At 53.6% G+C, this 56240-nt stretch carries 63 protein-coding genes, 1 pseudogene and 1 riboswitch; of the genes and pseudogenes, 61 read left to right on the top strand and 3 right to left on the bottom strand.

Features of this window, described 5'->3' with window-relative positions:
* The 10 genes from scpB to CCE92_RS10130 form a co-directional block, all read left to right on the top strand.
* The coding region (gene scpB, locus CCE92_RS10085) for an SMC-Scp complex subunit ScpB (protein WP_088007476.1) at positions 1 to 325 on the top strand (325 nt) is incomplete at its 5' end.
* A gap of 62 nt (positions 326 to 387) precedes the next feature.
* Positions 388 to 1119, top strand: a complete 732-nt coding sequence (locus CCE92_RS10090) for a pseudouridine synthase (RefSeq protein ID WP_088007478.1) — start codon at positions 388 to 390, stop codon at positions 1117 to 1119.
* Positions 1120 to 1212: 93 nt separating this feature from the next.
* Complete coding sequence (gene resA, locus CCE92_RS10095; protein ID WP_088007480.1) at positions 1213 to 1746, top strand: thiol-disulfide oxidoreductase ResA; 534 nt, start codon at positions 1213 to 1215, stop codon at positions 1744 to 1746.
* 13 nt (positions 1747 to 1759) lie between these two features.
* Positions 1760 to 3421 (top strand): cytochrome c biogenesis ResB family protein, encoded by a 1662-nt coding sequence (locus CCE92_RS10100; RefSeq protein ID WP_088007482.1) that lies wholly within the window; start codon positions 1760 to 1762, stop codon positions 3419 to 3421.
* A complete protein-coding gene (ccsB, locus tag CCE92_RS10105) occupies positions 3408 to 4592 on the top strand; it encodes a c-type cytochrome biogenesis protein CcsB (RefSeq protein ID WP_088007484.1) in 1185 nt (394 codons plus the stop codon). The genes CCE92_RS10100 and ccsB overlap by 14 nt, the downstream gene beginning before the upstream one ends.
* A gap of 99 nt (positions 4593 to 4691) precedes the next feature.
* Entirely contained in the window at positions 4692 to 5408 is a 717-nt protein-coding gene (locus CCE92_RS10110; RefSeq protein ID WP_088007486.1) for a response regulator transcription factor, read from the top strand.
* Positions 5401 to 7182: an ATP-binding protein gene (locus CCE92_RS10115; protein WP_088007488.1), complete on the top strand. Its 1782-nt coding sequence runs from the start codon at positions 5401 to 5403 to the stop codon at positions 7180 to 7182. The genes CCE92_RS10110 and CCE92_RS10115 overlap by 8 nt, the downstream gene beginning before the upstream one ends.
* Before the next feature lie 45 nt (positions 7183 to 7227).
* A complete protein-coding gene (locus tag CCE92_RS10120) occupies positions 7228 to 7761 on the top strand; it encodes an RNA polymerase sigma factor SigX (RefSeq protein WP_088007490.1) in 534 nt (177 codons plus the stop codon).
* Complete coding sequence (locus CCE92_RS10125) at positions 7751 to 8938, top strand: hypothetical protein (RefSeq protein WP_088007492.1); 1188 nt, start codon at positions 7751 to 7753, stop codon at positions 8936 to 8938. Before CCE92_RS10120 ends, CCE92_RS10125 begins: the two co-directional genes overlap by 11 nt.
* Before the next feature lie 128 nt (positions 8939 to 9066).
* Positions 9067 to 9199: riboswitch (FMN riboswitch) on the top strand.
* Positions 9200 to 9347: 148 nt separating this feature from the next.
* Positions 9348 to 9929, top strand: a complete 582-nt coding sequence (locus CCE92_RS10130) for an ECF transporter S component (protein WP_088007493.1) — start codon at positions 9348 to 9350, stop codon at positions 9927 to 9929.
* Positions 9930 to 10116: 187 nt separating this feature from the next.
* Here the strand turns inward: CCE92_RS10130 and CCE92_RS10135 are convergent, their stop codons facing one another.
* Positions 10117 to 10368 carry a ferredoxin gene (locus CCE92_RS10135; RefSeq protein ID WP_088007495.1) on the bottom strand — a complete coding sequence of 84 codons (252 nt, stop codon included), beginning with the start codon at positions 10366 to 10368 and terminating at the stop codon, positions 10117 to 10119.
* Positions 10369 to 10478: 110 nt separating this feature from the next.
* On the opposite strand from CCE92_RS10135, the gene CCE92_RS10140 reads away from it, so the two are divergent.
* The 6 genes from CCE92_RS10140 (at position 10479) to CCE92_RS10165 (ending at position 16118) form a co-directional block, all read left to right on the top strand.
* On the top strand, positions 10479 to 11504 hold the full coding sequence (locus CCE92_RS10140; protein WP_088007497.1) for a YpbB family protein: 1026 nt from the start codon (positions 10479 to 10481) through the stop codon (positions 11502 to 11504).
* A complete protein-coding gene (locus CCE92_RS10145) occupies positions 11501 to 12922 on the top strand; it encodes a RecQ family ATP-dependent DNA helicase (RefSeq protein WP_088007499.1) in 1422 nt (473 codons plus the stop codon). Before CCE92_RS10140 ends, CCE92_RS10145 begins: the two co-directional genes overlap by 4 nt.
* 79 nt (positions 12923 to 13001) lie before the next feature.
* Complete coding sequence (locus CCE92_RS10150; protein ID WP_088007501.1) at positions 13002 to 13634, top strand: LysM peptidoglycan-binding domain-containing protein; 633 nt, start codon at positions 13002 to 13004, stop codon at positions 13632 to 13634.
* 41 nt (positions 13635 to 13675) lie between these two features.
* A complete protein-coding gene (locus CCE92_RS10155; protein ID WP_088007503.1) occupies positions 13676 to 14308 on the top strand; it encodes a CBS domain-containing protein in 633 nt (210 codons plus the stop codon).
* A 59-nt stretch (positions 14309 to 14367) separates the two neighbouring features.
* Complete coding sequence (locus CCE92_RS10160) at positions 14368 to 15126, top strand: metallophosphoesterase (RefSeq protein ID WP_088007505.1); 759 nt, start codon at positions 14368 to 14370, stop codon at positions 15124 to 15126.
* Between the two features lie 23 nt (positions 15127 to 15149).
* The gene (locus tag CCE92_RS10165; protein ID WP_088007507.1) at positions 15150 to 16118 is read left to right on the top strand and encodes a YpdA family putative bacillithiol disulfide reductase; all 969 of its coding nucleotides are present in this window, start codon (positions 15150 to 15152) and stop codon (positions 16116 to 16118) included.
* Between the two features lie 111 nt (positions 16119 to 16229).
* Here CCE92_RS10165 and CCE92_RS10170 read toward each other — a convergent pair whose 3' ends face one another.
* Positions 16230 to 17192, bottom strand: a complete 963-nt coding sequence (locus CCE92_RS10170; protein ID WP_088007509.1) for an asparaginase — start codon at positions 17190 to 17192, stop codon at positions 16230 to 16232.
* Between the two features lie 80 nt (positions 17193 to 17272).
* On the opposite strand from CCE92_RS10170, the gene prsW reads away from it, so the two are divergent.
* From prsW to CCE92_RS10325, 32 genes and pseudogenes are all read left to right on the top strand, one after another.
* Positions 17273 to 17968 (top strand): glutamic-type intramembrane protease PrsW, encoded by a 696-nt coding sequence (gene prsW, locus CCE92_RS10175; protein ID WP_088007511.1) that lies wholly within the window; start codon positions 17273 to 17275, stop codon positions 17966 to 17968.
* Positions 17958 to 18626, top strand: coding sequence for a flagellar brake protein (locus tag CCE92_RS10180; RefSeq protein ID WP_088007513.1), 669 nt, complete (start codon positions 17958 to 17960; stop codon positions 18624 to 18626). The genes prsW and CCE92_RS10180 overlap by 11 nt, the downstream gene beginning before the upstream one ends.
* 162 nt (positions 18627 to 18788) lie before the next feature.
* The gene (gene cmk / locus CCE92_RS10185) at positions 18789 to 19460 is read left to right on the top strand and encodes a (d)CMP kinase (protein WP_088007515.1); all 672 of its coding nucleotides are present in this window, start codon (positions 18789 to 18791) and stop codon (positions 19458 to 19460) included.
* A 1-nt stretch (position 19461) separates the two neighbouring features.
* Positions 19462 to 20055: a lysophospholipid acyltransferase family protein gene (locus tag CCE92_RS10190; protein WP_088007518.1), complete on the top strand. Its 594-nt coding sequence runs from the start codon at positions 19462 to 19464 to the stop codon at positions 20053 to 20055.
* A gap of 64 nt (positions 20056 to 20119) precedes the next feature.
* Entirely contained in the window at positions 20120 to 21265 is a 1146-nt protein-coding gene (gene rpsA / locus CCE92_RS10195; RefSeq protein ID WP_088007520.1) for a 30S ribosomal protein S1, read from the top strand.
* Between the two features lie 104 nt (positions 21266 to 21369).
* Positions 21370 to 22680 carry a ribosome biogenesis GTPase Der gene (gene der / locus CCE92_RS10200; RefSeq protein ID WP_088007522.1) on the top strand — a complete coding sequence of 437 codons (1311 nt, stop codon included), beginning with the start codon at positions 21370 to 21372 and terminating at the stop codon, positions 22678 to 22680.
* Between the two features lie 15 nt (positions 22681 to 22695).
* On the top strand, positions 22696 to 23715 hold the full coding sequence (locus tag CCE92_RS10205; RefSeq protein WP_088007523.1) for an NAD(P)H-dependent glycerol-3-phosphate dehydrogenase: 1020 nt from the start codon (positions 22696 to 22698) through the stop codon (positions 23713 to 23715).
* A gap of 87 nt (positions 23716 to 23802) precedes the next feature.
* Positions 23803 to 24003: a DUF2768 domain-containing protein gene (locus tag CCE92_RS10210; protein ID WP_088007525.1), complete on the top strand. Its 201-nt coding sequence runs from the start codon at positions 23803 to 23805 to the stop codon at positions 24001 to 24003.
* A gap of 12 nt (positions 24004 to 24015) precedes the next feature.
* The gene (locus tag CCE92_RS10215; RefSeq protein WP_088007527.1) at positions 24016 to 24726 is read left to right on the top strand and encodes a YphF family lipoprotein; all 711 of its coding nucleotides are present in this window, start codon (positions 24016 to 24018) and stop codon (positions 24724 to 24726) included.
* A 169-nt stretch (positions 24727 to 24895) separates the two neighbouring features.
* A complete protein-coding gene (gene hbs / locus CCE92_RS10220) occupies positions 24896 to 25168 on the top strand; it encodes a non-specific DNA-binding protein Hbs (RefSeq protein WP_088007529.1) in 273 nt (90 codons plus the stop codon).
* Positions 25169 to 25424: 256 nt separating this feature from the next.
* Positions 25425 to 25994 carry a GTP cyclohydrolase I FolE gene (gene folE, locus CCE92_RS10225; RefSeq protein ID WP_088007617.1) on the top strand — a complete coding sequence of 190 codons (570 nt, stop codon included), beginning with the start codon at positions 25425 to 25427 and terminating at the stop codon, positions 25992 to 25994.
* A 17-nt stretch (positions 25995 to 26011) separates the two neighbouring features.
* Positions 26012 to 26233, top strand: coding sequence for a trp RNA-binding attenuation protein MtrB (mtrB, locus tag CCE92_RS10230; protein WP_088007532.1), 222 nt, complete (start codon positions 26012 to 26014; stop codon positions 26231 to 26233).
* A gap of 77 nt (positions 26234 to 26310) precedes the next feature.
* The gene (locus CCE92_RS10235) at positions 26311 to 27084 is read left to right on the top strand and encodes a heptaprenyl diphosphate synthase component 1 (RefSeq protein ID WP_162287861.1); all 774 of its coding nucleotides are present in this window, start codon (positions 26311 to 26313) and stop codon (positions 27082 to 27084) included.
* A 4-nt stretch (positions 27085 to 27088) separates the two neighbouring features.
* Positions 27089 to 27790 carry a demethylmenaquinone methyltransferase gene (locus CCE92_RS10240; protein ID WP_088007536.1) on the top strand — a complete coding sequence of 234 codons (702 nt, stop codon included), beginning with the start codon at positions 27089 to 27091 and terminating at the stop codon, positions 27788 to 27790.
* 63 nt (positions 27791 to 27853) lie between these two features.
* A complete protein-coding gene (locus CCE92_RS10245) occupies positions 27854 to 28828 on the top strand; it encodes a polyprenyl synthetase family protein (RefSeq protein ID WP_088007538.1) in 975 nt (324 codons plus the stop codon).
* 87 nt (positions 28829 to 28915) lie between these two features.
* Positions 28916 to 29362, top strand: a complete 447-nt coding sequence (gene ndk / locus CCE92_RS10250; protein WP_088007540.1) for a nucleoside-diphosphate kinase — start codon at positions 28916 to 28918, stop codon at positions 29360 to 29362.
* A 96-nt stretch (positions 29363 to 29458) separates the two neighbouring features.
* Positions 29459 to 30229 carry a CheR family methyltransferase gene (locus CCE92_RS10255; RefSeq protein ID WP_088007541.1) on the top strand — a complete coding sequence of 257 codons (771 nt, stop codon included), beginning with the start codon at positions 29459 to 29461 and terminating at the stop codon, positions 30227 to 30229.
* Positions 30230 to 30354: 125 nt separating this feature from the next.
* Positions 30355 to 31527, top strand: coding sequence for a chorismate synthase (gene aroC / locus CCE92_RS10260; RefSeq protein ID WP_088007544.1), 1173 nt, complete (start codon positions 30355 to 30357; stop codon positions 31525 to 31527).
* Between the two features lie 243 nt (positions 31528 to 31770).
* Positions 31771 to 32000, top strand: a pseudogene (locus tag CCE92_RS16380) (3-dehydroquinate synthase); the annotation flags it as partial.
* A gap of 66 nt (positions 32001 to 32066) precedes the next feature.
* The gene (locus CCE92_RS16385) at positions 32067 to 32606 is read left to right on the top strand and encodes a 3-dehydroquinate synthase family protein (RefSeq protein ID WP_420913236.1); all 540 of its coding nucleotides are present in this window, start codon (positions 32067 to 32069) and stop codon (positions 32604 to 32606) included.
* Positions 32603 to 32971 carry a chorismate mutase gene (gene aroH, locus CCE92_RS10270; protein WP_088007546.1) on the top strand — a complete coding sequence of 123 codons (369 nt, stop codon included), beginning with the start codon at positions 32603 to 32605 and terminating at the stop codon, positions 32969 to 32971. Before CCE92_RS16385 ends, aroH begins: the two co-directional genes overlap by 4 nt.
* A gap of 16 nt (positions 32972 to 32987) precedes the next feature.
* Positions 32988 to 34070 carry a histidinol-phosphate transaminase gene (gene hisC, locus CCE92_RS10275; protein ID WP_088007548.1) on the top strand — a complete coding sequence of 361 codons (1083 nt, stop codon included), beginning with the start codon at positions 32988 to 32990 and terminating at the stop codon, positions 34068 to 34070.
* Entirely contained in the window at positions 34067 to 35155 is a 1089-nt protein-coding gene (locus CCE92_RS10280; RefSeq protein WP_088007550.1) for a prephenate dehydrogenase, read from the top strand. The genes hisC and CCE92_RS10280 overlap by 4 nt, the downstream gene beginning before the upstream one ends.
* A gap of 15 nt (positions 35156 to 35170) precedes the next feature.
* Complete coding sequence (aroA, locus tag CCE92_RS10285; RefSeq protein WP_088007552.1) at positions 35171 to 36454, top strand: 3-phosphoshikimate 1-carboxyvinyltransferase; 1284 nt, start codon at positions 35171 to 35173, stop codon at positions 36452 to 36454.
* Positions 36455 to 36530: 76 nt separating this feature from the next.
* The gene (locus tag CCE92_RS10290) at positions 36531 to 37784 is read left to right on the top strand and encodes a tetratricopeptide repeat protein (RefSeq protein ID WP_088007554.1); all 1254 of its coding nucleotides are present in this window, start codon (positions 36531 to 36533) and stop codon (positions 37782 to 37784) included.
* Positions 37785 to 37798: 14 nt separating this feature from the next.
* Positions 37799 to 38368, top strand: a complete 570-nt coding sequence (locus tag CCE92_RS10295; RefSeq protein ID WP_088007556.1) for a ReoY family proteolytic degradation factor — start codon at positions 37799 to 37801, stop codon at positions 38366 to 38368.
* Positions 38368 to 38820: a DUF2487 family protein gene (locus CCE92_RS10300; protein ID WP_088007558.1), complete on the top strand. Its 453-nt coding sequence runs from the start codon at positions 38368 to 38370 to the stop codon at positions 38818 to 38820. The genes CCE92_RS10295 and CCE92_RS10300 overlap by 1 nt, the downstream gene beginning before the upstream one ends.
* Positions 38821 to 38970: 150 nt before the next feature.
* On the top strand, positions 38971 to 39477 hold the full coding sequence (locus CCE92_RS10305) for a QcrA and Rieske domain-containing protein (protein WP_088007560.1): 507 nt from the start codon (positions 38971 to 38973) through the stop codon (positions 39475 to 39477).
* A gap of 24 nt (positions 39478 to 39501) precedes the next feature.
* Positions 39502 to 40176 carry a menaquinol-cytochrome c reductase cytochrome b subunit gene (qcrB, locus tag CCE92_RS10310; RefSeq protein ID WP_088007562.1) on the top strand — a complete coding sequence of 225 codons (675 nt, stop codon included), beginning with the start codon at positions 39502 to 39504 and terminating at the stop codon, positions 40174 to 40176.
* 48 nt (positions 40177 to 40224) lie between these two features.
* Positions 40225 to 41004 carry a menaquinol-cytochrome c reductase cytochrome b/c subunit gene (locus tag CCE92_RS10315; protein WP_088007572.1) on the top strand — a complete coding sequence of 260 codons (780 nt, stop codon included), beginning with the start codon at positions 40225 to 40227 and terminating at the stop codon, positions 41002 to 41004.
* A gap of 115 nt (positions 41005 to 41119) precedes the next feature.
* Positions 41120 to 41731: a lipoprotein heptaprenylglyceryl N-acetyltransferase LhaT gene (gene lhaT, locus CCE92_RS10320; RefSeq protein WP_088007575.1), complete on the top strand. Its 612-nt coding sequence runs from the start codon at positions 41120 to 41122 to the stop codon at positions 41729 to 41731.
* Positions 41732 to 41789: 58 nt separating this feature from the next.
* A complete protein-coding gene (locus CCE92_RS10325; RefSeq protein ID WP_175578091.1) occupies positions 41790 to 42467 on the top strand; it encodes a zinc metallopeptidase in 678 nt (225 codons plus the stop codon).
* Positions 42468 to 42544: 77 nt separating this feature from the next.
* Here the strand turns inward: CCE92_RS10325 and CCE92_RS10330 are convergent, their stop codons facing one another.
* Positions 42545 to 43414: a YitT family protein gene (locus CCE92_RS10330; protein ID WP_088007579.1), complete on the bottom strand. Its 870-nt coding sequence runs from the start codon at positions 43412 to 43414 to the stop codon at positions 42545 to 42547.
* Between the two features lie 103 nt (positions 43415 to 43517).
* Here CCE92_RS10330 and CCE92_RS10335 point away from each other — a divergent pair, with 103 nt between their 5' ends.
* The 13 genes from CCE92_RS10335 to asnS all read left to right on the top strand — a co-directional run bounded on the left by CCE92_RS10335 (position 43518) and on the right by asnS (position 55901).
* On the top strand, positions 43518 to 43865 hold the full coding sequence (locus tag CCE92_RS10335) for a nucleotide pyrophosphohydrolase (protein WP_088007581.1): 348 nt from the start codon (positions 43518 to 43520) through the stop codon (positions 43863 to 43865).
* Position 43866: 1 nt separating this feature from the next.
* Positions 43867 to 44271, top strand: coding sequence for a methylglyoxal synthase (gene mgsA, locus CCE92_RS10340; RefSeq protein ID WP_088007618.1), 405 nt, complete (start codon positions 43867 to 43869; stop codon positions 44269 to 44271).
* Between the two features lie 12 nt (positions 44272 to 44283).
* Positions 44284 to 45420 carry an N-acetyl-alpha-D-glucosaminyl L-malate synthase BshA gene (bshA, locus tag CCE92_RS10345; protein WP_088007583.1) on the top strand — a complete coding sequence of 379 codons (1137 nt, stop codon included), beginning with the start codon at positions 44284 to 44286 and terminating at the stop codon, positions 45418 to 45420.
* Positions 45417 to 46583 (top strand): CCA tRNA nucleotidyltransferase, encoded by a 1167-nt coding sequence (locus tag CCE92_RS10350; RefSeq protein ID WP_241535994.1) that lies wholly within the window; start codon positions 45417 to 45419, stop codon positions 46581 to 46583. Before bshA ends, CCE92_RS10350 begins: the two co-directional genes overlap by 4 nt.
* Positions 46540 to 47526, top strand: coding sequence for a biotin--[acetyl-CoA-carboxylase] ligase (locus tag CCE92_RS10355; protein ID WP_088007585.1), 987 nt, complete (start codon positions 46540 to 46542; stop codon positions 47524 to 47526). The genes CCE92_RS10350 and CCE92_RS10355 overlap by 44 nt, the downstream gene beginning before the upstream one ends.
* 216 nt (positions 47527 to 47742) lie before the next feature.
* Positions 47743 to 48579: a 3-methyl-2-oxobutanoate hydroxymethyltransferase gene (gene panB / locus CCE92_RS10360; RefSeq protein WP_088007621.1), complete on the top strand. Its 837-nt coding sequence runs from the start codon at positions 47743 to 47745 to the stop codon at positions 48577 to 48579.
* Positions 48576 to 49439: a pantoate--beta-alanine ligase gene (gene panC, locus CCE92_RS10365; RefSeq protein WP_088007587.1), complete on the top strand. Its 864-nt coding sequence runs from the start codon at positions 48576 to 48578 to the stop codon at positions 49437 to 49439. Before panB ends, panC begins: the two co-directional genes overlap by 4 nt.
* Complete coding sequence (gene panD / locus CCE92_RS10370) at positions 49414 to 49797, top strand: aspartate 1-decarboxylase (protein WP_088007588.1); 384 nt, start codon at positions 49414 to 49416, stop codon at positions 49795 to 49797. The genes panC and panD overlap by 26 nt, the downstream gene beginning before the upstream one ends.
* 148 nt (positions 49798 to 49945) lie before the next feature.
* Positions 49946 to 52699: an ATP-dependent DNA helicase DinG, 3'-5' exoribonuclease type gene (gene dinG, locus CCE92_RS10375; protein WP_088007590.1), complete on the top strand. Its 2754-nt coding sequence runs from the start codon at positions 49946 to 49948 to the stop codon at positions 52697 to 52699.
* A 22-nt stretch (positions 52700 to 52721) separates the two neighbouring features.
* Complete coding sequence (locus tag CCE92_RS10380; RefSeq protein WP_088007623.1) at positions 52722 to 52892, top strand: YpmA family protein; 171 nt, start codon at positions 52722 to 52724, stop codon at positions 52890 to 52892.
* Positions 52893 to 52898: 6 nt separating this feature from the next.
* Complete coding sequence (locus CCE92_RS10385) at positions 52899 to 53369, top strand: cell wall elongation regulator TseB-like domain-containing protein (protein WP_088007592.1); 471 nt, start codon at positions 52899 to 52901, stop codon at positions 53367 to 53369.
* A gap of 15 nt (positions 53370 to 53384) precedes the next feature.
* Positions 53385 to 54578 (top strand): pyridoxal phosphate-dependent aminotransferase, encoded by a 1194-nt coding sequence (locus CCE92_RS10390; protein ID WP_088007593.1) that lies wholly within the window; start codon positions 53385 to 53387, stop codon positions 54576 to 54578.
* Between the two features lie 27 nt (positions 54579 to 54605).
* A complete protein-coding gene (gene asnS / locus CCE92_RS10395; RefSeq protein WP_088007595.1) occupies positions 54606 to 55901 on the top strand; it encodes an asparagine--tRNA ligase in 1296 nt (431 codons plus the stop codon).
* The last annotated feature ends 339 nt before the right edge of the window (positions 55902 to 56240 follow it).

Raw genomic sequence — 56240 nt, forward strand, 5'->3', positions numbered from 1 at the left:
CCTTTCACAGGCTTCCCTTGAAGCGCTGGCGATCATCGCATACAAGCAGCCGATCACAAGGGTTGAAATCGAGGATTTGAGAGGGGTAAAAACGGAAAAGCCACTGAGCACGCTCAGTGCGAAGGGGCTGATCCATGAAGTTGGCAGAGCGGAACGCACCGGAAGGGCGATCCTGTACGGCACCACAAAAGAATTTTTGAATTATTTCGGGCTGGAAAGCCTTGAGGAGCTGCCGCCGCTGCCGGAGAATGTTCCGGACGATTCGGAAGAAGAGGCTGATCTCTTCAGCCGGGGATTCACGGATCCGCTTCGGGAACAGGCGTGAAGGCACTACATCCGGATGGACGGTCCGGGAAAAATAAATACAGATCCGAACGGAGTGTTGGAATGGAACGGTTGCAGAAAGTACTGGCGCACGCAGGTGTCGCTTCCAGGCGGAAAGCGGAACAAATGATTTTGGACGGCAAAGTGCGCGTGAACGGTAAAGTGGTGAAAGAACTGGGGACGAAAGTAGCCGGGTCGGATGCCATCGAAGCGGAAGGCGTCACGATCGAAAAAGAGCAAAAGGTCTATTATTTATTCTATAAACCCCGCGGCGTGCTGTCGGCGGTCAGTGACGACAAAGGACGGAAAGTGGTCACGGATTTCTTTCCGGGCGTCGAGGAACGGATCTATCCGGTCGGCCGGCTCGATTACGACACGTCGGGACTGCTGATCCTGACCAACGACGGGGAGTTCGCGAACCTCATGACCCACCCGAAGTTCGAAATAGACAAGACGTATATTGCGCGTGTCAAGGGAGTCCCGGAGCGGGAAAAACTTAAAAAGCTGGAAAAAGGGATCAAACTCGAGGACGGAATGACCGCGCCTGCGCGCGTGAAGCTCCAGTCCGCTGATCCGAAGCAGAACAAGTCCATCATCCAGATCGTGATCCACGAAGGGCGGAACCGGCAAGTGAGAAGGATGTTCGAGGCGATCGGCCATCCGGTACAGAAATTGCGCCGGGAGCAGTTCGCGTTTTTGAATCTGTACGGAATGAATGCGGGCGATGCGAGGGAACTGTCGGCCCATGAAGTGAAGAAACTGCGGGTCATGGCGGAGACGGGCAAGCAGCACTAACGTTCACAATCCATTCAAATGTGGCGATATGGAGCCGGGGAAACTTTGCTATAATGGGTTGACGCAAGACTGAAAAGCATAGGAGGAAGCAGGATGTCGGATAAAAAGAAAAAACGGACGATTATCCGGACGGTGCTTTTGCTCATCATGGTCTCGGCGATCGGCTATACGATCTACAGCAACGCGACAGCTGAGAAGAACGTGCTGGAAGTGGGCGAAAAAGCGCCGGAATTTGTGCTGACGGATCTGGAGGGCAATGAACACCGGCTTTCTGAGTATAAAGGCGAAGGGGTTTTCCTGAATTTCTGGGGGACATGGTGCAAGCCGTGCGCCCGGGAAATGCCGGCGATCAACAGCCAGTATGAAGTGTATAAGGATCAGGGAGTGAATGTGCTGGCTGTCAACATCGACCAGTCTGAGTTTGAAGTCCAGTCATATGCAGACCGCTACGGCCTCAATTTCCCGATCGCCATCGATGAAGCGAAAAGTGTCATGGAGGCATACAGTGTCGTCCCGCTCCCGACCACTGTGCTGATCAGCCCCGATGGAACTGTGACGGACATCATCACACGGGAAATGACAGAGCAGGAAGTTGCTGCCCATATGGAAAGCATCAAACCTGAATAAGGAGATTTTTCGGATGGAACAGATTAAGTGCCAATGCGGCCACAACAATCCGCCGGGAACGGACTTATGCGCTTCGTGCGGCCGCCCGCTGACCGAGAAGGAAAAGCGGAAAAAGCTCGCGGACATGCGGTATGAGGGGTCTGCACGCCGCTCCCAAACATACAATAAATCGATCGTGGATAAAGTCTGGAACTTTTTCTCCAGTGTGAAGATCGGGATCGCCATCATCGTCGCCATTCTTGTAGCGGCTTCGATCGGCACCATCCTCCCGCAGCAGCTGTTCATCCCGGCACAAGGGGAAGAAGCTGTCCGCGAATATTATGCAGATGTGTACGGATCATTCGGCGCGGTCTATCATTTCCTCGGCTTCCATGATCTTTACAGTTCTTACTGGTTCCAGGCGCTCATCGGCATGCTCGGCATCTCGCTGATCATCGCCAGCCTCGACCGCGGAGTACCGCTTTATAAATCACTGAAAAACCAGCGAGTGCTGCGCCACGAGAGCTTTATGAAACGCCAGCGCTTTTTTGGCGCGGGCGAAGCGGAACCGGACGCACTCGATGCTTCCGCACAGGAACTCGAAAACATGAAGTACAAGGTCCGGAGAGAAAAAAACGGGATCCTTGCCGAAAAAGGAAGGTTTTCCAGATGGGGTCCGTACGTCAACCATGCCGGACTCATCATTTTCCTGATCGGTGTCATGCTCCGGGCTCTTCCCGGCTTCTATATCGATGAATCCCTCTGGGTCCGTGAAGGGGAAATGCGCGCGATTCCGGGGGCGCCGGGTTATTATTTGGCGAGCGAAAACTTCGAAGTGACCACCTACTCCGGCGAGGGCGATGAAGAAGTATACGGGGAAGCGCTGGAGGAAGCCGGGACCGTCGTCAAAGATTACAAGACGGATGCAGTCCTTTACCAGGTTCCGGAAGGCAGTCCGCCAGGGGCGACAGACAACCTGGAAAAGGTGAAAGAATATGAGATTGAAGTCAACCACCCGCTGCAGTTCGACGGGTACAATGTGTATCAGATGGATTACCGGCTGAACGAACTGTCCAGCATGACCTTCGCGCTGACGAACAAAGAGACGGGCGAATCCCGGGGTGAACTCACCGTCGATCTGTCGGATCCGCAGCACATATATGAGCTTGAGGACGGATCCACCGTCGAACTCATCGGCTATTATCCGGACTTTTCCGGATTCGCTGAAAACGGGGAGCCGCAGACCGCGACACCGATCCCGAACAATCCGGGTTTCCTGGTGGAAATGACGACTCCGGAGACACCGGAAGGGGAAACGAGTTTCATCGTCATCCGGGAAACCGTGGAACCGTTCGGTGAAAACGAATATAAATTGACGTTCCAGAGCGCCGAGACCCGGGATGTATCCGGTTTGGTGATCCGCAAAGATGTCACGCTGCCGATCCTGATCCTGGGCGGCATCATCTTCATGATCGGCGTGACGCAGGGGATGTATTTCAACCATCGCCGGATCTGGATCCAGGAAAAAGCGGATGGAACGGTTCTCGTGGCCGGCCATACGAATAAAAACTGGTTTGCGCTGAAAAAAGAACTGGACAAGACAACGGAAACTGCGGGTCTTCCGCCTGCCGCTGACCAGCAGGAAGAAGCCAAGCAGAAAGAAAAGGAAGGTGAAAACCGCTATGACGTTGGTTGAATGGAGCAGCAATCTGCTGCTGACGGCATTCTTTGCCTATCTGGCCGGCACGCTGCTGTTCGGCGGAGCGGTGAGAGGGAACAAAGAAGGTTCATTTGCTTCCGAATCCCGCTGGGGCCGCATCGCCATCACGGTGACGGTTATAGGATTCCTGGCGAATCTCGGTTATTTTTTCACCCGCTGGGCTGCGTCGGGACACATTCCGTTAAGTAACATGTTCGAATTCACTGCCGCATTCGGCATGATGCTTGTCGGCGGATTCATCCTCATTTATTTTATTTATCGGACACCTGCACTCGGCATGGTGGTTCTGCCGGTCGCTCTTCTCGTCATCGCATATGCCAGCATGTTTCCGCGGGACATCAGCCCGCTCATCCCGGCGCTCCAGAGCTACTGGCTGCCGATTCATGTCAGCACAGTCGTGATCGCTGAAGGGATTCTGGCCATTTCCGCCGGGGCGGGACTCATCTACCTGCTGAAAAACGTGGACATGAAGAAAAAATCGAAACAGCGGCTTTGGCTGGAGATTCTGATGTATGCGCTGTTTCTGGTCCTCGGCTTCGTCGTTGCAAATTCGTACTTCATGCTGACGGATTACGAAGCGGCCTTCGACTATGTCGATAAAGAAGGGGAAGCGGCCAGCGTTGTATACGACATGCCGCCGCTCTTCGGAATGAATGAAGGCGTCGCGCTGGATGAAAGCACGATGGAGCCGATCTTTGAAGTCCCGGCTTTCATCAACGGCTCGAAACTGACAGCGGTGGCCTGGTCGGTCATCGTCGGGACGATCCTGTACGGCCTGGTCCGTCTCGTGTTCCGCCGCCGGGTGGCAGAAATGCTGCAGCCGCTAGTGCGGAATACCAATTCCCAGCTCATGGATGAAGTCGGCTACCGGTCGGTCATTATCGGATTCCCGGTTTTCTCACTCGGTGCCCTCATCTTCGCAATGATCTGGGCGCAGGAAGCGTGGGGCCGGTTCTGGGGATGGGACCCGAAAGAAGTATGGGCGCTCATCACTTGGCTGTTCTATGCGGCTTATCTCCATCTGCGGCTCGGAAAAGGATGGCAGGGCGAAAAATCGGCATGGCTTGCAGTCGGCGGCTTCGCGATCATCATGTTCAACCTGGTCGCCGTCAACTTGATCATCGCCGGTCTCCATTCCTATGCGTGACAGACGAAAGCTTTTTCCGGAAACGGAAAAGGCTTTTTGTTTATTTATTATGCCAATCCTGTAAAATGAAGATATGAGCTGAAAGTTGGAGGGAGTACAATGACCGAAGTGATCACAATCCTGGTGGCGGATGATGAAGAGAGGATCCGGCGCCTTCTGAAAATTTACCTGGAGCGGGAAGGTTATGTTGTCGAAGAGGCGGGGGATGGCGCGGAGACGCTGGAAAAAGCGCTCGCCAAGGACTATCACTGTATCCTCCTCGATCTGATGATGCCGGAGAAGGATGGCATCGAAGTGACGGAAGAATTGCGCGAGAAAAAAATGACTCCGATCATCATGCTGACAGCCAAGGGTGAGGAAGCGAACCGGGTGCAGGGATTCGAGACCGGCGCTGATGATTACATCGTCAAACCTTTCAGTCCGCGGGAGGTCGTGCTGCGGGTGAAAGCGATACTTAGACGGTCTGCAGGGACGGTGCCTCTTGCAGGTTCGGCAGTCTCGAAAGAACTGGTCGTTTTTCCGCACTTGACAATCGATCATGATGCCCACCGGGTGACGGCGGACGGCAAAGAAGTCAGCCTGACCCCGAAGGAATATGAACTTTTGTATTTCTTGGCTAAGTCACCTGACAAAGTCTTCGACAGGGAACACCTGCTGAAGGAAGTGTGGCATTACGACTTTTTCGGCGATCTCCGGACAGTGGACACCCACGTGAAAAGGCTGAGAGAAAAGCTGAACCGGGTTTCTGAATCGGCCGCGAAAATGATTGTGACGGTGTGGGGAGTCGGCTACAAATTCGAGGTCGTCAATGAATAGAATATGGAATAGCGTTGTCGGGAAGCTATGGTTAACCATATTGCTTCTCGTTTCGTTTGTGCTGTTCATTTCGACTGTCCTCCAACTGGAGTTTCTCGAGAACTATCACAGCGAACAGATCCGGGAATCGCTCGGACAGGAAGCCGCCACCATCGCTCAAATATTCCGTGAGCATGAGGGCGATGAGATGGCGTACGAAGTGATTCCCAATATTTTGGATGAAGAGACGAACGTGATCGTGGCTCAGGAACCGGACGAGGTGTCCTATTACGTCCATGAAGGACTGAACAGCGAGAAGACTCGGGAACTGATTTTAAGCGAACCGGACTTCCGGAAAGTTTTTGAATCGGACGAGACAGTCGCGAAGGAAATGCTGCTGCCGTCCCTGCATGACAGCGGTATGCTCGAATCGTTCATCGTTCTGGCCAGTCCGCTGGAGACGGAAGACGAGGTCCATGGTACGGTATTCATCTATCAGTCCCTGAACGTCATGGAAGAAACGACAGAGGAAACGACAAACAGCGTTTTTCTGTCCGCTTTCATCGCGCTGATTCTGACTACGATTTTCGCTTTTTTCCTTTCAACCCGGATCACGCTCCCTCTCCGCCGGATGCGGGAAGGGGCGATGGAACTTGCGAAAGGGAATTTCTCCACGAAAGTGAAAGCGGCTTCGAAAGATGAGATCGGCCAGCTGGCGGTCGCCTTCAATCAGATGGGGAGGCAGCTGAAGCATCATTTGGAAGTGATCAGCCAGGAGAAGGAACAGCTCTCCAGCATCCTCACTTCCATGACGGATGCGGTCATCACTTTCAATCAGGATCGGAGCGTCCTTGTCAGCAACCCCCCTGCCGACAAACTCATCCGGGATTGGTTTTACAGGAGCCGGCCGGACGCGGAACTGCCGATGCCATCCGAGCTGCTCCATATGCTGGACTTCGTCCTGGAACAGGAGGAAGAACTCGAAGAAGAACTTGAAATGGACGGAGTTTATTACGCCATTACGATGAGCCCGCTTTACAGCGGAGAATCGGTAAGAGGGGCGGTTGCGGTCCTCCGGGATATGACGGAACATCACCGCCTCGAAAAACTCCGGTCCGATTTTATCGCCAATGTGTCGCATGAACTGCGGACGCCTGTCCAGATGCTTCAAGGATATTCGGAAGTGATTATGGACGATGTGGTCGGTTCGGAGGAAGAGCGCCAGGAAATGACGAAGATCATCTATGAGGAGTCCCATCGGATGGGCCGGCTTGTAACAGATCTCCTTGATTTGGCAAGACTGGAGTCGGGTCATATGCGGCTTTATAGGAAACCTGTCGAGCTGGATCGGGCGATCGAGCGGATGACGCTGAAATTCACCCAGGCAGCAAAGGAACAGGGAGTCAGCCTGACGTTCGAACAGAGTGCCGGCAGTCCGATCATTGCCGAAATCGATGAAGACCGCATCGAACAGGTCATGACCAACCTGATCGATAACGCGATCCGGCATACACCGGCGGGCGGACGTGTCACGGTCGAAGTGACGCGTGAACAGCGTTTTGCCAAGGTGGCGGTAAAAGATAACGGAACCGGCATCACGGAAGAAGATTTGGAGTATGTGTTCGAGCGGTTTTATAAAGCGGATAAGGCGAGGACACGGGGCAAAGGCGGCACCGGTCTCGGGCTGGCCATCGCGCGCAATATCATCGAAGCGCACGAAGGCAGGATTTCTGCGGAAAGCAAAATCGGGGAAGGGACGGAATTTTTCTTTCTTCTTCCTTTGAAAACGGCGTAACTTTACGGAAAACTGCACGACTAATTCTTTGAACGGGGGGAGTATATGGACGACTCCGTTTTCCACAGGCTGTATGACGAGTACCATCAGGATGTATTCCAGTTTCTCGTTTATCTCGTGAAGAACAGGCATGTCGCGGAAGATTTGATGCATGAAGTGTATTTGCGCGTATTCCGCGCTTATGATCGTTTTGAAGGCAAAAGTTCAGAAAAGACGTGGCTGTTCTCCATCGCTAAAAATGCGGCGATCGATCATTTCCGCAAAACGGCGGTGAGGAGAAAGCATGCACAGGAATTTTTCGACTGGGAGACACAGCAGCTCGTCTCTGCTGAACGGATGCCCGAGGAAGTGTCGGAACTGAACGAGGATAAACGGTTTTTGTATGAAATGCTCGATCACTGTACAGGTGATCAGAAAGTCGTGATTCTGATGCGGTATTTCCAAGATCTGTCCATAGCAGAGACCGCGGAAGCGCTCGGATGGACAGAAGGGAAAGTGAAGACGGTGCAGCATCGCGGCATAAAATTCCTCCGGGAGAAAATGACCGCTGGAGAAAGGAGTGGCTCGGATGGCAGATAAGGGATGGGACGATGACCAGATCGAAAAGCTGCTCCGGGATTTCCCGAAGATCGAAGACCGCCGGCCGAAAGAAGAAGTGCACCGGCGGCTGAAAAAAGACCTGACACCGCCAAAGAAGCCGCTGACATGGCTGCCGGCAGCAGTGGCGGCGCTTGCTTTCCTGACACTCGGCGTTTTGCTGGCCACCTATCTTTCGGGCGGGTCCCAGCTGGAAATGGCCGGCACGGAAGGTGCGGAGCAGGCGGTAGAAGAGGAAGCTGCAGAAGACGAAGCCGTGATGGAATCCCTGCCGGCTGAGGGAGCTGAAGAGACGGCTGAAGAAGAAGCCGCCGTTACAGCGGAATCGGCACCGGCGGAAGAAGCGGCGGACGGCCGGACCGCCGTTTATCCGGATGACCTGGACGGCAAGCAGCTTCTGACGCTCGGCCTCACATCGAACGCTTACGTCGTGCCCGTCTCTGTGCTGATCGAGGAAAGTGCCATAGCCGGCGGTGCGGATCAAGTTTCCCTGTACCGGGAATTTGCGGCGGAAGTGGATGAAGAAGCACTCGGTTTCGATGAGTACCATCCGCTTGAAGGAGAAATCACCGCTGATGGGGAGACGGTCATCCACCAACTTCCGGAAGGGCATGAATACGGCCTTTCATCGGCCGCCGTATCGGTCTATTTTGAAGCTTTAGCTGCGACCTTCCCGGAAGCGGAACGGATTGTAATCACCGATGAAAGCGGCGCTCCCGCTTCTTTCGATCCCGTCGGCCCGGTGGAACCCCTGGAAGGCGGAATCGGGGATACCGCTTACTTCGTATTCGAAACGGCGAGCGGCCAGACGTACTTGGCGCCTGATTACAGCCGGGCTTTCAGCTCGGCGGCAGAAGCGCTTGCAGCGCTCCAGTCGCCGCCGAATGATCTTCTGGCTTCACCGGTTCCGGCGGGTCTTTCATACGGCGTGCGGGAAGAAGGGGATACAGCTGTTGTCACATTCGACGCGCCGCTTGATCTCGCAGCACTGGATCAGGAGGCTGCCGGAATGCTGCTGGAAAGCTTTGCGCTGACAGCCGCTTCTTTCGGCAAACAAATCCGTTTGGAAAACACGGTGCAGGAAGACTGGAACGGCCATCCTCTGACTGCGCCGCTCGAAGTTCCTTTGGCGCCGAATAAAGTCGGATTCACTCCCTGACGAAAGGGGAGCACCAAACTGAAGAAGGTGTTTTCCGATGGCACTGTAAGCATTTCTGTTTACAGTGCTTCATTTTTTCATTATAGTGAAAATAGAAACTGCCAGCGATGGCGTTCAATCAAATATCGATTCATCTTCGGGGCAGGGTGAAATTCCCTACCGGCGGTAATTGGAGTCCGACTCCATCAGCCCGCGAGCCGCAAGGCAGGATTTGGTGAAATTCCAAAGCCGACAGTACAGTCTGGATGGGAGAAGGTGAAGGTACGGATGTATGCCGATTCATTTTGGTGTGCTGTTTTTTTCGCGTGCCGATTCTCCCTTAAGTGCCTGATCCGCGCTTAAGGGTTTTATTATGGAAGCATACAATCCGAGCCTTTCTTCTTGATGAATCAAGTGAGGAGAGAGGAACATGAGAAACAAAAAATTGCAGTCAATGATTGCAGTGGGCATGCTGTCGAGCATTTCATTTATCCTGATGCTGTTCAATTTTCCGCTGCCGGCATTGCCGTCGTTCCTGAAAGTCGATTTCAGCGACGTTCCGGCATTGGTTGCGGCCATCACGATGGGGCCGGTGGCCGGTGTGCTCGTCGCCGCTTTCAAGAACATCCTGCATTGGCTTTTTTCAGGCAGCCCGACCGGGGTCCCCGTCGGCCAGCTGGCCAATTTCACGACGAGCATCCTGTTTATTCTTCCGGTGTACGCGGTTTATCGGAAGGCATCCAACCTGAAAGGGCTCGGATTCGGGCTCGCGGCCGGAACCCTTGTCATGGCGGTCGGGATGAGTGTCCTGAACTACTTTGTATTTCTTCCGATGTATACGTATTTTCTCAGTATGCCGGAACTGTCGGGAAGCGCTCTGACCGAAAGCATCGTTCTCGGGATCCTGCCTTTCAACCTGATCAAGGGGGTTCTTTTGACGGCGGCGGTCATCGTCCTATTCCGCAGCATGCGGCCATGGATCGAGAAGCAGCGTTCGCTGTACGATTCGTGACAGAATGGTGAACAATCCGGGAAACAGCGACGGATTGTGGTGAAGCGCAGTAAAATCATTGCTTTATATAAGAAGTAAAGGAGCCGTTCCCTCGGCTCCTTTTTTCTGTCCATATCAAATAACGGTCGATCCGGGAGAGGGGTGACCCGGTTTCAACCAATAAAAAAAGGAAGCTCTCGCTTCCTGGTCAGTCTTCGAATTTCAGCGGGTCGCCATCGAATGATTCATCCGCAACCTTGATGGAATCGGTCGGGCAGCCTTCGAAGGCGTCCATCATATCCTCTATGAGTTCTTCTGGAACTTCGGTTTTGCCCATGTTATCATCAAGAATGACAAAGGCGATTCCTTCATCATCATAGTCGTAGATATCTGGAGCAGCCGCTCCGCAAGCACCGCATGCGATGCACGTATCCTGATCGACGATCGTATATTTTGGCAATGCAATCCTCTCCTTTAAGTGATCCCCGGACATGCTCCTTCGAGCTATCGTATTTATTCTAATCATGTTTCCGACGCTTTTCAACCAATAGATACTTGGAGGTACCGAACTTGTCATTCAATGAATTGATTTTGTCGATCATGGACAGATTGGACGGACAGCGGACAGTTTCCGCTCCTTTCCACGTCTTGAAAGGGAAGAAGTCCGGCCAGACGATTCAGGACATCGGCTATTTCGGACTCCATCCTTTTTTCGGCGTCATCTCCGATTTACAGAAAGGAACATACGATGAAGCGGTCACGCAGCTCTGTGAAGCCGGGCTGATTGAACAAGCAGACGGACCGATTAAGCTGACTGAAAAAGGGAGGAACAGAAAAAAAGTTCCTGTTCGGTTGGATGGCTGGACATTCCAAGGGCGGGAACGGCTCTTTTTTGCCCGTCTGTCCCTCGCTGTGCAGACATTTTCGCATGTCCGCGCCGGCAATCCGGTTTTCGATCCCGCCCAGACGCGGACGGACATCCAATTCTGGGTCAAAGATTACTTGCGGAAAATGAACTTCAGTGCGCCGGAATCGTACGCGGCGTTCCGCAGCCAGCTCACAGAAAGTTTGATGCTGGCCGACTGTCCGGACCGGAGCAAGACGATCCTTGTCGACCGGCTGTCGGGCATCGGCATCGGCGGCTTGACGTGGCGTCAAATCTCCGCAGAATACGGCATTTCAGAGATGGATGCGAAAATTGAAGCGACCGCTGCACTCCACGCTTGGCTGGCAGTATTGAGGGAGGAAGGTTTTCCGATGCTCATTCCGTTCCTGGAAGGTGTCCTGAGGCACTCGCCGCTCACCGATTCCACGAAGCGGACGCTGCGGCTCTACAAGGAAGGACTGTCGGTCGATGAAATAGCGGCTGTCCGGAAGCTGAAGAGAAGCACTATCGAGGATCACTTTGTAGAGCTTGCCATGAACGACCCTGCTTTTGATTTTACAAGTTTCATGAGCCGGGAAGCTTATGAACGGGTGAATGACATCAGTAAATCGAGCGGGTCGAAGAAACTGCGCGATATTAAGGAACAGCTTCCGGAGTTGAGTTATTTTCAGATCCGGCTGGCGCTGTCTGCGGGAGGGGAACAGCCATGAGTCTGGAACAGCTTTTGGAAAAGACATATGGATTCGACTCATTCCGACCCGGACAGAAGGAAGTGATAACCGCTGTAATGGATGGCAGGAATGTGCTGGCGCTGCTGCCGACCGGCATGGGGAAGTCCATGTGCTATCAGCTGCCTGGCCATATGCTGCCGGGAAGCGTCCTGATCGTATCACCGCTCTTGTCACTGATGCTTGACCAAGTTTCCCAGCTTAAAAAAATGGGCGAAAAAAGTGTGGTGGCACTTAATTCATTTTTGAAGCCGGAAGAAAAGGAAGCGGTTCTCCGGAAAGCCGGCGACTATAAATTCATTTTCGTTTCGCCGGAAATGCTGGCCCAGCCTTTCGTCATCAGCCGGCTGAAACGGATCCGGATTTCGCTCCTAGTCGCGGATGAAGCCCATTGTATCTCTCAATGGGGCTTCGACTTCCGTCCGGACTACCTCCGGATTTCGGAAGTGATGGCAGAACTCGGATCGCCGCAGGTCCTTGCGCTGACTGCGACCGCCACAAAAAAGGTCCAGCAGGACATCCTCCACTATTTAAGCCTTGAAGAGCCAAATATTTACGTCCATCCGATGGATCGCCGGAATATCGCGTACGATGTGAAACGTTTCGATACGAGGGAAGGGAAACTGGAATGGCTCAAGGATTTCACGGCCCACTATGCGGGCAGGGGAATTGTCTATGCCGGCACGCGGAAAAAAGCGGAAGAATTATCGGCAGTGCTCCGCCAAAATGGCGTGCGTGCGGTTTTTTACCATGGTGGCATGGAACAGCTGGACCGGGTGTTCATTCAGCAGCAGTTCCAGAACGGGGAAACGGACTGGGTCTGTTCGACCAGCGCATTCGGGATGGGTGTCCATGTCCCGGATATACGGCATGTCATCCATTTTCAGATTCCGACGTCCATTGAAGAATTCGTCCAGGAAGTCGGAAGAGCCGGACGGGACGGGCAGCCTTCGCTGTCGACCTTGCTGGTAAGTCCCGGCGATGAAGCGTTGATGAACGCTTTGTTGGCGGATGAATTGCCGACCCGGTTTGAAGCGGAAGCGGTCCTGAATTCAGGCGGAGACCGTGCACTCGTGTCCGATGGGGTCGTACGGGAAACGTCTTTCCGCGTACTGAAATACTGGCTCAGCCGTATGCCGCTGGACAAGACCATGCAACGAATGGAAAACCTCCTTCAGGAAAAAATGAACCGGGCAGCGAGGATGAGCGGGTTTCCGGCTTCCGACGGGTGCCTCCGCAGCTATATCGCCGAAACGTTCGATCAGGAAATAACCGACCGGCCCTCAAACTGCTGTGTGAATTGCGGACTGGATTATTCGATGTATCCGGTCCGGAAAGAAGGGGAACAGCATTCAGGAAGCGGCGGCTGGCAAGAACGGCTCGGGCGGATTTTGCCATAGTTTTTTGTCAAAAGTGCCGTTTACAAGCAAGACTTTTTTCTGCATAATAGAACTATCAGATTAGTAAGGAGCAGAAAATATGGGGAACCGAAAGTACCGAAAATCAGCGGACCATCGCCAGCAGCCCTCGTCTCAAGTGCCGCAGAACAGCCTCCCGACAAGGACCGCCCGCAGGCAGGCCGGCAAGAAAGCCATTCATGAAAACGGGCGGGATGCCGGCGTCAAGCATGGAGGGCGGCTGCTCTCTGTTTTGTTTTTCGTCTTTATTTTCCTCCCGGTGTTCGCTGTTTTCCTTTACGTAGCCGTTATTTACACACCGGAAGAAGAAAATTTGATCAGCGCGAGCAGCAGTGAAGTAAGGTTCCAGGAAAATACTTCACCGATCACGCCGCTCGTGATCGAAGAAGAGTCGGAAGAAGCGGAAGAAGCGGAAGCGCCAGCCGCTGAAGAGGAACCGATCCCGGAACCTGAACCTGAATCGGCGGAACCGGAGCGCACGGCGCCGGAACAACCGGCTGCTGAACAGCCGGCCGCTGAAGAAGAACAGGAAGAAGAAAGTGAACAGGAAACGTACGTCGTGAAAAAAGGGGACACTCTTTATCGGATTGCAGTGGAACACTATGGTTCCGGAACAGCAGTCGATAAAATCATGGAGGCGAACGGCCTGGCATCACCGGATCTGTCGATCGGGGATACGCTGGTCCTGCCGTAAATCAGAAGCTGACAGTCAGTCAATAAATGGAGGCGTTGCGGATGTTCGTGAAAAGCGTGATGGTGAAACGGGAGAAATGTATTAAGATCTCACCGGAAGATCTGGTTAAAACCGGAATGGAACTTTTGGAAAAGCATCACGTTGATGCACTGCCGGTCGTAGAAGGCAACACTTACAAAGGTATTTTCACATGGTATCATGCCTACCGGGCCTATTTTGAATCCGGAAAAAGCAAAGAGGATTTCCTCACCGTTGCCCGGGCAGGCGACATCATCGTCAACGGAAACGTCTCACTCGGCGTCGATGCCGTCTACGAGGAAGCGCTGCTCAAACTGAATGATTTCCCCATCATTGCTGTCACGGCAGGAGAGGAATTTCTCGGGATCGTCACCCGATTCGATGTGATGAATCAGCTGCAGAGCGCGTTCGGGTATAAACGGAAAGGCATCCGGATTTCCATCACTTCTGCGGAAACGGAAGGCCAGATCGGCAAACTCGCTGAAGTCATCGACAAATACCGGGAATCGGTCATTTCGCTCGTCACGTTCGATGAGACCGACAAGCTGATCCGCCGGATTGTCCTGAAAATCGAGAAAAAGAACAATGCTGACAAATTCTTGAAAGAACTTGGCAAAGCCGGATTCAGAGTGCTTGACATAACAGAAGAAGAATAGGTAAAAAGGTAAAGCGGCGCTTTGCCTTTTTTAGTTTGACTCGGAGGAGAGAAAAGTAGATGCTGAAACCGTTAATGGCCGCAACGGCCGCGGGGGGAGCCGGACTCCTGTCCGCCATGTTCTGGAACGCGCACCATGCCAAACAAAAGAATGAACTGATTGAACTTCACACACAGCAGCCTTTTGAGCCGTTCCGGATGCTGTTCATTTCTGACATCCACCGCCGGAAACTGAGACCGGGTTTCATAGAAGGCCATCCCGACTTTATTGTCATCGGAGGGGATCTTGCTGAAAGCGGAGTTCCGCCAAAGCGGATCCGGCATAATCTGCAAGTGTTATCGGCGCTTGCGCCGGTATATTTCATCTGGGGGAACAATGACCGGGAGTTGCGGGAAAGGAAATTGCGCCGGCTGTTTTCGGATACCGGGACGGTCATCCTTGAAAACGGATCGGTCAGCCCGTTTGCGGATCAGCGGGTGAAACTCGTGGCTTTCGATTATTTCGCTTTCCATAAAAACGGCCTCTTAAAGGCGTTCGACGGCATAAAGGAAGAGGACACCGTCATTTTTCTGTCGCACACGCCGGAAGTTTTTAATCACGTCCAGCGGAACTATCATGTACATATGATGATTGGCGGACATACACATGGCGGGCAAATCCGCCTTGGCAAATACGGACTATATGAAAGAGGGCGGACTGAAGTCAAGGATGGTGTCGTTCGTCTCGTCTCGAACGGGTACGGGACCACGAAATTGCCGCTGAGACTCGGAGCCGAAGCGGAATTCCACCTGCTGACGATCCGCCCTGCCCGATCATAATTAAACGGACAGGAGTGGATGACATGAAGACGGCGGATGTACTCATAATCGGCGGCGGCCCGTGCGGCCTCGCCGCGGCGATCGCCGTGAAGGACATCGGCCTTTCGCCGGTCATTATCGAAAAAGGAAACATTGTCAATGCGATTTATCATTACCCGACCCATCAGACATTTTTCAGCACGAGCGACCGTCTGAGCATCGGCGGTGTGCCGTTCATCACGGAGAACCGGAAGCCGAAACGGAACCAGGCACTCGTGTATTACAGGGAAGTCGCCAAGCAGAAAATGCTCGATATCAAAAGTTATGAAGAAGTTGTCAGTGTCAGGAAAGTCCACGGGAAATTCCAGGTGGAGACGACAAAAGACGAGTACGAAGCGCGCTATGTCATCGTGGCGACCGGTTACTATGATCATCCTAACCGATTATCTGTGGAAGGCGGTGATCTTCCGAAAGTGATGCATTACTTCAAGGAAGGTCATCCTTACTTCGACCAGGACGTGCTGATCATCGGCGGGAAAAATTCCGCAGTCGATGCAGCGATCGAACTGCATAAAAGCGGAGCGCGCGTGACGGTCTCTTATCGGGGGGACAGTTATTCAAAGAGCGTGAAACCTTGGATCTTGCCTGAATTCGACGGCCTTGTCCGCAAAGGTGAGATCCGGATGCTGTTCAACTCGGAAGTGGAGAAAATCACCGGGAAAGAAGTGACGCTGAAACTGCCGGACGAAAAAATGGTTCTGCCGAACGATTTCGTGTTCGCCATGATCGGATACCACCCCGACCACCGTTTTCTGGAAGAAATGGGGATCAGTATCGATCATGCGACGGGCAGACCGCTGCATAACGAAGATACGATGGAAACAGACGTTGAAAACCTGTTTATTGCCGGCGTGATCGCCGCGGGGAATAACGCCAATGAAATTTTTATCGAAAACGGGCGTTTCCACGGCGGGCAGATCGCCAAGGCGATTGCAGGCAAAGAAGGTTCCTGAGGTCGCGCATCCTTTTCTGCAGCTGCCGGTCCCGAAGACGGGCAGGCGGGCAGAAAGCAAAAACGGCACCGCCCGATGTATGGGGCAGTGCCGTTTTGTCTTGCCAGGTCCTTAGGAGAAAATCCGATTGATGTCCGATCCGTTGCACAGGCCGATCAGCAGCTTCAGCCGCGCTTTCTGGCCGCTCAGTCCGTGTGCGACAATGACTCCTTCATCCGTCAGCATCCTGCCGCCTCCGGGATAAGCATACACAGCCTGGGCGATTCCGTTGAAACAGCGGGATACCAGGACAACCGGAATCCCCTTGTCCATCGTCCTGCGTATGGCGGGGAGGAGAGCCGGCGGCACATTCCCTTGCCCTAATCCTTCCAGGACGATCCCGTCGTAATCGAGGCTGGCGGCTGCATCGACAATGTCGCCCTCCATACCGGCAAAGACTTTCAGGAGCAGCGCTTTTTTTCCGATGCTGTCTATATCGAAGTACTCCCTTTTCAGCGGCGAATGATGGAAATGGATGGCGCGCTTCGTCACGATACCGATCGGCCCGTACTGCGGGCTCTGGAACGTGGAGACATTGCTGCTGTGGGTCTTCGTGACATTCTGGGCTGTATGGATTTCGTCATTCAAAACGACGAGGACGCCTTTCCCTTTCGCCGCGTCATCAGCAGCGACACGTACGGCAGCCATAAGATTATAGGCGCCATCCGAACCGATTTCGTTGGAGGTCCTCATCGCACCGGTCAGGACGACGGGAAAATCTTCTTTTATGGTCAAGTCGAGAAAGTAGGCAGTCTCTTCCAGTGTGTCGGTCCCATGTGTCACCACGGCGCCATCGATTTTCTCTGTCCGTCTGTAGCTCAGAATAAGCTGGCGGATCGAAAACATTTCCGCTGGCGTAATGTGGGGGGAAGGAAGATTGAAGATCTCCTCCTCTCTGATATCGGCAAAATCCGAAAGCCGTTCGGACTGAAAGCGGACGGGGTTCTGCTCGCTGGTCGTAACGTCACCGGAGTCCTCTTGTGTCTGCATGGAAATCGTGCCGCCTGTATGTATCAATAAAATCTTTTTTTTCATCCTCTTCCTCCTCGAATCGGCCGCTCAATTCCGGCCGCACCATGGTATAATGGAAACAACTTACATGAAGGAGCCTGCTTATGCTTATTCTCCTTTCAGTGGCAATCGCGCCGAGTCTCGCTCTGATCAGTTACTTCTACCTCCGGTCGGAGTTCTTGAAAGAGCCATCCCGGCTGTTGCTCCACAGTTTCATCTATGGTGCTATTTTAACCTTCCCGATTTTGTTTGTTCAATATGTATTTACTGTCGAGCACGTGTTTGCGCATGCCTATACACAGGACGTATTGTTTCCCGGACTGACAGAGGAATTTTTCAAATGGCTCATTCTGCTGCTTGTCATCTATCGTCACGTGGATTTTGAAGTCCCGTACGATGGGATTTTGTACGGTGCCAGCGCGGCGCTCGGATTCGCGACCGTCGAGAACATCTTCTATCTGCTGGAGTATGGCATCGACATCGCCTTTTTGCGGGCACTGCTGCCCGTGTCGAGCCACGCGCTGTTCGGCGTGGTGATGGGCTATTACTTAGGGAAAGCGAAATTCCCAGGCAGGCAGGGCGCGCGGAGCTGGCTGGCCGCCGCACTGGCGGCGCCGCTCGGCCTGCATATTCTGTACAATTCGATTTTATTCATGGAAAATACGTGGCTGCAGCTCATCATTCCGTTCATGCTGTTTCTTTGGTGGTTTGCGCTGCGGAAGGTGAAACAGTCCCACCAGATGAGCCTCGTCCATTATCAGGAACGGGTGGCTGCAGCTGTTCAGCCGAATGACCGATGAAGGGATGGAAAAAGCTATGATCGCCGCAGGAATGCAGCTTTTGCTGAAAGAAGGACCAGACAGTGCGCAGCTTAAATGCCGGGTGGCGGAGACCGGTGACGGATTTCTGCTGATCGATTATCCGATTGATCCTGTTACCGGAAAAACCGCATTCCTTTCGAATGGAACGGTATTCGACGCGTCTTTCCGAATAAACGAAGAAGCGGTCTATTCTTTTCGGACCGAAGTGGCCGGGAGGGTGAAGAACACCATCCCGATGATCCGGATCACTTTTCCCGGAGAGGAAAAGCTGACGAAGATCCAGCGCCGCCAGTTTGTCCGCGTGGAGGCTTCCCTTGATGTGGCCGTCCTGCTGGATGGCGTAAAAAGGACATTCATCACGACGGACATCAGCGCGGGCGGGTGTGCCATCCGGCTGAAAAATCCTCCAGTGTTTACAGGATCTGAACGGGTCTCTCTCGTTCTGGTCCTTGTTTTCGGGGACGGGAAAAGAGTGTACCTGCAGCTGGACGCAGAAGTTCTTCGCGTTTGGGAGCGGACGGACGGGCGGATCGCTTCGCTTGAGTTCATCGGTCTGTCCGACCGGGACCGGAAGCACATTATGCGGTACTGTTTCGAACAGCAGCGGCAGAAACGGAAAAACCCATCCGTCATATAAGAGCGGCAGGATATGTCCTGCCGGCCGGTTCCTGATGCCGCTCCTGAAAAAAGGAGCGGATTTCTTTTTTTCTCTGAAATGCGGCTTCGTGCGGACATATGCTAAAATAAAGTGACTTGACTGCCCGGGACGGGCGGATTTCATGACGAGGTGACAGTTTTGATGAAAACGATGCAAATTGCGATTGACGGACCAGCGGCTGCAGGTAAGAGTACGGTTGCAAAAATCGTGGCTGAGCAGCTGGGGATCATATACATAGATACAGGAGCCATGTACAGGGCAGCGACCCTCAAAGCGCTGGAGACAGGGGTGGACCTGTCGGACAGCCAGGCGCTCTCGGATCTTCTGACGCGGACGGATATCCGGCTTGAACCGGGGGACACCGGCCAGCGGGTCTTTCTGGACGGAACGGATGTGACGGAAGAAATCCGGTCGGATAAAGTGACAAGGGCGGTCTCCGAAGTGGCGGCGCACCGTGGCGTCCGGAGCCGGATGGTGAAACTGCAGAAAGAATTCGCAGAAGGCAGAGGGGTCGTCATGGACGGCCGCGACATCGGCATCCACGTTCTGAAAGAAGCGGACCTGAAAGTTTTCATGATCGCGTCAGCTGAAGAACGCGCCCGGCGTCGGTACGAGGAAAACCAGATCCGGGGGATCGGGACCCCGATCACCGACCTCCAGGCGGAAATTGAAAAACGCGATAAAATGGACAGCGAACGGAAAGAATCCCCTCTCGTGCAGGCTGCGGATGCCGTTTTGATCGATACGACCGCTCTGACGGTCCCTGAAGTGGCGGAGCGGATCGTCCGGCTGGCAAAGGAGCGTGCAGACTGACATGGATTTTTACCACTTTGCGAAGGGTGTCGTTTTTTCAGTCATCAAACCCCTTTATCGGCTAGAGGTGTCAGGATTGGATAATTTTCCGGAAAGCGGCGGTATCCTTCTCTGTTCGAATCATATCCATAACTTCGATCCCCTCGTCATGGGGATTTCAGCGCCAAGACCGGTGAATTTCATGGCGAAAGCCGAACTGTTCAATGCGCCGGTCTTGAAAGGGCTTCTTCCGAAAGTCCATGCGTTCCCTGTCAAGCGGGGACTGAGTGACAGGGAAGCGCTTCGGACGGCGCTCCGTCTCCTGAAGAGCGGAGAAGTCGTCGGAATGTTCCCGGAAGGAACGCGCAGCAAAAACGGCCAGCTGGGAGAAGGCCTCTCCGGTGCCGGTTTTTTCGCACTACGGGGGGATGCCGATGTCGTCCCGTGTGCGATCATCGGGAAATACCGGTCTTTCCGTAAAGTCAGAATGATCTTCGGGGAGCCGATCGACATGGCCCCTTACCGCGAACGGAAAGCTTCCGCCGATGAAGTGACGGCTGACATCATGAAAGCCATCCAAAGAATTTTGGATGAAAATGAGAATTATAAGGGTTAAGTTTTGTTTTTATTAGAGAATTCGAATAAAATAAGACATGGAAAGTTTTTGAGGAGGGCTACTTATGTCAGAGGAAATGAACATGATGGAAAACCGCGAATTCCAGGTAGGGGACCGCGTTACCGGAACTGTCGCGAAAGTGGAAGATAAGGCAGTGACCGTCACCATTGAAGGCGCACCATTCGACGGGGTTGTTCCGATCAGCGAACTGTCCAGTCTCCATATTGAAAAAGCGTCCGATTCTGTGAAAGAAGGAGACGAACTGGAACTGGTCATCACGAAGGTGGAAGACGAAAATTTCGTCCTTTCCAAGCGGAAAGTGGATGCCGAGCAGGCATGGTCCGATCTTGAGGAAAAATTTGAGTCCGGGGAGATCATCGAGGCGGAAGTGAAAGATGTCGTAAAAGGCGGCCTCGTCGTGGATCTCGGGGTACGCGGATTCGTGCCGGCTTCGCTCGTGGAAGATTATTTCGTTGAATCCTTTGAAGATTACAAAGGGAAAACGATGACCTTTAAGATCGTTGAAATGGAGAAGGAGAACAACCGGCTGATCCTTTCCCACCGCGCGGTCGTCGAAAAGGAAAAAGAAGCGCATAAGGCGGAAGTGCTGGAGAACATCCATGCCGGAGACGTGCTGACCGGCCGTGTCCAGCGGATCGCATCGTTCGGCGCGTTCGTCGATCTCGGCGGCGTGGACGGTCTCGTGCATATTTCCCAGCTGTCCTATGAACACGTCGAAAAAGTGTCGGACGTGGTGAAGGAAGGGCAGGAAGTGCAAGTGAAGGTGCTTTCTGTCGACCGTGATGCGGAGCGGATTTCCCTGTCCATCAAGGAAACGCTTCCCGGGCCATGGGACAACATCGAAGAGAAGATGCCGAAAGGCTCGGTCCATACCGGAACGGTCAAACGTCTCGTAAGCTACGGCGCGTTCGTCGAAGTGCTCCCGGGGGTTGAAGGGCTTGTGCACATTTCACAGATCGCCCATAAGCATATCGCAACGCCTCAGGAAGTGCTGTCGGAAGGGCAGGAAGTGCAAGTGAAAGTGCTCGATGCAAACGAACAGGACAAGCGGCTGTCACTCAGCATCAAAGAACTGACAGACAAAAACAGCGAACCGGACAATCGCGATTATGAAATGCCTGAAGAATCGACAGGCTTTTCTCTCAGTGATGTGATCGGTGATAAGCTGAAAGGGTTCCGTTCCGAGTAAGCGGAATGCCAACTTCATATGAATGAAAGCAGCGGGCATTCCGATGTTCCGCTGCTTTTTTGTGTATAATAGGACTATCTGAAGCTGGAAGGATGTCGTTACTAATGTCAAAACCGACAATTGCAATCGTCGGAAGGCCGAATGTCGGCAAATCTACAATTTTCAATCGGATCGTGGGGGAACGGGTATCGATCGTCGAAGACATACCGGGTGTCACCCGCGACCGTATTTATAGTTCAGCTGAATGGCTGACGCATGACTTCAATCTGATCGATACCGGCGGAATTGATCTAAGCGATGAACCGTTCCTCGAGCAGATCCGGCAGCAGGCGGAAATCGCGATGGATGAAGCGGATGTCATCATTTTCCTCGTGAACGGGCGTGAGGGGGTCACTGTCCAGGATGAACAGGTGGCGGATATCCTGTACCGCACAAAAAAACCGGTCGTCCTTGCGGTCAATAAAATCGATAATCCCGATATGCGGGAAATGGTCTATGACTTTTACGCCCTCGGTTTCGGGGAACCGTTCCCGATTTCCGGATCCCACGGCCTCGGTCTCGGTGACCTTCTGGATGAGGCGGCAAAGCATTTTCCTGATAAATCCGAAGAGGAGTACGGGGAAGATGTCATCAAGTTTTCATTGATCGGCCGGCCGAACGTCGGGAAATCCTCAATCGTGAACGCACTGTTAGGGGAAGAACGCGTCATCGTGAGCGACATTGCCGGCACGACCCGGGATGCCATCGATACAGAATACGAGTACAACGGGCAGGAGTACGTCATCATTGATACGGCTGGCATGCGGAAACGTGGCAAAGTATACGAATCCACGGAAAAGTACAGCGTCCTCCGCGCAATGCGGGCGATTGAACGGTCGGATGTCGTCCTTGTCGTACTGAACGGCGAAGAGGGGATTCAGGAGCAGGATAAGAAAATCGCCGGTTATGCACACGATGCCGGTAAAGGCGTCATCATCGTCGTCAATAAGTGGGACGCGGTGGAAAAGGACGAGAAAACGATGAACGCGAGAACGAAGGAAATCCGTGATCATTTCCAGTTCCTGGACTACGCGCCGATTCTGTTCATTTCCGCCAAAACGAAGCAGCGGGTCCATAACCTGCTTGAAATCATCGACCGGGTGAGTGAAAACCATTCACTCCGGATCCAGTCGAGCATTCTCAATGAGGTCATTGCGGATGCCGTGGCGATGAACCCGGCGCCGAGTGATAAAGGACGGAAACTCCGGATTTACTACATGACGCAAGTCGGGGTCAAACCGCCGACATTCATCGTGTTTGTCAATGATCCGGAATTGATGCACTTCTCTTATGAACGGTTCCTGCAGAATCGCATTCGTGAAACGTTCGATTTTGAAGGGACACCGATCCGGATCATTACACGGGCTCGAACTTAAAAGGAGGCGGAAAAGATGGAAAAAGTAACGGTTTTCGGTGCAGGAAGCTGGGGGACCGCCCTGGCGGGGGTTCTCGCGCGGAACGGCCACGACGTCCTGTTATGGACCCATCGTCAGGCGCAGGCGGAAGAACTGAACAGTCATACGAACGAAGATTATCTTCCGGGCATCCGTCTTCCCGAATCGCTCCGGGCTACGGCCGACCAGGCCGAAGCGATCCGTCATTCCTCCATTTTTGTGATTGCCGTCCCTTCCAAGGCGATTCGTGAAGTCTGCTCTTCCATCAATGAAGGGATGGACGGACCGGCCTTATTCATTCATGTATCAAAAGGGATTGAACCCGATACGCACAAACGGATCAGCGAAATGATCGCTGAGGAAGTGGACAGCGGCAAAGTGGAGGATATCGTCGTGCTGTCAGGTCCGAGCCATGCAGAGGAAGTGGCGCTTGAACATCCGACCACCGTGACGGCCGCCTCCCGGAACATCGATTCGGCGAAGCGCGTCCAGGACCTGTTCATGAATCAGTTTCTCCGGGTCTATACGAACACCGATGTAGTCGGGGTGGAAATCGGCGGGGCACTGAAGAACATCATTGCCTTGGCGGCCGGCATCACGGACGGCCTCGGCTATGGGGACAACGCGAAAGCGGCACTGATCACGCGCGGACTTGCTGAGATCGCACGCCTCGGTGTGAAAATGGGGGCGACGCCCCTTACATTTTCGGGTCTTTCAGGAGTGGGGGATCTAATCGTCACATGCACGAGCCCGCATTCCCGGAACTGGCGCGCGGGCAATATGCTTGGAAAAGGCAAGACGACACAGGAAGTGCTCGATTCCATGGGAATGGTCGTGGAAGGCATCCGGACGACGAAAGCGGCCAGGCAGCTGTCGGAGAAGATGGAAGTCCCGATGCCGATCACAGCGGCCCTTTATTCGGTCCTGTTTGAAGGGGTGCCGGTCGAAAAGGCCGTCGAAGACCTGATGGGCCGCGTGAAGAAGGATGAAATGGAAGACTTGATCGACTTGCTTTGATTGTCACAAAAAGAAGGGACGCGGCAGAGCGCCCCTTCTTTTTGTGTGCTATACTGATTTTTGAAACTGAGTGAAAGGCGGCTTACTATGACCTCTCTCGATAAGATGTGGATCTCTTTTGCAGGCATGGGGTTCTTGATGATCTCCATGGGACTGATCTATGTCAGCCGGTATAAAATCAGCAATGGAATTTTGAAGTTTGTCACGGCCCTTGCGGCATATGGCCTGCTGATTATCGGTTTTATCCTTTCAGCGTTCATCGTGTTCAGTGGGCCAACGGGAAACTGACGGGGTGATGGCATGAAAAAAATCCTTTTAATTCTCCTGCTGACCGCTGTATCCTCACTTCTTTCCGGATGCCTGTTCCCGGAAAGCGAGCGGGCGGGCAGCCAGATACCGTATGAAGAACAAGTCGCGTCGGTCCAGGAGGCGGTGGACAGATACCGGGAAGCCACCGGCGGCCTGCTTCCGATCGCCAACCGGGACATGGATGTCGACCAATACATCAAGTACCCGATCGATTTTTCGAAGATCGTGCCGGCTTACCTGCCGGAAATCCCGGCGAATGCCTTTGAAGAGGGCGGGATCTACCAGTACGTCCTCATGGACGTGGAGGAGGAGCCGGCGGTGAAACTGGTCGATCTCCGGCTCGCGGAAAAAATCAGGGAATTGAATATCCGGAAAGGCATCAACGGCTACGTCCCGGTGGCGGATGTGATCACCGACAACGTGTTCATGCCAAGCTACAAAGCGATGGGCTATGACGAAGAGCAGTTCGTGCAAAGTCCGTATACGGGCCGCAGCCTTCCGGTCGTCGTCACAGGAGACGGTGAATTCTTCATCGATTATTCAATGGATCTGTATTCGGCGCTCCAGGAATACGAAGGTGACGTGGAGCCCGGGGAAGATATCCGGTTCATCCTTTATGAAGACAGTCCGGTTGTTCCCGCTTATTCCTTGCCATACACGGTGGACGGGAATGGAGAGCCGATCTTTCTAGAAAAGAAATGACCAAAATCCGGACAATGGGACCGGAAGCGGGTTCTATTTTGAATCTTATGTCATTTTATTCTTCTTAAATTTGGAAAACCCCCGCAAATGTTGTTGCGGCGGGTTTTTTGTTGTGATACTCTTTTATCAGGTCTTCAGCTTTCCATCCCTTTGAGAGGAGGTGAATGGCATGAACAAAACAGAATTGGTGAACGCTGTTGCAGAAGCGGCAGACATCTCCCGTAAAGACGCTGCGAAAGCGGTCGATGCAACTTTCGATACAATTCAAGGCGCATTGACGAAAGGCGATAAAGTTTCCCTGATCGGTTTCGGGAACTTCGAAGTCCGTGAACGTGCGGCCCGCAAAGGACGCAACCCGCAGACAGGTGAGGAAATCGAAATCGCGGAAAGCAAAATCCCTGCATTCAAACCGGGGAAAGCACTGAAAGATGCTGTCAAGTAAGATTCAGTGACTACATAAGGATGACTTCCGCAGTGAGAGCTGTGGAAGTCGTCCTTTTTCTATGGAAGAAAAAGGGTGATTCCAGCCAGCCGGCACTCCGGGCAGAAAGATGTGTCCGAAAAGTGCACTGGTCCGGGAAGTTTCCTCGTGTTCTGGAACGACTGCGGTATCCGGGGGCCGGTATTTTGCTATAATGGCTATACATATGCTACGATTCAAAGGAATTTGTGTTTCAGGAGGAACCCCCATGAAGACCATATCGGGAATCGATTTGAATAAAATAGAACAGGCTGTTGCAATGATCCTGGAAGCAATCGGGGAAGATCCATCCCGGGAAGGTCTGATGGATACGCCGAAGCGCGTCGCCAAGATGTATGAAGAAGTGTTTTCCGGCATTCATGAAGACCCGAAGGACTATTTCCGGACGGTTTTCCATGAAGATCATGAGGAACTTGTTCTCGTAAAGGACATCCCTTTCTATTCCATGTGCGAACATCACCTCGTGCCGTTCCACGGGAAAGCGCATATCGCCTATATTCCGCAAAACGGGACGGTCGCGGGCCTCAGCAAACTGGCGCGGGCTGTGGAAAGTGTGACGAAGCGGCCGCAGCTCCAGGAGCGGATCACGACGACCATTGCGGAGACGATCATGGAAATGCTCGGCGCTGCCGGCGTCTATGTCATGGTGGAAGCGGAGCATATGTGCATGACGATGCGGGGCGTGAAAAAGCCCGGCAGCAAGACCGTCACGGCGGCAGCGAGAGGTGTATTGAAAGAAGACGCAATCAAGCGTTCGGAAGTCATTTCCTTTATTCAGATGAATTGAAACAGGCAGGTGATAGCATGGCACAGACGGAATATATTGTCATCAAGGCAGCAGAGGACGGCGTGAATGTCATCGGGCTGACGAGAGGCACGGACACCAAATTTCATCATTCGGAAAAATTGGACCGCGGTGAAGTGATGATCGCCCAGTTCACCGAACATACTTCGGCAATGAAGATCCGGGGGAAAGCGGAGATCCATACGGCGTACGGCAATATCGAGAGCGAAGGCAAAAAGTGATCCGGCTGAAGTGAAGGCTTCAGCAGCACTGTGATATACTAAATAGCATGGCGATCCACGATTGGAGCAGGCAAGTTATGAACGGACAGCAAATAGATGAAAAAATCACTTCTGAACAATTGGCCATTTTGGAACTTGTTCATCATCGGACACTCGAGAAGACGACTGCGGGCGCTGCAGTGAAACGGGCTCGGCTGTTCTTTTTGCTGCTTCCTTATTTTAACGGGGACTACTGGCCGGCGGATGCGGAAGCATCCAGCAGATCGGTATCGATTGTACAGGCGGCGCTCGATGCCCATGACCTGGTGGAAGAGAACGGAGCGGCCGTCCCGGAACAGCAGCTCACCGTCCTGGCCGGCGATTATTACAGCGGCATCCATTATCTTCTGCTGGCTAAGCTGAAGAATATAGGCCTGATCCGCTGCATCTCCGCTGCGATTGCGGAAGCATGTGAAAGCAAAGCGGTTTTCTACAAGGAAGGCCTTCTCTGCACTGCTGAAATTGAACAGGCGGTGGAAACGGCGGAGAACAGTCTGATCTTCGCATTTTATCGGTATTACGGTTTCGACAGCTATTCCTGGCTGGCAGGACGGGTTCTCAGTCTGCTGAAATACCGTGAAGAGCTCCTGCTTCTGCAGGCGGGGGAAATGAGCAAATTCCTGGAAGTCCTGACTGCCGCGACAGGCAGCCTCCTGAAGGCGGAACGATGGCTGGAAGGAAAGCTGAACGGCCTGTACCGGGAGGTTCTCCGGCAAAATGAAAAAACGCTTACAAGGGAACTTGAACAGTTCCTGCTCGATAAAATCCTGCCGGATCACCGGCAAGTGGAGCAATTGATACGTGAAGGGTGAGGACATGCAGAAGACGAAAGAACAGCGGGTGCACGAAGTCTTTGAAAAGATTTCATCCGAATACGATCACATGAACTCGGTCATCAGTTTCCAGCAGCACGTCCGCTGGCGGAAAGACGCCATGGAAAAGCTGCAGGTCCGGCCAGGCGCATCCGCGATTGACGTCTGCTGCGGCACAGGTGACTGGACCATCGCTCTTGCAGAAGCGGCAGGAAAAGAAGGCCGGGTGGTCGGTCTCGATTTCAGCAGGAACATGCTGGACGTCGGGAAACAGAAAACGCAGCACATGCCTCAAGTCGAGTTGCTGCACGGGAATGCGATGGCGCTCCCGTTCCCTGATAATTCATTCGATTATGCAACGATCGGCTTCGGGCTCCGGAACGTTCCGGATTATGTCCAAGTCCTTTCCGAAATGCACCGGGTGCTGAAACCGGGAGGGATGATTGCGTGCCTGGAAACGAGCCAGCCGGAGTCCAGACTTTTCCGGCCGGTCTTCCGGCTGTATTTCCGTTATATCATGCCGGTGTTCGGCAAAGTGCTGGCAAAGAGCTACAGTGAATATTCATGGCTGCAGGAATCGGCGAAGACTTTCCCGGACATGAAAGGGTTAGCCCGCCTGTTCGCGAAGGCCGGATTTCGGGATATCAAGTACAAGCCGTACAGCGGCGGCGCAGCCGCTCTCCATATCGGATTCAAACGGCCGTAGCGCCACGAGGCGGCTGTCCCGGGGATGGATCAATCATCAATTTAAGCGGGAGAAGGTTTTATTGTGGAAAAAGTGAAGCTAGGAATTCTTTACTCCGGTCTCCGTCCGGAACTGGACATCATCGAAAATGAATTAGCGCGCACTGTGGATTCTTCTTCTCACTTGCTCAATGATGCTTCTCTCCATTTACTCCAGGCCGGCGGCAAGCGGATCCGGCCTGTTTTTGTGCTTTTGTGCGCAAAATTCGGCGATTCCGGAACAGCAGCTGTCCGGGACACGGCGGTCGCCCTGGAACTGATCCACATGGCTTCTCTCGTCCATGATGATGTCATTGACGATTCGCTCGTCCGGAGAGGCGGTCCGACCGTGAAAGCCCAATGGAACAGTCGGGTGGCTATGTATACCGGGGACTTCATGTTCGCACGGGCACTCGAGCGCGTTTCCGCGATTGATCATCCGGTGCTGCACGAAGTGCTGGCCAAGGCGATCATCGAGGTCTGCCGGGGAGAGATCATCCAAATCGAGGACAAACAGAAGCTCGATCAGAATTTGCGCAGTTACTTGAGGCGGATAAAACGCAAAACCGCCCTCCTCATTTCTTCAAGCTGCGAACTCGGTGCCCTGGCCGCTGGAACGGCCCCTGACACTGCCGCCCGGCTCCGGCGTTTTGGATATTTTATCGGGATGTCCTTCCAGATCATCGATGATGTACTGGACTTCACTTCTTCTGATGCTGAACTCGGAAAACCGGCTGGAAGTGATTTTTTGCAGGGAAACATAACACTTCCCATATTGGCGGCCCGGGACGATGCAGCTCTCCAGCGTCTTTTGGCGGACCGTATCGGCAGAAATCTGTCAGCTGATGAGCGGATGGAAGTCGTCGAGGCGGTGCGCCAAGGGCCGGGCATCCGGCGCTCCAAGGAGCTAAGCGACCGCTACTTGAAAAAGGCGCTGGATCAGCTGGAACCGCTGCCTGATGGCCGGGCAAAAAAAGCGCTCCGGGATGTGGCTTTGTTCATCGGCAAGCGCCGATTCTAAGCTGCCAGTTGACAATCGCGAAGGTCATGATAGTATTTTTAGCGGCGGGCAAATTGCCTGAGATTTGAAAATGAAGGAGTGTTGGACATGGAAAAGACGTTTTTAATGGTCAAGCCGGATGGCGTTCAGCGGAATGTGATCGGTGAAATCGTATCGCGGTTTGAGAAAAAAGGCTATAAGCTCGGCGGAGCGAAGCTGATGCAGATCTCCCAGGAGCTTGCCGAGCGTCACTACGGCGAGCATAAGGAACGGCCGTTTTTCGGGGAACTTGTTGAGTTCATTACTTCCGGCCCGGTTTTTGCGATGGTTTGGGAAGGTGAGAACGTGATTGCCACTGCCCGTCAAATGATGGGGGCGACAAACCCGAAAGACGCCGCTCCAGGGACCATCCGCGGTGATTTTGCCGTGACAGTCGGCAAGAACATCATCCACGGTTCGGATTCCCCTGAAAGCGCGGAGCGGGAGATCGGCTTGTTCTTCAACGAAGACGAACTTCTTTCGTATGAAAAAACGATGGGAAGCTGGATCGACTGATTTACCGAAAAAAGCAGCGGCTGCTGCTTTTTTTTATTTTGCCGGCTTCTCCTTTGGCGTATACTGTCAGTAGAAGAAGCGGGAGGATGGACAAAGTTGCAGGATTACAGTGCTTTCATTAAGAACATACATACTACCACAGGGATCGACCTTGCACTTTACAAGGAAGCGCAGATGAAGCGGCGGCTCGTCTCACTGTACACGAAAAAAGGCTATGGCTCGTTCGCCGACTATTTTACAGCGCTCAAAGGGAATCGGGAACTGATGAACGAATTCCTGGATCGGATGACGATCAATGTATCGGAATTTTACCGGAACAGCAAGCGGTGGGAAGTGCTTGAGAATAAGATTTTCCCGAAGCTGCTCGACGGACGCGATCGCTTGAAGATCTGGAGCGCCGCCTGCTCGACCGGTGAGGAGCCGTATTCGATCGCTATGGTCCTTTCCAGCCACATCCCGCTTCCGGAAATCCGGATAAAAGCGACAGATCTGGATGAGACCGTCCTGCAGAAGGCGCGTCTCGCGGTTTACCCGGAGCGGTCGATAGCGGAAGTGCCTAAACAAGTGCTCGGCCGCTACTTTGAGCAGCAGGGGACTTATTGGAAAGTGGCGGAAGAAGTGAAACGGACGGTCGCGTTCAGCCGGCATAATTTGCTGAAAGACGATTATGGCACGGGCTTCGATCTGATCGTATGCCGGAATGTCATGATTTATTTTACGGAGGAGGCGAAAGATATGATTTATAAGAAGTTTTCTTCCGCACTCCGGCCGGGAGGCATTCTGTTTGTGGGCAGCACGGAGCAGATCTTCAACCCTTCGGCATACGGCTTTGAGACGGAGGAAATGTTCTTTTACAGAAAAACATGAATGGACACAGCTGCCGGCACCGGTGCCGGCGGTTTTTGTTTTCTCTCCTGAATGCGGTTGCCCGCGCCGGTGTTTATGATATAGTAGTAGTCATACAATTTAGCGAGTTGAAGGGGGAAAGTGTTATGCGGTATTTGACAGCAGGTGAGTCACACGGTCCGCAGCTGACAGCAATCATCGAAGGTCTTCCTTCACAGCTGCCGCTGACCGCTGAAATGATCAACGAACAGCTTAAGCGCCGACAGGGCGGACATGGCCGTGGCCGGCGCATGCAGATAGAAAAAGATACAGTGACGATTGCAGGAGGCGTGCGTCATGGCCGGACTCTCGGTTCACCGGTCGCGCTGATGGTGACGAATGATGATTGGAAACATTGGACGAAAATCATGGGGATCGAGGAGCCGGAAAGCGACGAAGAAATCAAGCGGACGATCGCCCGTCCCCGTCCGGGCCACGCAGATTTGAATGGCGGCATCAAATACGGTCACCGGGACTTGCGGAATGTGCTGGAGCGCTCTTCGGCGCGTGAGACGACTGTGCGTGTCGCTGTCGGGGCGGTAGCGAAACAGCTCCTTGCCGAGTTAGGGATTTCCACTGTTGCCCATGTCACCGAAATCGGCGGCATTAAAGCGGACCCGGCAGCCTGGGAAGGCCGGACAGCGGCGGAAATCCGGAACATCATCGAACAGGATCCGGTATACTGCGCGGATCCGGCGGCTTCTGCCAAGATGACGGCGCTTATCGATGAAGCGAAGAAGAACGGCGATTCAATCGGCGGAACGGTGGAAGTGATCATCGAAGGAATGCCGGCGGGCATCGGAAGTTATGTCCATTACGACAGGAAACTGGATGCTAAAATTGCTCAGGCGGTGATGAGTATAAACGCGTTCAAAGGCGTGGAGTTCGGTATCGGATTCGAAATGGCACGGCGTCCGGGCAGTCAGGTGCATGATGAGATCATATGGTCCGAAGAAGAAGGTTATACGAGACGGTCGAACAACTTGGGCGGTTTCGAAGGCGGCATGACAACCGGGATGCCGATCGTGGTCAGAGGGGTCATGAAACCGATTCCTACTTTATATAAACCGCTCGAGAGCGTGGATATTGAAACGAAAGAACCTTTTAAAGCAAGCATCGAACGGTCGGATAGCTGCGCGGTACCAGCCGCATCAGTCGTGGCGGAGCATGTCGTGGCGTGGGAAGCCGCAGCGGCCCTCGTCAGTCAGTTCGACGCCGATCAGCTGCCGCGTTTGGTTAAGAACCTGGAAGACTACCGAGCTTATACGAAAGGATTTTGAGCCATGAAGACCATCGAGGTGCAGACTGTTCCGCCATACCAAGTACATATCGGGCCGGATGCCTGCAGCCTGTTTCCGGAGCTTTACGGAAGTGTGCTGAGTGAGACGGATAAGATTGCGGTCATAGCGGATGAAAAGGCGGCCGGACTCCATATCGGCCGCTTGCTCGATGCGCTCGGGTCTTGTGAAGTGCATGTGCTGGAGATTCCGGAAGGGGAGAGGGCGAAATCCATCGAAACGTTCATGGCGGTCCATACCTTCCTTCTGGAGAACGGGTTTTCCAGGAAATCCGCCTTGATCGCATTCGGCGGGGGGCAGCCGGTGATGTCGCCGGCTTCGCGGCTTCCACATTCATGAGGGGGATCCGGTTCTACCAGTGTCCGACGACGATTCTGGCCCATGACTCTGCCGTTGGCGGCAAGACCGGAATCAACCATCCGGCCGGCAAAAATATGATCGGGACTTTTTATCAGCCGGCAGCTGTAGTCTACGATACTGAAATGCTTTCTTCGCTTCCTGAAGAACAGGTGCGCTCGGGCATGGCGGAAGTGATCAAACACGCCTTTCTGTCCAATCCGCACTGGCTGGATGAGCTTCTTGGCACGGCGGATATCACGGCTCTCACCGGTTCTCAGCTGGAATTGCACTTGAGCAGGGGAATCGCGGTCAAAGCGGCGATTGTGGAAGAAGATGCCCTTGAACAGGGGGCACGGAAATTCCTGAACCTGGGGCACACGCTGGCGCATGCCATCGAAGCCCATGCCGGATATGGCACTGTGACGCACGGAGAAGCGGTTGCACTCGGTCTGGCATTCGATCTGCTGATCGGCGGCCATGACCGGCTGGAGGACTACCTGAAATGGTGTGCGGCAAACCGTTACCCGCTGGAACTCCTGTCCGATTTCGATATCAGGGAATTGTTGCCTTATATGAAACGGGACAAGAAATCGTCACGAGGCGAACTTGTTTTTATCGAACTGGCGGATACGGGGTGCCCTGCCCTCCGGGTTCTCGAAGAACAGGAAGTCATCAGCTTTTATCATAAGCTCGGACAGAAAATCAAGGAGGTGCTCGGATGATAAGAGGTGTAAGAGGCGCAATCACAGTGGATCACGACAGGGCTGAAGACGTCCTGAAAGAAACGAAATCCCTCGTTCTGGAGATGGCAGCCAAAAATGGCATCGAACCGGAAAAAGTCGCTTCCGTCATCATTTCAACGACGAGGGATATCACCTCGGCATTCCCGGCGAAAGCCGTTCGCTCGATTGAAGGATGGACATACATCCCAGTGATGTGTACGCATGAAATGGATGTGCCCGGAGCGCTCCCGAAATGCATCCGTGTCATGATGCATGTAAATACCGACGCCGGCCAGCAGGATATCCGGCACATTTTTTTGAAAGAGGCACAGGCATTGAGACCGGATCTTGCCGCAAGAATCTGAAAGGGGATATCGATCAATGAATTGGAAACCGCAGCTCGCCGGAATGAAAGCTTATCAGCCCGGCAAATCAGTGGAAGAAGTGAAGCAGCAGTACGGACTCGAATCGATCGTCAAGCTGGCTTCGAATGAAAATCCGTTCGGTTCATCACCGAAAGTGGCCGAATTCCTAAAGGGGTTTGCGCTGAATCCGGCGGTTTACCCGGATGGATATGCCGCCGGACTTCGGACGGCGCTGGCTGCTGCGACGGGTGTCGGTGAACGGCAGGTCCTCCTGGGCAGCGGTTCGGATGAAATCATCGTGATGATCGCTCGGGCGCTCCTCGGACCGGATACAAATACGGTGATGGCATCACCCACATTTTCCCAATATCGCCATAACGCCATCATTGAAGGAGCTGAACTGAGGGAAGTTCCGCTGATCGACGGTGCCCACGACCTGGACGGCATGCTGGAGGCGATCGATCAGCACACCGCGGCCGTCTGGATCTGTTCTCCGAATAATCCGACCGGTGTGCTGACTTCCCCGGCCGCTGTCCGGTCGTTCATCGGGCAAGTGCCGGCCGATGTGCTGGTCGTTCTCGACGAAGCCTATTTTGAGTATGTGACGGATCCTTCGTATCAAAATCCGATTGAGCTGCTGCAGGAGTTCCCGAATCTCCTGGTGCTGAGGACATTTTCGAAAGCGTACGGGCTGGCCGGATTCCGTGTCGGCTATGCACTTGGGCAGGAAGAAGTCATCGCAAGACTTGATCCTCTCAGACCGCCATTCAATGTGACCAGCATCTCACAGGGCGCTGCGATTTCAGCGCTGTCAGATCAGGCGTTCATTGAAGAGTGCCGGGAGCTGAATCGCAAAGGGCTGAAGCAGTATGAGGAATTTGCTGACAAGCGGGGTCTCCACTACTTTAAATCCTCAGGAAATTTCATCCTTATGGAAACAGGACGGGATTCGGATGAGATGTTCCAAGAACTGATGAAGCGCGGGTTTATTGTCCGCAGCGGAAACGCCCTGGGAGCTCTCGGCTATATCCGCATCACGGTAGGGACAGAACAGCAGAACCGGCAGCTGCTGGATGTATTGGACGAAGTGATGGCATGACGAGAAAAGTACTGATTATCGGACTCGGGCTGATCGGCGGATCGCTTGCAAAGGCGCTGAAGCGCCATCCGGATGTAGTCGTGACCGGCGCGGATACCGACGCGCTGACGAGGGACAAGGCGTTCCGGATGGGTGTGATCGATTCAGCCGCTGCTTCTGTCCGGGAAGCGGCGGAAGCAGCGGATTTCATTTTCCTGGCGACACCAGTGAATGCGACAGTCGGGCTGATCGGCGAGATGGCTGCATGGGAATTGAAGGAAACTGTCCTGATCAGTGACACCGGGAGCACGAAAGGCCGGATACTGGAAGCGGCGGAGAGGGCAGGTATTCCGTTTATCGGCGGGCATCCGATGGCCGGTTCCCATAAAAGCGGCGTGGAAGCGGCAAAAGATATGCTTTTTGAAAACGCGTACTACATCCTGACCCCTTCTGCGGGGGCGAAGGAAGAACAGCTGCATCGGCTTCAGGAACTGCTGTCTGTGACCAAGGCGAAAATGATTACAGCGACCGCTGAGGAGCATGACCATATGACGGCGCTGGTCAGTCACTTCCCGCACTTGGTCGCCGCCTCACTCGTGCATCAGCTGGATAAGGAATCGGATTATCCGCTGTCCAGGCAGCTGGCGGCCGGAGGATTCCGGGACACGACCCGTATTGCGAGTTCCAACCCCGTCATGTGGCGGGATATCACGATCCACAACAGCGCCATGATCGCCGGTCAGCTGACAAAATGGATGCAGGAGATGGAGACGCTCCGCAATATGCTGGAACAAGGGGATCCAAGGGAGATCGAGGCCTATTTCGCAAAGGCGAAGAGCGCTCGGGACAAGCTCCCGGCCGCAGGGCATGGCGCGCTTTACTCCGTGTATGATCTTTATTTGGACATCCCTGATACTCCCGGCATCATCTCCGAAGTCACGGGTTACTTGGCGGAAGAGGAAATCAGCATTGTGAATTTACGGATTCTTGAAACCCGGGAGGACCTGTTCGGGATTTTGGTCCTCAGTTTCCAGACACCGGAGGACAGGGAACGGGCACAGCAATGTCTCAAGCGGCGGACCGCTTATGACAGCTACATTTCTTGAGAGAGGGCGGAGAAAATGCGAAAGATCAATATAGAACCGCTTAGAGGCTCGATCCGGGTTCCGGGCGACAAATCGATATCACACCGCGCGGTCATGTTCGGGGCGATGGCAAAAGGCCGGACAACCATTTCGGGATTCCTGCCGGGAGATGATTGTCTGAGCACCATCAGCTGCTTCCGAAAACTGGGCGTCACCGTATCCCAGAACGGATCCGATGTCGTCGTGGAAAGCCCGGGAATGAATGGATGGACTGAGCCGGAGGATATTTTGGATACAGGCAATTCCGGCACGACCACACGGCTTCTGCTCGGTATTCTCGCCGGCACGGATTTCCATTCGGTGCTTAATGGGGATGCTTCCATCGCGAAGCGGCCGATGGACCGGGTGATCGGGCCGCTCCGGAAAATGGGCGCGGATATACGCGGGCGGTCCGGCGGATCGATGACACCGATTGCAGTTCAGGGAAGTCCGCTGAAAGCGATCGACTACGAAATGCCGATCGCAAGCGCGCAAGTGAAATCCGCTATCATCCTCGCCGCGCTGAAGGCGGAGGGGACCACTGTAATCAGAGAAAAGCTTGCCAGCCGCAATCATACCGAAAAACTGCTTCCCCAGTTCGGCGTCGAAATCGAAGGAGAAGACGGGGTGATCCGGGTCCGCGGCGGTCAGGAAATGAAGCCGGCCGAAGTCGCCGTCCCGGGTGACATCTCTTCCGCCGCGTTCTTTATAGCGGCGGCCCTGATGGTGCCGGGAAGTGAAATCCGCCTCACGGATGTCGGCGTGAATCCGACCCGGACAGGAATCATTGATGCGGTCCGGCAGATGGGCGGGACTATCCGGATCGAAGATGCAACGGACAGCCCGGAACAGGCAGCGACGCTGACCATCCGTTCTTCCGGACTCAAAGGCACGACGATCGGCGGAGAACTGATCCCCCGCCTGATTGACGAACTGCCGGTGATCGCCCTCCTCGCCACACAGGCGGAAGGGAAGACCGTCATCCGGGATGCGGAAGAGCTGCGGGTGAAAGAGACCGACCGGATCCAGTCGGTCGTGACCGGCCTTAAACGCCTTGGTGCCGATGCAGAAGCGACTCCAGACGGCATGGTCATCCATGGTCCGGTCAGGCTGAAAGGGGCGGAAGTGGACACATTCGGCGATCACCGCCTCGGCATGACATGGGCGATCGCGGGACTTCTGACAGATGAAGAGGTCCGGATCCGGAACCGCGAGTGCATTTCTGTCTCTTATCCGACATTTTTCGATCATTTGAATAAACTGCAGAACGGACTCTCCTGACAGGAGAGTTTTTGTTTTGAAACGTTGTTCCTTTCGTGTACGATTAAACAAGAACAATGAGGAAACAGGTGATTCAATGACCGTTTTTACAGACATACAGAAGGCAGTGGAGCTGGGAGATCCTGCCCGTGTGAACGAGCTGCTGGAAAAGGTCCTGATCGAAGAGGACCCCGACAGCCAGTACACACTCGCGGAATGGTTCTCAGAAATCGGCTATTTGGAGGAAGCGGTCAAACTGCTGGAGCATCTCCAGTTCCTCTTTCCGGAGGAGACCGGGCTCACCGTCGAACGGGCGGTCCTGCTGATCGAAATCGACCGGGAAGATGAAGCGCAGGAACTTCTCACTGCTATTCCGGAGACGGATGACCATTATCCCCAGGCGCTTGTCGCACTGGCAGATCTTTTTCAGTCCCAAGGCCTCCTTGAAGCTGCCGACCGCAGGCTCGATGAAGCAATGCGGCTGCTTCCCGGAGAACCGCTGCTGATCCAGGCGAAAGCGGAAATCCTGCTGGAATCCGGACGATATCTGGAAGCCGCGCGCCTGTACGGCGAACTGCTGGAAAGCGGTGCGGAAATCCCCGGTGTCAGCCTGCCTGAACGGCTGGCAGAAGTTTACAGTGCCGGCGCCGCTTACGAAGAAGCGCTTCCGCATTACGAACAGGCGCTGGAGGAGCAATCCCACCCGGATACCCTCTTCGGAGCGGCTTTCGCATCGTTTCAGGCAGGGCGTTACACGCAATCCCTCCGGTATTTGGATGAACTGATCGGCATGGACCCGGACTACTTCTCTGCCTATCTCCTGAAAGCGCAGAACCATAACATGACAGAGGAATACAAAGAGGCCTATACGGCGGTGTCGGAAGGAATCCGGCGGGACGAGTACGACAAGGAATTGTTTTTATTCGCAGGCAAGCTGGCACTGAAGCTCGGCGAAGAAGGCCCGGCTGAAAACCATCTCCGGGAAGCGATCGCGCTCGACCCCGATTATATGGAAGCCATACAAGTCTTGATGATGCTGCTCCACCGGCAGTCGCGCAGCGAAGACGTGCTGGAACTGGCGGAAATGGCTTCGACGAACGGATCCGACTGGGCAGGGCTGTATCCGGTGATCGCCGCTGCCTATGAAGAAGCCGAACGGTATGGTGAGGCAATGGAATATTATGAGCGCGCATACGAGCCATTCAAAGAAGATCCCGGATTTCTCAGTGATTTTGCGCGGTTCCTGCTGGAGGAAGGCCAAATCGAACGGGCGATCAAGACAGTGGACGAACTTTTGATGATTGATCCGGACAATGCCGAATGGCTGGAGTGGCGGCAATCACAGCTGTAAGGGAGGGGAGAACGTTGACAGCATCTGTCACAGTGAACGAAAAGAAGCAATTCGTCCGCTGGTTCCTGGAAAATCATCGGCTGAAAAGACGCGAATGCATTTGGATTTTAAACTACATGCTCGGTCACGACCATTTGCTGGAAAAGACCCATTTTGTGGAGGAAGCGCATTACTGCCCCCGGTCCATGGTCATTTCCACCACCGATTCAAAGGAAGTCCCTTTCCGTTTTTACAGAGGGCATCTTATGACGGCCGATGCGGAAAAGACTTTCCATGACCTCCGCCTCCATCCTGAAGAAGAGTTGTATGTGCAGCTTAACTTCAGGAACATGCCGCCGTCTCCGGAATTCATGGCAGTACTGGAAGAGAATCCGTTCATTCCTGAAGATGCCGCGATCAGTGAAACGGATCGGCTGGCAGCAGAAGAACTGCTGGAAGAGAGCATGCAGGCGATCCAGGAGGAAGCTCTCCTCAAACGAATCGACGCCGCCCTCGATACGGATGACCGGGAAGAATTCTTCCGGCTCTCGGGGCTTCTCCAGAAGCTGAAAGACGTCAAGTATTTGAAGGGGGATAACGACTGATGCTTTTCGCCGGCAGGGAAATCAATCAATACATTGAACAAAAAGAGTACATCGATACGGCCGTCGTCCCGCTGATCGAACTGGATCTGGGCGCCGGCGGCATCCGGCAGAGCTCGGCGGCAGCGGAATATATGATCTCACTGACTTCTCTTCTGGAACGCCAGTTCAAGGGAAGGCTCCTTCTTTTGCCTCCGGTCTCTTATCCGAAGAATTCGGACCGGGCTGAAATCGGGTCGGCGATCCGCAAGGAGTTGGAATCGTCCGGAATCAAGCATGTCTTTTATATGACATCGGATGTGAAGTGGCGGTCAGAGGAAGATCTTGACCGGCTGCTGTGGCTGCCGGCTGTTCCGGTGGAACATATGGATCCAAAGTTCCGCCAGTCGGTCATGGAGGACCAGCTCCGGCAAGTGCTCCCGCTCGTGCTGGAAGCCTGGAACGCTTCTTCATGAAATGTTCACAATCTCGGCGGCGACCTGCGGCACCGCCCCAACGCGCTGTTGACCTCCTACATTGATTGATATATCATTAGGTTGTCCTAGCAATTATATTTGAATAAGTATGTCCGTTGGACTGATCTTTGAGTAAGAGGGGTGAAAAGAATGAGCAACAATCGTGTATCCCGCCGGCAATTCCTGAGCTATACGATTATGGGCGTAGGCGGATTCATGGCATCGAGCCTTGTGCTTCCGATGGTCCGTTTCGCAGTGGATCCTGCGCTGCAGGTCGAAGGCGATTCCGATTTCATTGTAACGGATCAGCTGGTGTCGGAACTGACGGAAGAACCGATCCGTGTATCGTTCAGCTATGAGCAGCAAGATGCCTGGTATACATCCGAAGTGACGAATGATGCCTGGGTATACAAGGCCGGTGACGAAATCATTGCGCTGTCGCCGGTATGTAAGCACTTGGGCTGTACCGTCCAGTGGGAAGGAAGCGCCGATTTTCCGAACCAATTCTTTTGTCCGTGCCACAACGGCCGCTATGAAAAGAACGGAAATAACATTCCGGGCACTCCGCCACTCGGACCGCTTGATCAGTTCGTAGTCGAAGTACGTGACGGATACCTGGCGCTTGGGGAAGTCAAACCGAATTTCATCGTTTCGTAATTAATCAGAAAGGGGGACGGCACAGTGCTAAACAAGCTTTATGATTGGGTCGATGAGCGTCTTGATATCACGCCGATCTGGCGGGATATCGCAGACCATGAAGTGCCGGAGCATGTCAACCCCGCACACCACTTTTCAGCATTCGTCTACTGTTTCGGCGGACTTACTTTCTTTGTGACAGTGATCCAGATCCTGTCCGGTATGTTCCTGACAATGTACTATGTTCCGGATGTAGAAAATGCCTGGAATTCGGTTTATTATCTCCAGAATGAAGTAGCATTCGGAGAGATTGTGCGCGGCATGCACCATTGGGGCGCTTCGCTCGTTATCGTTATGATCTTTTTGCACACGTTACGTGTCTTCTTCACAGGCTCGTATAAGAAACCGCGTGAATTGAACTGGATGGTCGGCGTCATGCTGTTCGGCGTCATCCTGGGTCTCGGATTCACCGGCTACCTGCTTCCTTGGGACATGAAGGCACTGTTCGCGACAAAGGTCGGAATCGAGATCGCCGCTTCTGTTCCTGTCATCGGGGAGTACATTAAAATCCTGCTTGCCGGGGATGATACCATTCTCGGGGCACAGACATTGACCCGGTTCTTTGCAATCCATGTGTTTTTCCTTCCAGCTGCCTTGCTCGGCCTGATGGGAGCACACTTTATCATGATCAGAAAGCAAGGGATCTCCGGTCCGCTTTAAGCCTTGCACTGGACTGAAGATTGAAGATTTTTAGAAGGAGGGGATTCTATGCATCGCGGAAAAGGGATGAAATTCGTCGGGGATTCCCGGGTGCCTGCTCTTCGCAAGCCGAACATTCCGAAAGACTATTCCGAATACCCGGGTAAGACCGAGGCATTCTATCCGAACTTTCTTTTGAAGGAATGGCTGATCGGTGCTGTCTTCCTCATCGGTTTCCTTATTCTCACAGTCGCTCATCCGTCGCCGCTCGAAGCACAGGCGGATCCGACAGACACCGGCTACATACCGCTGCCTGACTGGTACTTCCTTTTCCTGTATCAGCTGCTGAAGTATGAGTTCGCTTCAGGTCCTTATAACATCGTAGGTGCGATCATCGTGCCGGGACTCGCGTTCACAGCGCTCCTCTTGGCTCCGTTCCTCGATCCGGGACCTGAACGCCGGCCGATCAAGCGGCCGCTGCCGACAGCATTCATGCTGCTCGCCCTTTCATCGATCGTTTACCTGACTTGGGAATCAGTAGTAAACCATGACTGGGAAGCTGCGGAAGCGCAAGGACAGATTGTGGAAGAAGTCGCGATCGACAAAGAGTCGGAAGGCTATCAGATTTATGCGAACGCTACCTGTATCAACTGCCACGGTGAAAACCTGGAAGGCGGAGTAGGACCGGCGCTCGTTACGACCGAAAAGACAGCCGAGGAAATCGCCGAGATCGCGGTCAACGGAATCACGAAGAATGACGTGGTGGCGATGCCGCCATCCTGGACCGGTTCCGAAGAAGAACTGGCAGTGCTGGCAGAATTCATCGCAACACTCGGAGACGAAGAATAAAGCAGAAAGAGTCAGGAAACTGACTCTTTTTGTTTATCCAAAATGGCGGTAAGGCCGAGTCCCGGCCTGCCGCCTCATGGAAAAGTGTTGATGAAAAAATAAAAAGGGGGAAGTTATGAAGGGGAAATTGCCTGTTTTCACGGAGTGGCTGATGTACCGCCCATTCCTCCTCTTGCTGTTTACCGTAAACTTGTTCGGAACCATTTACGGCTACATATGGTATGGCGGCCAGCTGGCCATTACAGATCCGATATTTCTCGTGTTCGTTCCGGACAGTCCGACGGCGAGCCTATTCTTTACAATTGCCGTCGGATTTTGGCTGTTCGGCAAACATGCACCGCTCATCGAAGCGCTTGCAGTCGTGACACTCGTCAAATATGGGCTGTGGGCGGTCGTCATGAACCTGTTGACCCTCGCAGAGCTCGGGTCTATCGGCTGGATGGGATGGATGCTTGTCGTTTCCCATTTCGCGATGGCGGTCCAGGCCATCCTGTATCTCCCGTTCTACCGGTTCGGTTTCCTGTCGGTCGGAATTGCGGCTGTCTGGACGCTGCATAATGACGTGATCGATTACGTCTTCGGTCAAATGCCGATATATCGGGTGCTGGAACAGCATGCGAATGAAATCGGCTACTTCACCTTCTGGCTGTCTGTCGCCTGCATCCTGATTGCCGGATTCGCAGTGAAGTTTAGCCGGCAGCAGGGCCAATCGATTGACCATTCCTGATGTTGACACGTATAATTAAGGTAAGTTCAAAGAGACAGAAAGGACGGAAAAAATAGAAATGGCGATGTTTATCCTCTATTTTATCCTGCTGCTGATCATCCCGCTGTGGGCGCAGTTCAAGCTGAAAAACACGTATAACAAGTATTCGAAAGTCAGATCGACTTCCGGCCGGACCGGTGCGGAAGTGGCACGGCAGATCCTCGACGAAAACGGCCTCCATCATGTGAAGGTGGTCGAGAGCCGTGGGATGCTCAGTGATCACTATAACCCGGTAACGAAAACGGTCGCGCTCAGTCCGCATAATTACCATGAGCCATCGGTCGCCGGGACAGCAGTCGCTGCCCATGAAGTCGGCCACGCCATCCAGGACGCACAGGACTATGCATTCCTGCGATTCCGCCATCGGATGGTGCCGCTCGTTAATATCTCATCCAACGCTTCCTGGATTTTCATTATGATCGGGCTGTTCTCCTATGCGACGAATATGCTGCTGATCGGAATCATCCTGCTGGCGGTCGGAGTCCTGTTCCAATTCGTCACGCTTCCTGTCGAATTCAATGCTTCCAACCGGGCGATGGACCAGCTCGTTTCAACGGGAATCATCCGCAACACGGAAGAGAAATCCGCGAAAAAAGTACTGAACGCGGCGGCGATGACCTACGTGGCAGCCACTGCAGTCGCTGTACTCGAACTGCTCCGTCTTATCCTGCTCTACACAGGAATGAATCGGGAATAAAAAAGAGACCGCACCGGAAAATCCCGGGCGGTCTTTTCGTATTGAAACGATGTGTTTTCGACATACCGACAGGCTTTTCAGTCCAGCGGCCGTTTTTGTTCGTCCAGTGTGAACCCTTCCCCCATCACGTCATGCACTTCAATGAGCGAAACGAAGGCGTGCGGATCCACCGACGTGATGATGTTTTTCAGCCGCACGATTTCGTTTCTCGATACGACACAATACAGCACTTCCCGTTCCGCTTTGGAAAAATGGCCATATCCCCGGAGGACAGTGACACCGCGGTCCATCTCTTTCGTGATGCGGCTTGCAATCGTTTCCTGGGCATCCGAAATGATCATGGCACCCCGGCCTGCATATGCACCTTCCTGAACGAAGTCGATCACCCGTGCGCCCACGAAAACGGCGACGAGCGTGTACATCATCGTCTTGTTATCGAGAAACGTGAGCCGGGAGAGAAGGATGACCATCGCATCGAACAAAAACATGGTTTTCCCCATACTCCAGCCGATATATTTCAAGCTGAGACGGGCGAGGATATCCACGCCGCCGGTCGTGCCTCCATACCGGAAAATGATGCCGAGTCCTATGCCGATAAAGACGCCGGCAAACAGAGCGGCAAGCAGGAGATCGCCATCCAAATCGATTCGGATCTCATAGATCTGGAACACTTTCAGAAACGCGGAAACCGCAAATGTTCCGATCAGTGTGTAAATGAAGACTTTCCGCCCGAGAAGTTTCCAGCCGATGAAAAACAGCGGGATATTCAATACAAGATTCATGACGGCCGGGTCCAAATCGAACAGGAACAGCAAAATAAGCGTGATTCCCGTGAACCCGCCTTCACCGAGTTCATTCTGGATATTGAAGTGGACAAGGCCGAAACTGAAAATGGCGGCCCCCAACAGAATGAATAAAACATTTTTGATCCGGATTCCCTGTAGCAAGACAATTCCCCCTCAACGGTTGCTCCTGTTGTATTATGTGCCATCCGTCGCATTTTGACAACACGCCCCGCTTTAATTACTCTTAAATGAGGAGAGTGATAGCATGGACAGCACCAAGACGGTGAAGGAATTACAGAATGACGTGGATGATTACATCAGCCAGTTCAAGGAAGGGTATTTCACTCCGATGGAGCTGACCGTCCGGCTGACCGAAGAATTGGGCGAACTTGCACGGGAAGTGAGCCATGTATATGGACCCAAACAAAAAAAGCCGGAAGAGGAGCAGAAAACAGTGGAAGAGGAGATGGGCGATCTTCTGTTCGTCCTGATCTGCATGGCGAATTCCCTTGGAATCGATCTCGCGGAAGCGCACGACCGGGTCATGGAGAAATTCAGGACACGGGACAAAAATCGGTGGACGAGAAAGGAAGGCGACGATGGAAAAAAATAAGCTGAACATTGCGCTCGTTGCGCATGATGAAAAAAAAGACAAATTGATCGAATTCATCATCGCTTATAAAACGATCCTTAGTAAGCACGATCTTTTCGCCACCGGGACCACCGGGCTTCGGATCATTGACGAGACCGGTCTGGATGTCACCCGCTTCAAATCCGGTCCGCTTGGCGGAGATCAGGAGATCGGCGCGTCGATCGCACAAAATCGGATGGACTTGATCGTGTTTTTCAGGGATCCGCTGACTGCCCAGCCGCACGAGCCGGATGTTTCGGCCCTGATCCGCCTGGCAGATGTCTACGAAGTGCCCCTTGCCACGAATATGGGTACTGCGGAAGTTTTACTGAAAGGGCTGGAGGCCGGCTTTTTCGACTGGCGGCTCATCCGGCGGAATGACGAATAGGAGGCAAACGGATTGAAAAAGCTGAAAATCGGCATCACGTGTTATCCGACAGTGGGCGGTTCGGGCGTAATCGCCACGGAACTCGGGAAACTGCTTGCTGAAAAAGGGCATGATGTCCACTTCATTACCTCCGGAATGCCTTTCCGTCTGAACAAGATCAACTCGAACATCACGAGCCATCAGGTGGAAGTGAACAGTTATTCCGTTTTTCAGTACGCACCTTATGATATCGCGCTTGCCAATAAAATCGCGGAAGTGATTGAAAATGAACAGCTCGACCTCATGCATGTCCATTACGCAATCCCGCATGCGGTCTGTGCGATCTTAGGCAGGGAGATGGCCGGCAGACCCGAGACGAAAATCGTCACGACGCTCCATGGGACGGATATCACGGTCCTGGGCTATGATTCCTCCCTTCAGGGAGCGATCCGCTACGGCATCGAAAAATCGGATGCCGTGACGGCCGTTTCCGATTCGCTGAAGAAGCAGACAGCGGAACTGATCGGTACAGAAAAAGAGATTGTCACGATACATAACTTCGTTGATGAGCGGGAATACCGGCCGAAAGATGAAGCTGCGCTGAAGAAAGAACTTGGCATCGGGGAAGATGAAAAAGTCCTGATTCACGTTTCCAACTTCCGGAAAGTGAAGCGGGTGGAAGACGTCGTCAGGACGTTTCAGCTTGTGCGGGAGCGGATCGGTGCCAAACTGATCCTGGTCGGGGACGGTCCGGAAATGACCCGGATCATCGGGCTGCGTAAAGAACTCGGGCTGGAAAAAGAAATCCTGCTTCTCGGGAAACAGGATGGGCTGGCCGAACTTTACAACTTGAGTGATGTCATGCTGCTCATGTCCGAGAAGGAGTCGTTCGGACTGGTCCTGCTCGAAGCGATGGCTTGCGGGGTGCCATGCGTCGCCACGCGTGCCGGCGGCATTCCGGAAGTGGTGGAAGACGGCATAAATGGCTTCCTTGTGCCGGTCGGCGATTTCCGCGTGGCGGCAGAAAAGACGATCGGGATGCTGACGCAGCAAGACGTGTACAAGGACATGACGAACGGGGCGCTGCAGACGGTCGCCCGGCGCTTTCATTCTTCTGCCATCCTGTCGGCATATGAGGAGTTGTACATGAAAGTGATGGGACAGTCATGAAAGAAATGGAATCAGCCAAGGAAATCATTAATGAACTGGAGAAAGCGGGATTTGAGGCTTATATCGTCGGCGGAGCCGTCCGGGATCTGCTGCTCGGGAAATCTCCGTCGGATGTCGATGTCGCGACCGATGCGCTTCCCGGACAAGTGAAAAAACTGTTCCCCCGTACAGCCGATACGGGCATCAGCCATGGGACCGTCCTGGTCCTTGCCGGCGGCGCAGGAATCGAAGTGACGACTTTCCGGACGGAAAGCGGCTATTCAGACAGCCGTCGTCCGGATTCCGTCGAATTCATCACGTCCTTGACTGAAGATTTGCGGCGAAGGGATTTCACGATCAATGCCATGGCACTGACGAAGAACCATGAAGTGATTGACCCATTCGAAGGACAGCTGGACCTCGACCGGAAAGTGATCCGCGCAGTGGGCGATCCGGATGAGCGGTTCCGGGAAGACGCTCTCCGGATGCTCCGGGCCGTCCGGTTCGCCGGTCAGCTCGGTTTCGAACTGGACGGCCGGACAGCAGATTCGCTGCGGATGAATGCCCGACGGATCCAGGCGATCGCCATCGAACGGATCAAAACGGAACTGGATAAGCTGCTGACAGGCGCGCACGCCAAAAAAGGACTCGCGTTCCTGGCGGCATCGGGCATGCCGTCATTCCTTCCGGCGGGTTTCCTGTTTACCGAAGTTCCGGCGGATTATCCCGAAAAGATGGCTGCACCTGTCACCGGCTGGGCGTTTTTGCTGCTGAAGCAGCATGCGGAAGCGGAAGCGGTATGGCCGTATAAGTTTTCGAATAAAGAAAAAAAGCTCCTCCGAGGAATCCTCAGCGCGGCTCGGAAAGAATCATGGGACAGCTGGGTGCTCTACAGCCATACCGCAGAGGAATTGGAACATGCAGCGAAGCTGTCGGACAGACGGATCGCCGTCGAAGTGGCGAAGCGGACATTGCCCATCCAGTCGAAATCCGAACTCGCAGTGGACGGAACCGATTTGCTGGAGTGGACCGGCGCCGGCCGGGGACCTTGGCTGCGGGAGTGGCTGGCCGTCATTGAACGCAAAGTGGTGGAAAGGGAATTAGCAAATGACAAAGTTCAAATAAAGGATTGGTTCCTCGATGAATATAACAATCACAGACCAGCTGGCCAGGCGCCTGATTGAAGCTGGGGGCGAAGCGGTATCCGGCCAGCAGTTCGCCGATGAGTTCGGGATTTCCCGCACCGCTGTCTGGAAACATATCAGAGAATTGCAGTCGAGAGGATATGACATCCATTCGGTCAAAAAGAAAGGATATATCCTCAGCGGTGTGCCGGATTCCCTCAAACCTGAAGTCATCCAGCCGGGACTGGATACCCGGTACATAGGCCGCCGTATTGATTACCATGAAACAGTTGTGTCTACACAGATCATTGCCCATCAGCTGGCGCAGGAAGGGGCACCGGGCGGCACAGCTGTGCTGGCGGAAAGCCAATCAGCCGGCAGGGGAAGACTGGCCAGGCCATGGGATTCGGCATTCGGGAAAGGAATTTGGATGAGCGTCATTCTCCGGCCGGATGTTCCGCCCCAGAAAGCTCCGCAATTCACACTTGTCACAGCAGTTGCGGTAGTGAGGGCCATTGAGGAAACGACGGGACTGAGGCCGGAAATCAAATGGCCGAACGACATCCTGCTGAATGGACGCAAATGCACAGGCATCCTGACGGAACTTCAGGCGGATATGGACAGGATCCATGCACTGATCATCGGAATCGGGCTGAATGTCAATCAGGAACGCGGCGATTTTGCGGAGGAGGTGCAAGGTATCGCATCTTCGCTCCGCATCGGGAAAGGGGAGGCGGTCAGCAGGCAGGACTTGATCCGGTCGATATTCCGCCACCTAGAACGGTATACGGAACTGTACATCAGCCAAGGTTTCACTCCGTTGAAATCCCTCTGGGAAGGGTACTCCGTCACGCTTGGAAAACGGATCCGCGCTTCCTCTCCGCGGGAAGTCCTCGAAGGGCTGGCGATGGGAATCACTCCGGATGGCGTCCTTGAGCTGAAGACCGATGACGGAAAGATTCATCAGATTTATTCTGCGGATATAGAACTTGCTTCTGATTAATTGAGCTCTACAATCGCGTTTGCTATAGTATCACTAAGGGCAGTATCCATTCCGGAACTGCACCGGCATTACCGTTAAGCGCAACAGAATATATCTGCCTTGATCTTTCATGACAGGGACGGAGGAACCCGATTGTGTAAATTCTGCCCTTCTGTCCATTCGGAACAGAAGGGCTTTCATATGGGTTTTCTCCTTAAGAAAGGAGAGAAACAGCGAATGAAAACAACCGCTTCATTGAAAAAAATGAAAAAAGAAGGCGAAAAGATCGCAATGCTGACCGCTTATGATTATCCTTCAGCGAAAATTGCGGAGGCGTCGGGCATCGATGTCCTGCTGGTCGGCGATTCGCTCGGCATGGTCGTGCTCGGGTATGATTCGACCGTTCCGGTGACGGTCAGCGATATGATCCACCACGGTAAAGCGGCCAGAAAAGGGGCGGGGGATACTTTCCTGGTGGTCGATATGCCGTTCGGTTCCTTCCATGGAGGCACCGACCGGACACTGGAAAACGCTGTGCGGATCTTCCAGGAAACAAACGCGGAAGCGCTGAAACTCGAAGGCGGCGGCGAAATCATCGAAGTCATCCGGCTCTTGACCCGAACAGGGATCCCGGTTGTCGCGCATCTTGGCCTCCTGCCGCAGAGCGCAGGTGTCATCGGCGGGTACAGGGTACAGGGTAAGACGGCCGAAGCTGCCAGGGAGCTCCTGGCGGATGCGCTTGCCTGTGAAGAAGCGGGCGCTTGTATGCTTGTCCTCGAATGCGTTCCCCACCAGCTTGCCCGGAAAATCTCTGAAAGCCTTTCAATCCCGGTGATCGGGATCGGAGCGGGCGCCGGGACGGACGGCCAGGTCCTGGTTTATCACGACACAGTGCGGTACGGGTCGCATCATGTGCCCAAATTCGTCCGGTCTTATGCAGACGCGGGAGCCGGCATGGCAGAAGGGCTTGCCAAGTATGCGGCCGAAGTGAAAAGCGGTGCATTCCCGGCAGCGGAACATCAATTCTCCATGGAAGAAGAGGAACTTCTCCAGCTGTACGGAGAAACAAAATGAAAGTCATTGAAACGAAAGCCGGGCTGAAAAGCTGGGTGAATAAACGGAAAGCGGAAGGACTGACTCTTGGTTTCGTGCCGACAATGGGATTCCTGCACGAGGGGCACCTGTCCCTCATCCGGCAGGCGAAAACGGAAAACGGCGCGGTGATCGTCAGCGTGTTCGTCAATCCTGCCCAATTCGGACCTGGAGAGGACTTTGATCGGTATCCGCGGGATTTGCCGAAAGATATCAGACTGGCCGAATCGGCCGGTGCGGATGCATTTTTTGCGCCCTCCCCAAAAGAGATGTATCCTTCTGAAATTGGCGCAGTGATACGCGCCGGCCGGCAGGCGGAACGGTTATGCGGAAAGAGCAGGCCCGGTCATTTCGATGGCGTGCTGAAAGTCGTGACGAAGCTGTTCCACTTGACCGGTGCCGACCGGGCTTATTTCGGCCAAAAAGATGCCCAGCAGCTGGCGATCATCGAAAAATTCGTGCAGGATTATGATTTTCCTGTGACGATCCGTCGGGGGGCCACTGTCCGGGAAGAAGACGGGCTTGCCAAAAGTTCCCGTAACATCTATTTGTCTGATCGGGAACGCATGGAAGCGCCTGCCCTCTATGAGGCGCTGAAACTCGGCCGGGAAGCGGTGCTGGAAGGAAGGGATCCGGTACCGGCAGTCCGCCGTCATATCGAAAATAACACGTCCGGAACGATCGACTATGTGGAATTCCTGAGTTATCCGGAACTTCAGGAAAAGCCGGAAGGAACGGCAGTTCTCGCCGTCGCTGTCCAGTTCGGCAAGGCCCGGCTCATCGACAATCTATTATTACACTTAAAGGAGAATCCCCATGCTTCGAATGATGCTGAATTCTAAAATCCACCGGGCGACCGTAACGCAGGCCGACCTGAATTATGTCGGCAGTATCACCATCGATTCGGACCTGCTCGATGCTGCAGGCATGCTGCCGAATGAAAAAGTGCATGTCGTCAACAATAACAATGGCGCACGGTTCGAGACTTACATCATTGCGGGGGAGCGCGGTTCCGGCGTGATCTGTGTCAACGGTGCCGCTGCCCGGCTCGTCCAAAAAGGCGATGTAGTCATCATCCTGTCTTATGCATATGTCATGGACGAAAAGGCGAAAGAACACAAGCCGACCGTACTGATCATGGACGGCGATAACCGGATCCGGGAAACGATCAGTTATGAGCCGGAAGCGACTGTCATGTAAACGAATATTCGGCTGAGGGCTCTGGGGCTCCAGCCGTTTTCTTTTGGTTCCGGAAACCGGATGCAGGTCACTGTCGCTTCAGTACACCGGGAACCTGTCTCTTGTGTTACAATTTTCAACGTAATCCATAATGAAAGAGGGGAATTCAATGGAAGCCCCAACATACATAGTCGTCGACCTGGAAACGACCGGGAGTTCCCTTTCAAAGGGCGGACGCATCATCCAGATCGGGATGGTGACTGTCTCGGATGGAAAAATTATCCAGACATTCAGCACGTTCATCAATCCGGAACAAAAGATTCCGGCCTTCATTCAGGAACTGACAGGAATCCGGAATGAAGATGTGGAATCCGCTCCCCTTTTTGAAGAGGTGGCTCCAGAAATCCGCGAAACCTTGGAAGATGCCATTTTCGTGGCCCATAACGCGGATTTCGATCTTACCTTCCTCAATGCTGAATTTCAGCGTGCAGGCATCGCTCGTTGGCGGGGTTTGGTGGTGGATACGGTCGAACTTTCCCGACTCGCCTTTCCGACCGCGTTCAGTTATAAGCTGCAGGACATTGCAAGCGAGCTTGGAATTCCGCTCAGCTCCGCCCACCGCGCCGATGAAGATGCGGTTGCGACGGCCAAGCTGTTCATGGAGACTGAAAAAAAACTTTCCTCGCTGCCCTTCCGGACACTGGAGCTTCTCCACAAACGGTCGTTCGGTCTGAGATCAGACATTTCGTCCCTGCTTTTCCGTATACTTTCAATGAAAGACCGGTCCGCTGTTGGAAGTGCCCATACCTCCTTCAAAGGAATTCCGCTGAAGCTTCCCGAACAAGAGGAATCAGTCCGACCCCTCCGGTACGAAAGACAGTCCGATCCGGTCCGGCTGCTTTCAAAAACTATGCCGTACTTCGAATATCGGGAGAGCCAGGAAAAGCTGATCGGGACCGTCAGCCGCGCCCTTGCTCAAAAAGAGGAAGTCGTAATGGAAGCGGCGACCGGGATGGGGAAGACAATCGGCTACCTGCTTCCTGCCGCCGAGTACGCGCTTTCCAGCGGCGAACAGGTCATCATCAGTACATACACGACCCATCTGCAGGAACAGCTCCTGCGCAACGAGGGCCGGATCGTGAAAGAATGTGTCGGCCATCCGTTGTCGATCGCGCTAGTCAAAGGTATGAGCCATTATCTCGACCTGCAGCGGCTGAGCGAGCAGCTGGCCAGCGACGATGAATCGTATGACGAAACCTTTACACTGATGCAGGTGCTTGTCTGGCTCGTTTCCACTTCTGTCGGAGATCTTACCGAACTGAACGTTTCCGGCGGCGGCCAACTGGTACTTGATAAGATGCGGCGTTCACATATGCGGACTCCTGTGAAAGAAGAACGGGAACTGGACTTCTATGACCGCGCAAGGAAAAAAGCGGCAACAGCACATATCGTTGTGACCAATCATGCTTTCCTGCTTGGCGGGGGACTCGGGGAGAAGCCGGCATCACTCATTGTCGATGAAGCGCATCAGCTCATACAGGCTGCCCTGTCGAAAAAAAAGCGGACATTCGTCTATACGAACTGGAAATATATTTTCGGGCAAATCGGCAATTCGGAAGATGAACAGCTGTTCACACGATTCTTGGCGGTTTCTCAACAAACCGGCATCGCAGCGGAACATGAACTGCTGCGCCTCGAGTACCTGTTTAACCGGATATCGGAAAAATTCGATCAGATCAGCGGCACCCTGTCCGCCCGTTTCATCCAGTCGGCAGGGAACAGCAGACAGAAAAAATGGTCGTTCCCCCTCAGTTCAATCGGCCGGCAGGAGACGGAAATGATGGTGATGTTCAAACTCCTGAACAGCTGGATCGATCTTTCACGGACGCTGCTCAGCCGAGCAGACAGCCTGACGGAACTGGAGATCAGCCAGCATGTCATACTGAATGACTGGCGTTACTGGACAGAAGAAATCGCGGAAAATACCATCGCACTTGCCGATATTTTCGTGTTTCCGGCCGCGGAAGATATTTCGTGGGCGGAAGGGGACTTGAGAAGCCTGCCGAACAGCCTCGCCGTCTACAACCGGCCGTTCGAAGTGACGGACCCGGTGAACAACGTATTGGGGCCACTCCGGAACAAATATGGGATTGTCCTCCTTTCGGGCACTATGACAGTGCCGGCAGACGAACGCTTCATCCTGCGGCAGCTGGGGATTGCTGACAGCGTTCCTCTCATCCGGTTCGAGCCGGAACCGGAATTTTATGAAGGGGCCAGGGTCTATGTTGTAGAAGATATGCCTGATATCCGGCAAGTTCCGCAATCCGATTACATTGAAGCGGTGGCCGATGCAGTCACTCAGACGGTCCTGGTGACAGAAGGACGCTGTTTCGTCCTTTTCACTTCACAGGATATGCTCCGTCGGACAGTGGAGCTGATCCAGGACAGCGGCCTGCTGGACGAATATATGCTGTTTGCCCAAGGATTGTCCTCCGGGAGCCGGATGCGTCTATTGAAATCATTCCAGCGGTTCAGCAAATCGGTCCTGTTCGGGACGAACAGTTTTTGGGAAGGAGTGGATGTGCCGGGGGATGCCCTGCGGGCGGTCGTCGTCGTCCGTCTTCCATTCACGTCGCCTGACGATCCGGTATATACGGCGAGATCGGAAAGACTCATGGCTCAAGGGAAAAATCCGTTTCTAGCCCATGCTCTTCCGGAAGCGGTCATCCGTCTCCGGCAAGGGTTCGGCAGACTTATCCGATCGAAAGGAGACCGGGGACTCTTCATTGTGCTTGATCGCCGGATCCATACGAAATCTTACGGACCTGAATTCCTCCGGGCGCTGCCGCCGGTTCCGACGGCGAATGTGACACTTGAAAAGATGGTCTCTTCCATTGAAGACTGGTATAATGAGGGTGGATGAAATGAAAAGGATGGATATAGCGATGGAATCGAAAATCGAAGTACTTTCTACAGTTACCGTGGATTATCAGCCGGATCTCTACAAGGTCGTCGATGTCCTGAACCGGACGCTGAAGAATGATGACCTTATGTTCGGACTGGCACTTGATAAAGACGATAAAGAAAAAGCGATTTTTACTATTTACCGGACGTAGCCGCTGATGAAGTGGTGGTTCAAATTCATCGGCGCTTTTCTTGTGCTTTTGGCACTGATTGGAGCAGTCTTCAGTGCATTTCAGGCTGCGGAGCCATTCCGCGCTGAAGAAACGGCTGCTGAAAAAGCGGTGCTGGAAGCAGGGCTGCTGGAAAACGTGGAAGAATCGATGATCTATAATGGCAAGAACCAGACAGTCACCGTCATCGGAACTGGACCCGATGGCGGGAAAACCGCCGTCTTCGTATCTGAAGAAGGCGAGATGACTGTTTTTTCATTGGAGGGAGCGATCCAGGCCGAACAGGCGGCGGCTACAGCATTAGCGGAGGCTGAAAATCCTGAGCTTCTCCATGTCAGACTGGGGCCGGGCAACGGCAGACCGGTCTGGGAAGTCGCATTCCTGGATTCAGGGAAATTGAATTACATCTATATCAGCGCGGAAGACGGCTCCTGGCGGGAGCGGATTCTGAATTTGTGAGAGGAGCGGGAGACGGTGGGAAAACTTGCACAGCGGGTCAATGCACTGACGCCATCATCGACACTGGCGATTACAGCAAAAGCGAAGGAACTGAAAGCACAGGGAGCGGATGTCATCGGTCTCGGTGCAGGAGAACCGGATTTCAACACCCCTGACCATATTCTGGAAGCCGCATGGCAATCCATGAAGGAAGGCCAGACAAAATATACGCCTTCAGGAGGACTGCCGGCATTAAAAGAAGCGATAGCGGACAAATTGAAGAATGATCAGGGCCTGTCGTATGACCGAGGGGAAATCATGGTGGGAATCGGAGCGAAGCACGTCCTGTATACGCTGTTCCAAGTCCTGCTGGATCCGGGTGATGAAGTGATCATCCCGATTCCATACTGGGTCAGTTACCCGGAACAGGTCAAACTCGCCGGAGGCAAGCCTGTCTACATAACTGCATCGGCTGAAACAGCGTATAAAATAACGCCGGAGCAGCTTGCTCAGACCGTCAGCGGGACGACGAAAGCAGTCATCCTCAATTCACCGAGCAACCCGACCGGGATGGTCTATACCCGGCAGGAACTCGAAGAGCTGGCTGAAGTCTGCAAAGAGAAGGACATTTGGATCATTTCAGATGAAATTTATGAAAAATTGCTTTATGGGGGCGTGAGCCACGTCTCGATAGCCGAATTGTCGGCGGATGCGAAAAAGAGGACCATCGTCATCAACGGGGTATCGAAATCGCATTCCATGACGGGCTGGCGGATCGGGTTTGCGGCGGGGGATCCCGAAGTGATCAAGGCCATGACCGACCTCGCGAGCCATTCCACTTCCAACCCGGTGACCACTTCCCAATACGCTGCGATTGCGGCCTACACGGGCCCCCAAGCCGCTGTCGAAGAAATGAGGAGCGCTTTCGAAGAACGGTTGGACGCCATTTATCCGGAAGTCGCTTCGATACCGGGATTCAAGGTGCTCAAACCGCAAGGCGCTTTTTACCTCTTGCCGGATGTGTCGGAAGCGGCCGCGAATACCGGCTATGCTTCTGTTGATGAATATGCGGCCGCGCTTCTGACAGAAGCGAACGTCGCCGTCATTCCGGGTTCCGGATTCGGAGCTCCGGATACGATCCGCTTGTCCTATGCGACATCGATGGATCAGCTGACCGAAGCGGTGAAGAGAATCCGCCGGTTTACAGAAGAAAAGTGGCAAGAAAGATGATTGACAGATTTGGAGGAAAATCAACCTATGCATAAAATCACGATTGCAGAAATGCCGAAATTTACAGGAGAACAAGTGAAAATCGGGGCATGGCTGTCCAATAAGCGCTCAAGCGGGAAAATCGCATTCCTTCAGCTGCGTGACGGCACAGGCTTTGTGCAGGGGGTCGTCGTCAAAGCGGAGGCGGGGGAAGAAATCTTTGCAGCCGCAAAAGCGCTAACCCAGGAATCTTCCCTCTATATTACCGGCGAAGTGAAAGAGGACAGCCGCTCCTCGTTCGGTTATGAACTCGCGGTCAGCGGCATCGAACTCATTCACGAGGCGACCGATTTCCCGATCACACCGAAAGAGCATGGCACAGAGTTCCTGATGGACAACCGCCATTTATGGCTGCGGTCGCGGAAACAGCACGCGATCATGAAAGTCCGGAATGAAATCATCCGGGCCACTTATGAATTTTTCAATGACAATGGTTTTGTCAAAGTGGATCCGCCGATTTTAACAGGCTCGGCGCCTGAAGGCACATCTGAACTGTTTGCGACCAAGTACTTCGAAGAGGATGCTTATTTGTCCCAGTCCGGTCAGCTTTACATGGAAGCGGCCGCGATGGCACTCGGTAAAGTATTCTCTTTCGGTCCGACCTTCCGGGCTGAAAAATCGAAGACCCGCCGTCATCTGATCGAATTCTGGATGATCGAGCCGGAAATGGCTTTCACGGAACACGCGGAAAGCTTGGAAGTGCAGGAGCAGTATGTTGCGCATATTGTGCAGTCCGTGCTTAAGAACTGCCCGCTCGAACTCGAACGGCTAGAACGCGACACATCCAAGCTCGAAAAGATTAAGGCTCCATTCCCGCGCATTTCTTATGACGATGCTGTAAAGTTCCTCAACGAGCAGGGATTCGATGACATCGAGTGGGGGGATGATTTCGGTGCCCCTCATGAAACAGCGATTGCGGAAAGTTTCGACATGCCGGTTTTTATAACGAATTACCCAATCGGCATTAAGCCGTTTTATATGCAGCCGCACCCGGAACGGGACGACGTGGTCCTGTGTGCTGATTTGATTGCACCGGAAGGATACGGGGAAATTATCGGCGGTTCAGAACGGATTCATGATTTCGACCTATTGAAGAATCGCATCGAAGAGCATAAACTGGATGAAGAAGCGTATAAATGGTATTTGGAACTGTCGAAGTACGGCGCTGTCCCGCACTCAGGCTTCGGCCTTGGGCTGGAGCGGACAGTCGCCTGGATCAGCGGCGCGGAACATGTCCGTGAGACCATTCCGTTCCCGCGCCTCCTGAACCGGTTGTACCCTTAAAAGGGTTCTTCAACTACTTGCTGGAAGAAATCGCTTCAGGCGGACGCTTTCCGCGGACGGTCCGCAAGCCTCCTCGAACTTTGCCCTGCGGTGTCTCGCCTGGCCCGCTTTTCCCGTTGGAGTCGCCGCCTGCCGCTCTTTCTTCTAAGAATCAGTAGTATCCAGCGTATTTATCAAGCGAAGGTGCCTTCCCGAGAGTAGGCGGAGACGTAAGTTCCGCGTGGAGCCCGCGAAGCGGTGCGAAGCAGCTGAGCTTATGGCGAGAGCCATCCCCGGAGCGCCGAAGCGAGTTCAGTGATACCATTTGCAAAAATGAACAGAAAAAGAAAGGGGGAGTCG

The sequence above is a fragment of the Indiicoccus explosivorum genome (assembly GCF_002167005.1).
GTDB classification, from domain to species: domain Bacteria; phylum Bacillota; class Bacilli; order Bacillales_A; family Planococcaceae; genus Indiicoccus; species Indiicoccus explosivorum.

What these genes read in the sequence shown, in the direction of transcription:
- CCE92_RS10090 (WP_088007478.1), top strand. Translation starts at nt 388, where the DNA reads ATGGAACGGTTGCAGAAAGTACTGGCGCACGCAGGTGTCGCTTCCAGG.
- resA (WP_088007480.1), top strand. Translation starts at nt 1,213, where the DNA reads ATGTCGGATAAAAAGAAAAAACGGACGATTATCCGGACGGTGCTTTTG.
- CCE92_RS10100 (WP_088007482.1), top strand. Translation starts at nt 1,760, where the DNA reads ATGGAACAGATTAAGTGCCAATGCGGCCACAACAATCCGCCGGGAACG.
- ccsB (WP_088007484.1), top strand. Translation starts at nt 3,408, where the DNA reads ATGACGTTGGTTGAATGGAGCAGCAATCTGCTGCTGACGGCATTCTTT.
- CCE92_RS10110 (WP_088007486.1), top strand. Translation starts at nt 4,692, where the DNA reads ATGACCGAAGTGATCACAATCCTGGTGGCGGATGATGAAGAGAGGATC.
- CCE92_RS10115 (WP_088007488.1), top strand. Translation starts at nt 5,401, where the DNA reads ATGAATAGAATATGGAATAGCGTTGTCGGGAAGCTATGGTTAACCATA.
- CCE92_RS10120 (WP_088007490.1), top strand. Translation starts at nt 7,228, where the DNA reads ATGGACGACTCCGTTTTCCACAGGCTGTATGACGAGTACCATCAGGAT.
- CCE92_RS10125 (WP_088007492.1), top strand. Translation starts at nt 7,751, where the DNA reads ATGGCAGATAAGGGATGGGACGATGACCAGATCGAAAAGCTGCTCCGG.
- CCE92_RS10130 (WP_088007493.1), top strand. Translation starts at nt 9,348, where the DNA reads ATGAGAAACAAAAAATTGCAGTCAATGATTGCAGTGGGCATGCTGTCG.
- CCE92_RS10145 (WP_088007499.1), top strand. Translation starts at nt 11,501, where the DNA reads ATGAGTCTGGAACAGCTTTTGGAAAAGACATATGGATTCGACTCATTC.
- CCE92_RS10150 (WP_088007501.1), top strand. Translation starts at nt 13,002, where the DNA reads ATGGGGAACCGAAAGTACCGAAAATCAGCGGACCATCGCCAGCAGCCC.
- CCE92_RS10155 (WP_088007503.1), top strand. Translation starts at nt 13,676, where the DNA reads ATGTTCGTGAAAAGCGTGATGGTGAAACGGGAGAAATGTATTAAGATC.
- CCE92_RS10160 (WP_088007505.1), top strand. Translation starts at nt 14,368, where the DNA reads ATGCTGAAACCGTTAATGGCCGCAACGGCCGCGGGGGGAGCCGGACTC.
- CCE92_RS10165 (WP_088007507.1), top strand. Translation starts at nt 15,150, where the DNA reads ATGAAGACGGCGGATGTACTCATAATCGGCGGCGGCCCGTGCGGCCTC.
- CCE92_RS10170 (WP_088007509.1), bottom strand. Translation starts at nt 17,192, where the DNA reads ATGAAAAAAAAGATTTTATTGATACATACAGGCGGCACGATTTCCATG.
- prsW (WP_088007511.1), top strand. Translation starts at nt 17,273, where the DNA reads ATGCTTATTCTCCTTTCAGTGGCAATCGCGCCGAGTCTCGCTCTGATC.
- CCE92_RS10180 (WP_088007513.1), top strand. Translation starts at nt 17,958, where the DNA reads ATGACCGATGAAGGGATGGAAAAAGCTATGATCGCCGCAGGAATGCAG.
- cmk (WP_088007515.1), top strand. Translation starts at nt 18,789, where the DNA reads ATGAAAACGATGCAAATTGCGATTGACGGACCAGCGGCTGCAGGTAAG.
- CCE92_RS10190 (WP_088007518.1), top strand. Translation starts at nt 19,462, where the DNA reads ATGGATTTTTACCACTTTGCGAAGGGTGTCGTTTTTTCAGTCATCAAA.
- rpsA (WP_088007520.1), top strand. Translation starts at nt 20,120, where the DNA reads ATGTCAGAGGAAATGAACATGATGGAAAACCGCGAATTCCAGGTAGGG.
- der (WP_088007522.1), top strand. Translation starts at nt 21,370, where the DNA reads ATGTCAAAACCGACAATTGCAATCGTCGGAAGGCCGAATGTCGGCAAA.
- CCE92_RS10205 (WP_088007523.1), top strand. Translation starts at nt 22,696, where the DNA reads ATGGAAAAAGTAACGGTTTTCGGTGCAGGAAGCTGGGGGACCGCCCTG.
- CCE92_RS10210 (WP_088007525.1), top strand. Translation starts at nt 23,803, where the DNA reads ATGACCTCTCTCGATAAGATGTGGATCTCTTTTGCAGGCATGGGGTTC.
- CCE92_RS10215 (WP_088007527.1), top strand. Translation starts at nt 24,016, where the DNA reads ATGAAAAAAATCCTTTTAATTCTCCTGCTGACCGCTGTATCCTCACTT.
- hbs (WP_088007529.1), top strand. Translation starts at nt 24,896, where the DNA reads ATGAACAAAACAGAATTGGTGAACGCTGTTGCAGAAGCGGCAGACATC.
- mtrB (WP_088007532.1), top strand. Translation starts at nt 26,012, where the DNA reads ATGGCACAGACGGAATATATTGTCATCAAGGCAGCAGAGGACGGCGTG.
- CCE92_RS10235 (WP_162287861.1), top strand. Translation starts at nt 26,311, where the DNA reads ATGAACGGACAGCAAATAGATGAAAAAATCACTTCTGAACAATTGGCC.
- CCE92_RS10240 (WP_088007536.1), top strand. Translation starts at nt 27,089, where the DNA reads ATGCAGAAGACGAAAGAACAGCGGGTGCACGAAGTCTTTGAAAAGATT.
- ndk (WP_088007540.1), top strand. Translation starts at nt 28,916, where the DNA reads ATGGAAAAGACGTTTTTAATGGTCAAGCCGGATGGCGTTCAGCGGAAT.
- aroC (WP_088007544.1), top strand. Translation starts at nt 30,355, where the DNA reads ATGCGGTATTTGACAGCAGGTGAGTCACACGGTCCGCAGCTGACAGCA.
- CCE92_RS16385 (WP_420913236.1), top strand. Translation starts at nt 32,067, where the DNA reads ATGGCGGAAGTGATCAAACACGCCTTTCTGTCCAATCCGCACTGGCTG.
- aroH (WP_088007546.1), top strand. Translation starts at nt 32,603, where the DNA reads ATGATAAGAGGTGTAAGAGGCGCAATCACAGTGGATCACGACAGGGCT.
- hisC (WP_088007548.1), top strand. Translation starts at nt 32,988, where the DNA reads ATGAATTGGAAACCGCAGCTCGCCGGAATGAAAGCTTATCAGCCCGGC.
- CCE92_RS10280 (WP_088007550.1), top strand. Translation starts at nt 34,067, where the DNA reads ATGACGAGAAAAGTACTGATTATCGGACTCGGGCTGATCGGCGGATCG.
- aroA (WP_088007552.1), top strand. Translation starts at nt 35,171, where the DNA reads ATGCGAAAGATCAATATAGAACCGCTTAGAGGCTCGATCCGGGTTCCG.
- CCE92_RS10290 (WP_088007554.1), top strand. Translation starts at nt 36,531, where the DNA reads ATGACCGTTTTTACAGACATACAGAAGGCAGTGGAGCTGGGAGATCCT.
- CCE92_RS10300 (WP_088007558.1), top strand. Translation starts at nt 38,368, where the DNA reads ATGCTTTTCGCCGGCAGGGAAATCAATCAATACATTGAACAAAAAGAG.
- CCE92_RS10305 (WP_088007560.1), top strand. Translation starts at nt 38,971, where the DNA reads ATGAGCAACAATCGTGTATCCCGCCGGCAATTCCTGAGCTATACGATT.
- CCE92_RS10315 (WP_088007572.1), top strand. Translation starts at nt 40,225, where the DNA reads ATGCATCGCGGAAAAGGGATGAAATTCGTCGGGGATTCCCGGGTGCCT.
- lhaT (WP_088007575.1), top strand. Translation starts at nt 41,120, where the DNA reads ATGAAGGGGAAATTGCCTGTTTTCACGGAGTGGCTGATGTACCGCCCA.
- CCE92_RS10325 (WP_175578091.1), top strand. Translation starts at nt 41,790, where the DNA reads ATGGCGATGTTTATCCTCTATTTTATCCTGCTGCTGATCATCCCGCTG.
- CCE92_RS10335 (WP_088007581.1), top strand. Translation starts at nt 43,518, where the DNA reads ATGGACAGCACCAAGACGGTGAAGGAATTACAGAATGACGTGGATGAT.
- CCE92_RS10350 (WP_241535994.1), top strand. Translation starts at nt 45,417, where the DNA reads ATGAAAGAAATGGAATCAGCCAAGGAAATCATTAATGAACTGGAGAAA.
- CCE92_RS10355 (WP_088007585.1), top strand. Translation starts at nt 46,540, where the DNA reads ATGAATATAACAATCACAGACCAGCTGGCCAGGCGCCTGATTGAAGCT.
- panB (WP_088007621.1), top strand. Translation starts at nt 47,743, where the DNA reads ATGAAAACAACCGCTTCATTGAAAAAAATGAAAAAAGAAGGCGAAAAG.
- panC (WP_088007587.1), top strand. Translation starts at nt 48,576, where the DNA reads ATGAAAGTCATTGAAACGAAAGCCGGGCTGAAAAGCTGGGTGAATAAA.
- panD (WP_088007588.1), top strand. Translation starts at nt 49,414, where the DNA reads ATGCTTCGAATGATGCTGAATTCTAAAATCCACCGGGCGACCGTAACG.
- dinG (WP_088007590.1), top strand. Translation starts at nt 49,946, where the DNA reads ATGGAAGCCCCAACATACATAGTCGTCGACCTGGAAACGACCGGGAGT.
- CCE92_RS10380 (WP_088007623.1), top strand. Translation starts at nt 52,722, where the DNA reads ATGGAATCGAAAATCGAAGTACTTTCTACAGTTACCGTGGATTATCAG.
- CCE92_RS10385 (WP_088007592.1), top strand. Translation starts at nt 52,899, where the DNA reads ATGAAGTGGTGGTTCAAATTCATCGGCGCTTTTCTTGTGCTTTTGGCA.
- asnS (WP_088007595.1), top strand. Translation starts at nt 54,606, where the DNA reads ATGCATAAAATCACGATTGCAGAAATGCCGAAATTTACAGGAGAACAA.